This is a genomic window from Gemmatimonadaceae bacterium (genome assembly GCA_036273715.1).
In the GTDB taxonomy this organism is placed as follows: Bacteria; Gemmatimonadota; Gemmatimonadetes; order Gemmatimonadales; family Gemmatimonadaceae; genus JADGGM01.
In genome coordinates this window covers 1-42,681 of record DASUHB010000078.1, presented here as the reverse complement: position 1 = coordinate 42,681, position 42,681 = coordinate 1, and the positions used below count along the sequence as shown (strand labels likewise).

Below are 42,681 nucleotides of genomic sequence, written 5' to 3'. Positions count from 1 at the left end.
AACGCACTCAGGCGGGCGTTCAACTCCGCGTGCTGCTCGGGCGTCATCATCGGTTCGCCTCCACGGGTGGGATGATCACCTTCGCCAGGGGTTCGAGCCCGGCCTTCGCGTACACGGCCGTGAGCCGGGTGTGAAACTCGGCCGGGCGCGGGGCTCTGCACCAGTGGGCAGGACGCCGACGCGGTGACACCCACGCAGGGCAACGGCGCGAACCAGCCGCAAGGCTACCTCGCCGTGCCCGGGCTGCCGGTGCAGGTCGAGAGCGGGGCCGCGTTCGCGAGTGGGGCGACGTTGCAGAGCGACAGCACCGGGCGGGCGATCACGTGGGCGAGCGGGCCGAAGCTGGCGCGGGCACTCGAAGCGGCGTCGGCGGCGGGACAGATCAAGTGGGTCGTGTTCCTGAGCGGGCGTTGAGTTAGGCCAAGCATCAGCGAGCGAATCGCCGGTGACGTTCGTCAAACGGGTATCTTGCGCGGCCTGGCGCAATGCGGAACATTGGTACCCAACCACTCCGGGCATTCACACCCCATGTCACGCTACTTCAAGCTCAAGGCAACCACATTCGTCCCGGACCCGGCGCTCGATTGGCTTCGCGCGGGCGACGTCTTTATCGGTGAGACCGTTCCGAATCGCCCTGGCTTGGTCCAGCTGGCTCATCCGACAGACCCGGGCAAGTCCTATGCGGTTAGGAGCGAGGACGTCGACGAGGTGTCATGAATCTGTCGTTTTGGAAGCGCCGCGAGGTGGCGTCCGTTCTGACTGAGCAACCCGTTCCAGCCCAGACCCGACGTCCGATTGACCTGCGGTGGCAACCGATTCTTGCCGACGCGCTGGAGGCAACACGCTGGTGGCTCGACCGCCATACTGTCCAGCAGCTGGCTAACGGTGACGTATGCGTGTGGTGGCGCATCAAGGATGATGATAAACCATCCGCTCAATTCCTTCGCCAGCACATCCGCAAGGAGGACTTCGCGGTCAAGACTGTTGCCGTCGTCATCCCCGACGAGGCACCGCCAATCATCGAACGGCGGCAGTCCCCTGAGTGGCAGACGTCGGAGCCAGGCGGCGCGGTGCGTTCCGTCGTTGGGCTTCTCTGGTTCGAAGCAACGGTGATTGCGGGGGAGCGTGCCGAGAAGCAGCCAAACATCGACGGTCGTTGGGTTAGCACGGCTGGAACTCTCGAACTGCGTCTCGACCTACAGCGGCGGGGGGTCAACTTAGAAGGGCATGCCGACCTGATCACCGCAGAGAGCACTTCGCGCTTTCGCGTCATTGCTGTGCTAACAGACGCGGACACGTTTATGATGGAGCTGCATCGAGATCCTGAACCCCTGGCTTACTTTCGCGTTGCGGTGGCCATTATAGGCGACGGGGCCGTCCTTGAGACGCTGGTGATACGCTCGGACATGGAGCCAATACCGTTCACGCTGAGGCGCCCCGATGACGATTTTTCTCCACAGTACGCGATAAACATCACGACGGAGCAATATCATCGGGGCCGTCCCTTCGAGGGTTTGCCGTGGTACAGCCGCATCGGCGATCTGCTCTTCACCTTCAGCTTTGTTCAACTTACGGACGAGCGAAGCCTTAGCGCCCTTCACGGAGTTGCCGAAATGGTTGGACGAAACGAAAGGCAAGTTCTCCCGATCAAAGGAGCCATTGCGGCTGTGTTAGATAGCGGTGCGCGGCCGAGTGTGGAAATGTTGATCGGCGATCACTACAAGTTCTCTGGCTACCTGGCCGAGACCAACGTACTGCGCGGCTTCGCTGAAGATCATGACCATCGCCTACCGATGGTGATAGCCCGACAAGGGAATCCGGAAATGCTCGCAGCGATTCGGGAGCCGGATCACTCTTAGCTCGCGACGCGTGACCCAAGCATGGCAACACCCGACGGTTAGTTTGGCCTGGCGTTCGTCCGCGAATGCGGCGATAAGGTCTACTTCATGCCCAACGGGCGCACCGTCGTCCAAGTTCGCCTAACCGCCCGCGATCTGAAGCGGGTCGCGGCGCTGGCTGCCAGTGACGGCGTGACGGTGTCCGAGTTCGTGCGATGGCTGATCCGGCGAGAGTTGGGCGAGGAGCGACGTGCAACGCGCAGTCACCAGCCGGCAGTTTCTCCGGTCGCGTCTGGCAAGAAGAACTCGACTGCTATCCCGCCACCACCGAAGTAATTGTCGGCCATCTTGATCTCACCTCGCGGGTACTTGCCGCCGAACAGTGTAAGGATGTAGTGATCGTGCGCCTTCTTCACGGCGTCGCGAAACGAGCTTGACCGGCCGAGCGTGTCGATGTCAGGTGGCAGGATGATGTGAAGCGGGTCCGTCTCTGGGTTGCCGCCCTGCGGTAGCGAAGCGCGAACGGCGTAGCGCCCGGCGTAGATGTCCTCGTTGAACAACGTGAAGCCAAGGACACCGACGAAGTAGCGCTCGCCTTCCTTCTCACCTTCCTGCTTCTGCTCGAACGAGAAGAACTCGGCCCGCATCTGCTTAGTCGCAGGCCGTGTTGAAACCGGGACGCGTCCGACCTCTACACCGTCAACTTCGATCACGAATGCATAGTCACCAATGGTCGGGAACTTCGCTGTACTCAACGAAAAACGCACTGGTAGGTGAACCTCGCCGCTCGGCGCGCGGAGCGTCGTTTGCTCATTCTCGATGAGCGGTGGCGAATCGTGAGCGCCAGTCACGCGCACCGAAAAGCGGTGCTTGCCCTCCGTGAGATCATCGCCAGCCACGATGAACACGAGCGACAGCCCTTCGAGCGGAACGCCCGACCTGGGCTGAACCGTCGCGATCTCGCCGACCTGCTGTCGAGCGGACACGTTGCCGTTGGTGGTATTAACGTCGAGGCCGAGAACTGAAAAGGCTAAATGCATGGTGAATTACCACTCCGCTTGGCCTGATGTTCTGCGCTCTGCCCGTGCTCGTCAGGGAAAATTAGTCCTGCTCAGCGTAGGGCGACAAGCATCAGGGCTGGTCGCCCTACGCTGACGTTTTCTTCGGTGGTCCAGAATCACGGCCCGATCGCATTTCTTCGCTTGTTCAAAAATCTGTTCAAACGGGGCCTGTTCAAGCACCTGTTCAAGCGCAGGTGAGCGCAGGTGGGCGTCGTTAGGCTCACGTAGAAAGGAAGAAGGGTGCCCATGAGCCTAACTGAGCACCCTTCTCGGTTTTATGAGTCCGCTGCTCTAACCAACTGAGCTAAGGGCCCGCAACAAACGTAAGGTACTCCGGCGTGTCAGCCTGTCCACTGCAGACTCCAAACGCCCGCGTCAGGTTCCCGAGGAGTCGCACGGCGTGGATCTGCCCGGGCTGCGCTCGGCGCCCGATCCTGACGCGCCCGCGACCGCGATGTAGATTCTCGTGCGTCCGACGGGCGATCGCCGCGCCGGCGGTTTTGCGATGTCGAACATCCACCACGTCGAGGATCGGTCATGCGGGATTTTGCGGGAGCGGGGATGAGAAGTCGGCGGGGCCGCGCGACGGGCGTCGCGCTCGCGACCGTCGCGGTGATGGCCTGCGGCGGGTCGCAGAAAGCGCCGAAGTCCGCGGGCGACTCGACGGCGGCAGCGGCGAACGCCACGCCCAAGGGATGCGACGCCGGCAACGGCGGCATCACGCTGCCCCCGGGGTTCTGCGCCTCGGTGTTCGCCGACAAGCTCGACCACCCGCGCCACCTGGTGGTTGCGCCTAACGGAGTCGTCTACGTGAACACGTGGCACCCGCGCCGGGGCGGCGAAGGCGGCAACAATGACAGCGCCTGGAGGGGCGGCGCCATTGTCGCGCTCCGCGACACCACCGGCGATGGGCACGCCGATGTCACCGACTCCTTCGGCGACAGCGCCACGGCCGGCGGCCACGGCGGCACGGGCATCGCGCTGCACGGCAACTCCCTCTACGCCGAGGAGTCCGACCGCATCGAGCGGTACGCGCTGCCCAGCGCCGGCATCGTGCCCGCGGGAAAACCGGCCGTCATCGTGTCCGGCATGCCGTTAGGCGGCAACCATCCGATGCACGCCTTCGCCATCGATTCCTCCGGGGCGATCTTCGTCGAGATGGGCTCGGCCACCAACGCCTGCCAGGTGCGAGACCGCACGCTCCATTCGCCGGGCCACATGCCGTGCACGGAGCTCGCGACGCGCGGCGGCATCTGGCGCTTCGACGGCAATCGCACCGGCCAGCGGTTCTCGCCGTCGGCGCGGTACGCCACCGGCATCCGCAACGCCGTCGGCATCGCCTTCACGCCTAACGGAGAGCTCTTCTCGACCCAGCACGGCCGCGATCAATTGGCGGGCAACTGGCCGGAACGCTACACCAACGAGCAGAGCGCCGAGCTCCCCGCGGAAGAGCTGCTGCACATCGAGAAGGGCGCCGACTACGGCTGGCCCTACTGCTACTTCGATGGCGCGCAAAAGAAGCTGATGCTCGCGCCCGAGTACGGGGGCGATGGAAAGAAAGAAGGGATCTGCGCGACCAAACGCGGGCCGGTCGCGTTCTTTCCCGGTCACTGGGCGCCGGATGGCCTCACGTTCTACGGCGGCTCGTCATTCCCATCGCACTACAAGGGCGGGGCATTCATCGCGTTCCACGGCTCGTGGAATCGCGCGCCGCTGCCGCAAGCCGGCTACCTGGTGGCCTTCGTCCCGTTCGACGGCGACACGGTGAGTGCGCCGTACGAGATTTTCGCCGATGGCTTCGCCGGAGCGAACAAGCAGCCGGATGCGGCGGCGCATCGGCCGACCGGTGTCGCCGTGGGCCCCGACGGGGCACTGTACATCAGCGACGATGCCCACGGCCGCGTGTGGCGCGTGACGTATCATGGCGCCGGCGGCCGCTAGCCTAACGCGCCACTGCGGCCCGCGGCGTGTCCACCGTGTTGCGCGCTGCCTCCGACAGGGGCGCGTCGAGCAAGGCCTCGATCGCCATCTCGGGCGCGGGCGCATCCGGCAAGGCGCGCGCGTGCACGCCGAACGTGCGCTTGAGGTCGGCGCGCAGCGTACTCGCTTTGCCGTAGCCCAACGTCTTGGCCACGCCGTCGCACGTGCGGATGCCGTCGTAGAGCAGCCGATACGCCGTGAGCACGCGCGCGGCGCGCAGAATGATCTTGGGCGTCGGCAGGCCGGCGCGCATGAAGTGTCGTTCCACGGTGCGGCGGGTCATGCAGGCGCGCGTTGCGATCACCGAGACGTCGGCGCGCGCGTCGTCATCGTGGATGCCCTGTTCGACGGCCGCGCGCAGCCGGCGTGGGAGCGGGGCGAGCAGCGCCACGAGGCGCGCCTGCGCGCGATGGGTGATGGATGCGCGAACGAGCTCGCCTAACGCAGCCGACAGGTGGTGGGTCGAGTCGTCGACGCCGGCGAAGACCGCGCTGCGGACGCCGGCGCCGCCGAGGTCGAGCAGCAGACGCGCCGTGTCCGGCCGCAGCTGCGTGTACAACAGCCAGCGCACGCACGCGTGGCGGCGTACGGTCTGGAGCAGCTGCGGCTCGTCCAGCGATTGGTCGAGCAGCGGATCGAGCACGACAATGTCGGCGCCGTTCGCGCGCATGGCGGCCTCGAGCTGGACGAGCTGGCCCACGACGACGGCGGCGCACCCCGGCGGCGCCACGTTCCGCACCCTGGCGACATGATACGCCGGTACGGCGATGCTCAGCTGCATCTGGACGCGGTCCTCGATTCCGAGTGTGGCGGTGCGGGGTGACACCTGTTTCGAGATAGGAATATCTGACTCGCGCGCCAGACCGTGGCACGTTAGTCCGTCTTGCGTAAGGCATCGCGAGGGCGGTGGCGTCGCGAATCGGGACGTGCTGTCGCATTGCGGGACTTGCGCGCGGCGTCAGTGGCGATCGATTGGTGCCGCGTCGTCCTGTACAGTTCGCCATCGCCGGCGTCACAAGCTCGGCCGCGGCCGCCTACGTTTGGTTGCACCGCGGCGTGCGGCGACGCGCCGGTCGGCGAACCTCCTGCCCCGAGACCCTTTCTTCATCGTCTCATGCCCGACTTGCTCATCCGCATCAAGCGCGCGACGGATGGGGCCGCCGCCCTCACGTGCGTGCGCGCCGACGGATCCGTCACCTGGCAACGCCAGCCGGGTTCGTTAGGCGCGTTCTTTCCCACCCACGATCTGACGCACTATGCGGTCGAGACCACGCTCGGCTACCGCCAGGGCTTTTACGGCCTGATCGCCGACGGATGGGAGATTTCCGATTTCGAGACCGCCAAGGGCGATATTCCGCGCGAAGCGCGTGAAGCCGAGCTCGTCGTCGGTGTGTTCGAGATGGAGCTGCGGATGGGCCGTGACTGGTCGGGCGACGAGTTGCGTGAGCAGGGGGAGCGCTATGCGTCGAGCACACGGCCCGAGCGCGCCCGGATGCCGCTGCCGCCGTTGACCGACGACGACATCGCGCGCGTCCGCGCGCTCCGGGCGGCGGTGTTCGAGCAGTGGGAGGCCGTCGTCCCCGGCGGCACGCTGGAACTGGCGTTCTCGCGACCCACCTGACAGAATCCAGCGCATGCGACTCACACCCCTCGTTGCTCTCGCCTGCGCGTTGACGCTGCTCCCGGCCCCGACGCCTTCCACGCCGCCCGGCGGCCTAACGGGATTCTCCGCTGCCGGCGCCCGTGCCGAACGTGGCTGGGAAACCAAGTTCAAGGCGATACCGTCGCCGGACAGCGAGCGCGCGTACATGCGCCACCTCACGGCGCGGCCGCACCACGTCGGCTCGCCCTACGACAGCGCGAACGCCCAATGGATCCTGGCGCACTTCAAGTCGTGGGGACTCGACGCGCACATCGAACGCTTCGAGGTGTTGTTCCCGACGCCGAAGGAGCGTCTCGTGGAGTTGGTTGGGCCGACGCATTTTCGTGCGTCGCTGCTCGAACCCACAGTGCCGGGCGATCCGACCTCGTCGCAGCACGCGGAGCAGCTGCCGACGTACAACGCCTATTCCGCGGACGGCGACGTCACCGGGCCGCTCGTGTACGTGAACTACGGTCTGCCGGCCGACTACGACGAGCTCGAGCGCCACGGCGTGTCGGTGAAGGGCGCGATCGTCATTGCCCGCTACGGCAACTCGTGGCGCGGCGTCAAGCCGATGGTCGCAGCGGAACACGGGGCAGTGGGCTGTCTCATCTATTCGGATCCGGCCGACGACGGCTACGGCCAGGGCGACACGTATCCGAAGGGTCCGTACCGTCCGCGCGAGGGTGTGCAGCGGGGCAGCGTGATGGAAATGCAGCTCTATCCGGGCGACCCGCTCACGCCCGGCGTGGGCGCGACGCACGATGCCAAGCGGTTGTCGCGTGCCGACGCGCCGACGATCACCAAGATTCCGGTGCTCCCGATCTCGTACGGCGACGCGCAGCCGCTGCTGGCTGCGTTAGGCGGTCCGGTGGCGCCCGAACCGTGGCGCGGCGGGCTCGGCATCACCTATCACCTGGGCTCGGGACCGGCGCGCGTCCACCTCGTGGTCAAATCCAACTGGGACATCAAGCCGGTCTACGACGTGATCGCCACCATTCGCGGCAGCACCGCGCCCGACGAGTGGATCGTGCGCGGCAACCATCACGACGGGTGGGTGAACGGCGCCGAAGATCCGACGGCGGGGCAGGTCGCGATGATGGAAGAGGCGCGCGGGTTAGGCGCGCTGCTCGCGCAGGGCTGGCATCCGCGGCGCACCATCATCTACGCGGCCTGGGACGGCGAGGAACCGATGCTGCTCGGATCCACCGAGTGGGTGGAGGAGCACGCGGACGAGCTGCGCCAGAAAGCCGTCGCCTACATCAACAGCGACACGAACGACCGCGGCTATCTCTTCGCGGGCGGCACGCCGTCGCTGGCGCCGTTCATCAGCGACGTCGCCAAGGATGTCGAGGATCCGGAGACCCATCTGTCGGTCTGGAAGCGCCGCAAGCTCGCCGACATCCGCCAGGCGCGGTCCGACGAGGCGCGGGCCGAAGCCCGCTCGAGCGACGTGCTGCGGGTCGGTCCGTTAGGCTCGGGATCCGATTACTCGGGGTTCGTCGATCACATCGGGATCGCCTCGTTGAACATCGGCTTCGGCGGCGAGAGCGAGGCCGGCGGCGTGTACCACTCGATCTACGACGACTACTACTGGTACACGCATTTCGGCGACACGTCGTTCGTGTACGGCCGTGCGCTGTCGCAGATCGGCGGCACGGCGGTGATGCGGCTCGCCGATGCGGACGTCCTGCCCTACGACTTCGTGACGCTGGCGTCGACGGTCCAGCGCGAAGTCGCCGATCTGCAGCATCTGCTCACGACGGAGCAGGCGGCGACGGTCGAGCAGAATCGCGAGATCCAGGAGGGGGTGTTCGCGGCCACGTCGGACCCATGGCATCCGACCAGCGCACCGCCGGCTGCGCCGGTGCCGCCCTATCTTGGCTTCGCGCCGCTCGAGAACGGTGCGGACTCGCTGACGCACGCGTCGATCCGCTACGCCAAAGCCTTCAACGCGCTGGCCGCCAACACCTCATACGGCGCCGGCGCGGCGGCCGGCGTGAACGCGCTGCTGCTGCAGGCCGCCCGGCGCCTAACGGACAAGCGCGGGCTGCCGGGCCGTCCGTGGTACACGTTCGAGCTCGAGGCGCCGGGCTTCTACACGGGGTACGGCGCGAAGACGATGCCCGCGGTGCGGGAGGCGATCGAGCAGCGCAAATTCCCGCTGGCACAGGAGCAGATCGCCGTCGTGGGCGCCGTCCTCGACGCGGAAGCCGCGTTAGTCGACTCGGCGGCCCGCCTGCTGGGCCCGCGCACGCCGTAAGGCGAGCGCTACTCTTCGGCCGCGCCGCCGCTCCGGGCCACCTGGTCGGCGCGGATTTTCGCGGCGTCGAACCGGCGCGCGCCGGCGAGCATCTTGTCGATGGTCTCGTCGAAATCGGCCTCGCCGCGCTTGAACCGCAGCGGATTGAGCCGCGCGACGACGAACGCCCGCAGGTACGGGCTCTCGAAGCCGCGCGACTTGAGGCTCGCGACGGCCGCCGTCACCGCGTCGTTGAGCTCGAGCAGTTTCGCGGCGCGTTCGCGGCGCACGTCGAGCGCGCGCGACAGCTTCATGGCCAGGAACTTGTCGCACCGCTTGAGCACCGGGTGGTACGCGCCGCCGGCGAAGCGCCCGTTCTCCTGGTAACAGAAGCCGAGTGTGATGAGCGCGGCCTGTTCGAACTCGATGGCGTACTCGCGCTCGGGGCGGTCCTCGAGGTCGGCGAGCGCGACGGCGAGGCGCGACACTTCGAGGGCGCGCTCGCGCAGGTTGTGCGCCTTCTCGGTGTTGAGCAGCAGAATGCGGTGCGCGACCTCCGGCTCGGGAACCACCAGCGCGACGATGCTCTTCGCGCCTAACCGGCGCATCGCGCCTAACCGGTGATAGCCGTTGGGCGTCCAGTACCGTCCGTCGGCGCCGGGCACCGCGGTCACCGGGTCGACGTACCGGTCGAGCCGGTCGATGGCGTCGGCGAGGCGTGTGACGTGCGCATCGGACAGATCGCGCTGGAACGGCGTGGGCTCGACCGCGTCGATGGGCAGCGCCGCCAGGATCTGCCAGTGGCTGCCCAACGGATCGCGGTAGATGCCCAGCACCGAGCCGCCGTCGTCGGCGATGCGCGCCGCGAGCGCATCCACGGCGGCGGGGTGCGCGGCGCCGGCGAGCCGGCGGGCGTCGAGGCCGCGCGACTGCGGGTCGGCCTGGACCTTCTTGCGTTTCGCTCGTGGCATGCGGGCGCGCCTAGTCGAGGTGCAGGTGGTACGCGGCGACGGCATTGTCGCGCATCACCATTCGTGCCAGCTGCTCGGCGCGGGTCCGGTCGATCTCGCCGTCGCGCATCATCCCGGTGAGCGCCATCGCCAGCGCGCGCCGCGCCGTCCTCGTGCCTAACCAGGCCGATTCCGCCCAGCCGTAGGCCGGCGCGTCATCGAAGGCATCGGTGCCGAACAATACCTTGTCCGGCCATTCGCCTAACCACTGGCGCAGCACGCGCGCCAGCTCGGCCGGCTCGAGGATGAGCGTCATCGCCGAAATGTCCGTGTACACGTTGGGCTTGGCGAGCAGCGTCTGCGTCTCATCGATCAGCGGCCACCCGCCGTGGATCAGAATGATCGTCGTCCCGCGCAGCGTCGAGTCGTCGAGCGCCGGCTCGAGCAGGTGCGGCGCGCTGCCCGCGGCGTCGTAGAAGCCGCCGTACGTCTCGAGACAGTGGATCTGCACGGACATCCCGTCGCGGCCGGCCTGCCGCACGATCACCCGAAAGAGATAGTCCTCGAGCGCCTTGTACTCGACGTGCGTCGGCGTGCCGCCCGACACGTAGCGCGCGTACACCCGTCGCGCGAGGACGGGGTCCGGGTCGTCGAAGTCGAGCGGCCGCAGATACGCCGCTTCGAACTTGATCGACACGGCGCCGCCGGCGCGCTGCCGCTCCAGGGTGGGCGCGACGACGCGCGCCACGTAGTCCTCGAGCGACGTGGGCAATGCGCGCAGCCCGAGGTCGCGCATGTAGCGGCGGAGCAGCGTCGTCTCTTTCGGGTAGAGCGAGCGCGTGTCGGGCGTGCGCGATGCTTCGGCGCGCGTATCGAGCGGCAGCATGAGCGCATCGTCGAACGCCACCCAGCGAAAGCGCGGCGGCGAGAGACCGGGACCGAGCGCGATGCGGTTGGCCATCATCTCATCGATGCCGGATCGATCGAGCACCCACTCGGGGAAGTGCGCCCCCTCGCGTTGGGCAACGCTGCGTTGGGCGGACGCGAGCGCATCGCGGTAGGCGGCGCCGGTGTCGGTCGACGTCACGCCGTACAATGCGCGTTGGGCATCCCGCCATTCGGGATTGTCGGGGCGAAGACGCGCCTGGAGCGGGAAGGGCGGGACGCCGTCGAGCGGCAGCGCATCGAAGTCGGTGTCGGGCGGCGCACCGGACGGGACCGGAAGCATCGGGTGCGCGTGGCTGTCGATCGCCTGGATGCCGTCGATGTACGCCGCGAGCGACGAGTCGACCGGCGTCTGCGCGAAGGCGGCGCGTCCGAGCAACGACGCGCAGAGGGCAACGACGAGTGTGCGACGGGTCATGATGATCGTGAAAGAGGCGCTGATGCACCGACGGTCGAGCCACCATGAATCTCTCATCCCGCCGGCCGGGCGCCAGAGGTCGCCGGCAGGATGCCGCGGCCTCCCCCCTTGACATTCTATGGGAGAGGTTTTTTCTTCCCCATGTCGTTCTATGGGGCGCGCGCGGCGTCCGTCCGGAACGTGTGCTCTCTCGAGGTGATGGATCATGGCGACTGATACGGAAACGGTCGAGCTGCTCCAGGGCACGCTCGATGTGCTCGTGCTCAAGGCGTTGTCCTGGGGACCGACGCACGGGTACGGCGTCGCGCGCTGGCTGCAGGACGTGACCGACGATGCGCTGCGCATCGAGGAAGGGTCGCTCTATCCGGCGCTGCACCGTCTCGAGAAACGCGGCTTCGTGGAAGCGAGCTGGGGGCTGTCGGAGAACAATCGTAAGGCAAAGTACTATCGGATCACGGTGCGCGGGCGGCAGCAGTTGCGGCAGGAAGCGTCGTCGTGGTCGGCGTTCGCCGCCGCGGTGGCCAAGGTTCTGACGAGCACCAAGCGCCCGGCCTGGGCGTAGCGCGCGACGATGCCGATGCCCGCGCAGCGTCCGAATCCATCGTGGTTTCGCTACGTCGCGTTCTGGCGCAGCGACCCGCGCGGCGAGCTCGAGCAGGAGCTGTCCTTTCACCTCGAGGCGCGCGTCGACGAATACATCGCGAGCGGTCTCGATCCGGCCGCCGCTCGCGCTCGCGCCGTCGAGCGCCTGGGCAACCTCGCCCGCGTCCGGAATGATTGCCAGCGCATCGAAGACCAATATGCCAGGAGACGATCGATGAGCGACGCGCTGTCGGGCGCGGTGGCCGACCTGCGCCACGCGCTGCGCCAGCTCGCGCGCCAGCGGGCGTTTGCGGCGGCGGCCATCGCGTGTCTCGTGTTAGGCATTGGCGTCAACACGGCCATCTTCTCCGTGGTCGATGCCGTGCTCTTCCGGCCGCTGCCGTTTCGCGATCCGGGGCGGCTGGTGATGGTGGGTGAAGGCCTTCCGGCGATCAGCGACGCGAACTTCGGGACGATTTCGACGCCGGATTTCGGCGATTTCGCGACGCTCGACGGCAGCGTCTTTACGTCGGCCAGCGTCTTCGATCGGGTCTCGTCCACCCTCACCGGGGGCGAGCAAGCCGAGCGATTGTCGGGACTCGAGGTGTCGTCCGGAGTGTTTCGCGTGCTCGGCGCGGCTCCCGCGTTAGGCCGGGCGTTCCAGACGGGGGACGATGCGCCCGGGTCGCCGGACGCGGTGGTCTTGAGCGATGCGCTGTGGCGGCGCCGCTTCGGCGCCGATCGATCGATCGTCGGCCGGACGATCGCGCTCGACGGCAAACCGACGACGGTGCTCGGCGTGATGCCGCGCGAGTTCACGTTCCCGCTGCCGGGGCTCGGTCTCGAGCCCGCCGCGTTTTTCGTGCCGTTGCGCATGACGTCGGACGTGATGCAGGGGCGCGGGAATTCCTTCAACGCGTACATGGTCGCGCGGCTGGCGCCCGGCGTCTCGGTGGAGAACGCAACGGCGGCGGTGGGCACGATCGCCGCGCGCCTGCCCTCGCTCTATCCGAATTTCTATTCGCCCAAATTCCGCGTCACTGCCGCCGCGCTGCCGTTGCGGGCGCATCTCGTGTCCGACGTGCGCCAGCCGCTCATCGTGCTGCTGGGCGCGGTCGCGTTCGTGCTGCTCATCGCGTGCATCAACGTGGCCGGCCTGCTGTTGGCGCGCGCGGCCGCGCGGACGCGCGAGCTCGCCGTCCGGCGTGCGTTAGGCGCGAGCCGAGGGCGGCTGGTCATGCAGTACCTGATCGAGGGCGCGGTGCTGGCCGTGCCCGGTGCGTTAGGCGCGTTGGTGCTGGCGCACTGGTGCGCGTCGGCGCTGTCGCGCCTCGCGCCCGACGGGATGCTCGCCGGCTACCGCATCGGCCTCGATGCGCGCGTGCTCATCTTCACCCTCGGCGTCACGGGCCTGGTCGTGGCGGTGTTTTCGCTCGTGCCGGCGCTCTCCGGCCGGTCCCTGGGGTTGTCCAACACGCTGCGCGACGAAGGCCGCGGCACGAGCGCCGGCCGCAGCCGCCAGCGTGCGCGCCGTGTGCTCGTCGCGAGCGAAATCGCCCTCGCCCTCGTGCTCACCACCGGCGCCGGGCTGCTGGCGCGGAGCTTCGCGAAGGTGCTCGAGATCGATCCGGGATTCGTGCCCGAACATCTGCTCTCGTTCCGCGTCGCGTTCCCGTCGTACCGGTACAGCGATGCCCGTGTCCCGGGTGCGGAGCAGGCGCTCATCGATTCGTTGGCCCGCATGCCGGGCGTGCGCGGCGCGACGGCGGCCGTCAACCTGCCAATGTTAGGCGGATGGCAGATCGCGGTCAGCCCCGAGGGAATCGTGTTGCCGAAGGTGCCGCTGGCGGCAAACTTCGTGGTGTTTTCCGATTATTTCCGCACGATGGGCATCCCGGTGGTGGAGGGTCGGCCCTTCGACGCGCGCGACGATGCGAAAGGCGCGTCGGTCGCGATCATCGACGCACGGTTCGCACACCAGTTCTACGGGAACGCCAATCCGATCGGCCGCCGCCTCAAATGGGGTGCGCCCGAATCCACGGACCCGTGGAAGAGCATTGTCGGCGTCGTGCGCACGGTGCCGGAGCATGCGTTAGACCAGCAGAGCCTTCCCGAGGTGTACTTCCCGGCGCGGGAGTTGGCGGTGGACACGGCGCTCGTCGATGCGGAGATGCGCGAATTGGCGTTCGTCGTCCGCGGACCGGGCGACCCGAAGGCGCTGACATCGCGGGTGAGGGACGTCGTGCACACGATCGATCCGCAGTTGGTGGTGACACGCGTGCAGAGTGTCGAGTCGCTCGTGTCGCAGTCGGTCGGCTCGCGGCGGTTCGATCTGCTCCTGATCGCCGCCTTTGCCATCCTCGCGCTGCTGCTGGCCGCGGTTGGCCTGTCCGGACTCGTCGCCTATTCGGTGGTGCAGCGACAGCGAGAGATCGGCGTGCGGCTCGCGATCGGCGCGACGGCCAACGGCATCGTTGGGCTGGTGCTGCGCGACGGGCTTGCCACCGCGGTCTGGGGGTCTGCGCTCGGTCTGGCCGGTGCGTTTGCACTGACGCGCGTCATGCGTACGCTGCTCTTCGGTGTGGGCGCGCTCGACGCCACGACATTCGTGGCAACCACCGCGATTCTCATAGCGGTCGCCGCGTTCGCCAGTTGGCTCCCGGCGCGCCGTGCCGCGCGGATCGATCCCATGACGGCAATCCGGGAGGAGTAGCCGCGCTCGGCCGAGATGCCGGTCGTCTTCCGCGCGGCGCGGCGGCCGGGTAGCGTACCAGTCACCACACTACCCGACTGGAGCAGACCCATGCGTGCTCGCCGTGTTCTTTGTGTGACTGGAATTGCCGTCCTCGCGGGGACGGCGTGCACCATGCAGCGGCGCGTGCCGCAGTCGTCGTCATTTGCCGCCGGCGATCACATGGCCGGCATGACGGCGGCCGACATGGCGGCGCCGCGAATCGTTAGGCGAAGCGACGCGCAGGGCGTTCCGGGACTGCCGCCGAGCGCGAGCACGGCCAAGGCGCGCATCGATGCGAGCCCGCGTCATGGCGAGTGGGTCAAGATTCCCTGGGAGCCCGGGTCGAAGGACTCGCTCATGGCGTGGATCGTGTACCCGGAAACGTCGCGGCCGCACACGCCGGTCGTCGTGATCGTGCACGAGATCTTCGGGCTTCAGACGTGGATTCGCGGGGTGGCCGACCAGGTGGCGGCCGACGGATTCATCGCGATCGCGCCGGATCTGCTCTCGCGCGTGCGCGGCGGCGCGTCAGCCGATGAGCTGCCGGCCGATTCGGCGGTGAAGCTCATTCGCGGTGTTGCGCCGGCCGAGCGGAACATGGGGATCACAGCGGCGGCGCGGTACGCCATGTCGCAGCCGTCGGCCGAGCACAAGTACGCGGTGATGGGATTCTGCTGGGGCGGGTACACCACGTGGGGCTATGCGACCAACGAGGGCACGTCGGGCTTCTCGGGCGGGATCGCCTACTACGGGCTGCCGTACATGGACAACGCGGTGCCTAACGTCGATTCGCTGAAGAAGATCAACGTGCCGATGATGCTGTTGAGCGGGTCGAAGGATGCGCGGATCGGCGCGGCGATGCCGGCGGTGGACTCGATGATGCACGCCCTGCACAAAGAGTATTTCGGGAAGAACTACGAGGGCGCGATTCACGGCTTCGCGCGTGCGCAGGATGACCCCAAGGCGCAACGCGACCCGGCTGAAGAGCAGGCGAATCTGGCGGCGATCAAGGATGCGTGGCCGCGGACGGTCGCGTTCCTGAAGAAGCACCTCGGCATGTAGGCGCGGGCGCGCCGGCGCCGCGCCTCAGGCGCCGGTGCGGGCGCCCGCGGCGTCGTCGCGGGTGGCGGCGGCCTCGCGGACTTCGGCGGCGCTCACGGACGCTGCGCCTAACTTTCCCACCTCCACGCCGGCGGCCAGGTTCGCCACCTCGGCCGCTTCCTGGGGCGACGCGCCGGCCGCGAGCATCGCCGCCAGGTACGCGGTCACGGTGTCGCCGGCGCCGACGACGTCGTAGACTTCGCGCGCGGTGGCCGGAATCCGGTGCAGCGTGCCATCGCGGCCGGCCAGGACCATGCCGCGCTCGCCCAACGTGAGCAGGAGATGCTCTACGCCCAGCCGCTCGAGGGCCGACGGCAGGGCCCGCGGATGCTCGAGGTCCACCGCCGCGCCTAACGCTGCCTCGAGCTCGCGCCGGTTGGGCTTGAACACGGTCGCCCCGCGATACGAGAAGAAATTGCGGTACTTGGGGTCGACGACGACGGGAATCCCGCGCTGCCGCGCGTGCGCGATGACGTCCTCGATGAGCCGGGGAAGCAGGACGCCCTTGTTGTAATCCTCGAGCACCAGCGCGTCGGCGCGGTCGATCGCGCGGCGCGCGGCGGCCACCACGCGCTCGGCGTCGCCGCCGGGGAGGTCCGCGTCGTCTTCTTCGTCCACCCGCACCACTTGCTGCACGCGGGCGAGGACGCGCGTCTTGGTGGTGGTGGCCCGGTCCACATCCACCAGCGACGGTCCATCGGCGCCGATGGCGCCGAGCATCCGGCGGAGCTCGGCGGCGCTCGCGTCGCGGCCGACGACGCACACGAGGTCCGCCTGCGCGCCTAACGCAACCACGTTGTGCGCGACGTTGGCCGCGCCGCCCAACGCCGACCGCCGCTCCCGCACGCGGACCACCGGCACCGGCGCCTCGGGCGAGATGCGCTCGACGTCGCCGTGCAGATACACGTCGAGCATCGCGTCGCCGAGGATCGCCACGCGCACGCGGCGGGCCGCCGCCAGCAGCAGATCGAGTCGGTCGCGGCTGAGCGACGATGCGGCCGGCGCAACAGTGTCCCTCGGTGACATGGCGGATAATGTACACGGCACGCCCGCACGCCGCAGTGACCGGTCGTGCAACCCAATACCTCTTGCCGCACTGACCCGATAGCTTATGAGACATGCTGCTCGTCCTCCTGGCGGCAATCATCGGGATCTCGATGGCGGCACCGCTCGTGCGCTTGTCGCACGCCCCGCCGCTCGTCATCGCCACGTGGCGCCTCTTTTTTTCGGTGGTCGTCGTCGCGGCGATCCTCGTGCCGCGCCGTGGCTGGATCCAATGGAAGCGCCTCGACCGCCGCGGCGTCGCGCTCGCGCTCGGCGCCGGTGCCATGCTCGCGCTGCACTTCTGGAGCTGGACCGCATCGGTGGACATGACGTCGATCGCCGCGTCGGTGGTGCTGGTCAACATCCAACCCGTGATCGTCGCGCTCATTTCGGTGGTGTGGCTGCGCGAGGCGCCCACCGGCCGGCAATGGTTGGGCATCGCGCTCGCGATGGCCGGTGCATGCATCGTCGCATGGGGCGATGCGCGGTTCGCGGCGTCGGCGCAGGGCACGCGCGCCCTGTTGGGCGACGCGCTGGCGCTCGGCGGCGGAGTGGCCGCGGCGCTCTACTATCTCGTTGGGCGGCGGCTCCGCCGGACGCTCGACCTCTGGCCGTACGTCGCGCTCGTGTACGGCGCGTGCCTCGTCGTGTTGTTAGGCATTTGCGCTCTCACGCGCGCGCCGGTTCTCCCGCAGCCGCGCCGCGAGTTCGCGATCTTCGTTGCGCTCGCGGCCGGTCCGATGCTCCTCGGACACACCGGCCTCAACTGGGCGCTCAAGTACCTGCCCGCGTACGTGGTGAACGTGACGGCGCTCGGCGAACCCGTCGGCGCGACGCTCATCGCGGCGCTCGTCCCCAGTATTCGCGAAGTGCCGTCGACGTTCACGCTCGTCGGCGGCACGTGCGTGTTGGGCGGCGTGCTCCTCGCGCTGGCCCGCACGGCGAACGTCCCCCAGCAGACGGCGGTTCGTGATGCAGTTTGATTTGGATGTCGTCGCCACCCGCGGCGACCTGGTGGAATCGCGCCACCGCGTGCACGCGGTGGTCGTCGACGCGTCGAATCGCGTCGTGTGCGAAAGCGGCGACATCGATCTCGTGACGGTGTGGCGATCCTGCGCGAAACCGTTCCAGGTGATTCCACTGCTCGAGTCGAAGGCGTTCGACGGCCTCGGATGGGGCGACGATGCGCTCGCCCTCGCGTGCGCGTCACACGGCGGGGAACCGGAGCACGTGGAGCTCGCGCGCCGCATGCTCGACGCCGTCGGCCTCGAGGAGGGCGACCTCGCCTGCGGGCCGCACGACCCGCTCACGCGCCGCGGCGCGCGCCTGCTGCAGCAATCGGGAGATGCGCCCACGCGGCTGCACAACAACTGCTCGGGCAAACACGCCGCCATGCTCGCGCACGCGCGCCGCGCGGGATGGCCGACGTTAGGCTACGAGACGCCGTGCCACCCCGTGCAGCAGGCGGCGCTGCAGGAAATCGCCGCCTGGACTGGCGTCCAGGCCGACCGCATCGGGCAGGTCGTGGATGGGTGCGGCGTCGTCGCGTTCGGCTTGCCGCTGCGGGCGATGGCGCTCGCGTTCGCCCGGTTAGGCGACGCGGCGCACCGCGGCGTGGACGTGCCGCAGCGCATCGTGCACGCCATGACGACGCGCCCGTTCCTCGTCGGCGGCACCGACCGCTTCGATACCGTGCTCATGGAAGAGACCGACGGCGCGGTGCTGTCCAAAGTCGGCGCGGAAGGCGTGCACTGTGTGGCCATTCCCGCGGCGGGCCTCGGCGTCGCGATCAAGGTGGAGGATGGCGCGTCGCGGGCACAGCACCCCGCCGTGCTGCGGGCGCTCCAGCATCTGGGCGCGCTGCCAGACACGCTGCCGCCGCGCCTGTACGGATTTCTCACGACGCCGATCATCAACACCCGCGGCGCGACCGTCGGCGACGTGCATCCCGCGGCGTGACGCGCGCAATACTACGATTGCCTCCCCGCGGAATCGATGACGGCCCCGACACCGCCGGCGGTTAAACTGCGCGCACTCGACAACGCCACGCGCGGGCTGGTCGAGCTCGCGGCGGCCATCGCGGCGGACGGCGAGATGGCGCTGCGCAACGCCATGGCGCGGGCTGCGGCGGCCCGCATCGATCCTGACTGGGTGGAGGAGCTCATTCTGCAATCGCACTTGTTCAGCGGATTTCCGCGGGCGTTGAACGCCGCGCGCGAGTGGCGCCGCGCGTCGGGCCGGCACGCGCCTAACGGTGACCCGGATGCCGATCCCGCGCCGGCACGCGTCCGCGCCTGGTACGCGCGCGGAGAATCCACCTGCGCGACGGTGTACGGCGACACGTACGAGCGCCTGCGCGCCAACATTCGCGAGCTCCACCCGGCCCTCGATACCTGGATGATCGTCGACGGCTACGGCAAGGTCCTCGGCCGCCCCCAGCTCGATTTGCGAAGGCGCGAGCTGTGCATCGTCGCCGTTTGCGCGGTGGGCGAGCACGACCGCCAGCTCCACGCGCACTTGCGCGGCGCGCTGAACGCCGGCGCGTCCGCCGATGAGATCAGTGACGTGCTCGACATCGTCGCGCCGCGTCTGCGCGACGAAACGAATCGCCGTTTTCGCTTGCTCTGGGATCGGGTGCACGCCGCATGAGCCCATTCATCGATCGCGTCGACATCGAGATCGAGGCCGGCACGGGCGGCTCCGGGTGTGTGTCGTTCCGTCGCGAGCACCGCGTGCCCATGGGCGGCCCCGACGGCGGCGACGGCGGGCGCGGCGGCAATGTGCTCCTGCGGGGGGACAGCAATCTCGCCACCTTGCTCGACTACACATATCGCACCCGGTTCGCCGCCGATCGCGGCGAACACGGTATGGGCGCGAACAAAACGGGCCGCTCGGGCGACGATATCGTCCTGCCCGTGCCGTTGGGCACGGTCGTGCGCGATCTCGACACGCAGGAATGGCTCGGCGAGGTGACTGAAGACGGGCAGACGCTGCTCGTCGCGCGCGGTGGCCGCGGCGGACGAGGCAATTCGTTCTTCGTGACGTCCACGCACCAGGCGCCGCGCGATTGGCAGGTCGGCGAGGAAGGGCAACATCGCCGGATCGAGCTCGAGCTCAAGCTCATCGCCGATGTCGGCCTCGTGGGCCAGCCTAACGCAGGGAAGTCGACGCTGCTGTCGGTGATTTCGGCGGCCCACCCCAAGATAGCCGATTATCCGTTCACCACGCTCTCGCCGAACCTGGGCGTGGTGCAGCTGTCCGACCATCGCACGTTCGTCGTCGCCGACATCCCCGGCATCATCGAGGGCGCACACGAAGGACGCGGCCTGGGCCTCACGTTTCTGCGCCACATCGAGCGCACGCGCCTCCTTGCGTTTCTCATTCCGGTGGACACGCTCGACTGGCAAGCCGACTATGACGGCCTGCGCCGCGAAATCGCCAGCTATTCCGCCGAGCTGGCGTCCAAGCCGCACTGCGTCGTGTTCACGAAAATGGATCTGTTAGGCGAGCTCGAGGCGCCGCCAATCAGCGCGCCCGACGCGTTCGGCGTATTCGCCATCAGCGCCGCCGCCCGGCTGGGCCTCGACACGCTCCTTGCGGCGCTGTGGACCCGCCTGCTCGAGCTCCGCACCGCCGCCACCGCCCGAGCGAGCGACGCCGCGCTACCATGACCTCGACGCGCGGCGCCAAGCGCTCGCGCTCTCTCTCCTGCCGCGCGTCGGAGTCGCCACCTATCACGAGCTCGTTGCACGATTTGGGTCCGCTCCCGAAGCATTCGATGCGACCGGTACCGCGACCGAGCGCGACGCCGCCTTACGAACAGCCGATGAGTCGCTCGCGGCCGCCGAGCGCGCCCGGGCGCGCCTCATCCTCGCGGGCGACGAGGAGTATCCGCCCGCGCTGTTCGACCTCGACCACGTCGGCGCGCCTAACCAGCCGCTCTCGCCGCCGCTCCTCTGGGCCATCGGGAAAACGAGCCTCCTGGCCTCCACCGTCGTTGCCATCGTCGGCACGAGGCGCGCAACCCTGTACGGCGAGCGCGCCACGGCCGACATCGCGTTCGCCCTGGCCCGCGCCGGTGCGACCATCGTCAGCGGCATGGCTCGCGGCATCGATGCGGCCGGCCACCGCGCAGCGCTGCGCTGCCCATCCGGTGCGACCATCGCCGTGCTCGGCACCGGCGTCGATGTGGCGTATCCGGTATCGCACTGCGCGCTGCACGAACGCATTGCGGACACGGGCCTCGTCCTCTCCGAAGAGCTGCCGGGAGACCGTGCGAACGGAGGTTCCTTTCCGAAGCGCAATCGCATCATCGCGGCGCTCGCATCCGTCACCATCGTGTGCGAAGCCCCGGAGCGAAGCGGCGCCCTCATCACCGCGCGCTATGCCACTGATCTCGGACGCACGGTTGCCGCGGTCCCCGGTCGCATCGATTCGCCTCAGAGCCAGGGGTCAAATCGCTTGCTGCGCGATGGTGCATGCGTGATTGCTGATGTCGACGACGCGCTCTGTCTCATCCATGCCGCGCCATCCGACCGCGCCGAACCGTCCTTCGACGATCCCAGTGAACGCGCCGTGTGGAACGCGCTGGCGCTCGGGCCCGCCGACATCGACACGCTCACGGCCCGCGCTCAGCTCGCGCCACGGGCGTGTCTCGCCGCCGTCACATCCCTCGAGCTCCGCGGCGCCATCGATTGCGCGCTCGATGGAGCGATCCGCCGTCGATGACGGGCGCGCGCGGGGGATGAGCGATATGTTTCGGTGTGGTCCGCACGCCGTCTCCGCTGTCGGAACTCGCCCCGACGCCCGCGCCCAACGCGCTTCCCAGACACGTCTACGTGCACGTCCCGTTCTGCCGGCGGCGGTGCACGTACTGCGACTTCGCGATCGCAGTGCGCCGGAGCGTCCCCGTCGCCGATTTCATCGACTCGCTCGCGCGCGAGATCGACCTGCGCTACCCCGACCGTGCGCCGCGCGCGATCGATACGCTCTACTTCGGCGGCGGCACGCCGTCTCTGTTAGGCGGCGACGGCGTGGCCCGCTTGCTGGATCGCCTGCGCGCGCGCTTCGCCTTCGACGACGGCGCCGAGCTGACGCTCGAGGCGAATCCGGACGACGTGAGCGCAGAATCCGCCCGCGCCTGGCGCGCCGCGGGGATCAATCGATTGTCGATCGGAGCACAATCGTTCGATGCCCGCGTACTGGTTTGGATGCACCGCAGCCACGATGCGGCACAGATCGCTCGCGCCGTATGGGCCGCGCGCGCCGCGGGGATCGAGAACCTGTCGCTCGATCTCATTTTTGCGCTGCCCTCATCGCTCGACCGCGATTGGCGGGATGACCTACGTCGCGCGCTCGAGCTCGAACCGGCACACCTCTCGCTTTACGGTCTCACGATCGAGCCCGCGACGCCTTTGGCGCGCTGGCGCGATCGTCAACTCATGCACGAGGCGCCTGACGACATGTACGAACGGGACTTTCTGCTGGCTGATGAGACCCTGGGCGCAGCCGGCTTCGAGCACTACGAGGTCTCCAACTACGCTCGACCCGGGCGCCGTGCGCGCCACAACTCGAGCTACTGGCGGCATCTCGCCTACGATGGGTTCGGCCCGAGCGCACACTCGTTCGATACCGTGCGCCGCCGTTGGAACGCGCGCGAGCTGGCCGCGTGGTCCCGGCTCATAGCAGCGGGCGGTGACCCGGTAGAGGATCACGAGGTCCTCACCGCAGACAACCGCAACACGGAACGCATCTACCTCGGCCTGCGTACCAACCATGGTGTGGAGATCGCACCGCCGGCTCTGGCAGCCGACGATGCAATGCTCGATCGTTGGGTCGCGGCTGGCTGGGCAATGCGAGAAGGGTCGAGGCTTCGTCTGACGCCGCGGGGCTGGCTTCGGCTCGATACGCTGGCAACCGACTTGACCGCACTGTCAAGTCATTCGTAATTTTAGACTTATGACGCTCGCACAGCTTACGGATCGGGAGCGCCGCGTGTTGGCGGCGGTCATCCGCTCCTACGTCGAGACAGCCGAGCCTGCCGGATCGCGGTTGATTTCGCGGCGGTACATGCTCGACTTGTCGCCGGCGACGATCCGCAACACGATGAGCGATCTCGAGGACAAGGGTTTTCTCTTCCATCCGCATACGTCGGCGGGTCGCGTGCCCACGGACATGGCGTACCGGACGTACGTGGACAGCCTCATGCACTTCGCGCCGCTCGAGCCAGGGGCGCGGGATGCGCTGATCGAGCAGCTCTCCGGCGGCGGCACGGCCATCGACGCGATTCTGCGCCGGGCGGCGCAGGTGCTGGGCGTGTTGACGCAGGAGCTGGGGATTGCGTTAGGCCCGCGCCTCGATGAAGCGCGCCTCGAGCGGCTGGAGCTGATCAAGGTGAGCTCGGAACGGTTGCTGCTCGTGCTCCGCCTAACGGGCGGCGCCGCGCGCAGCATCTTCGTCGAGGTGCCGGGCGAGATCGCCGAGAAAGCCATGGCCGAAGTGACGGAGGTGTTGAACGAGCGCCTCGCCGGCTGCACCTGGCGCGAGCTGCGGTCCACGCTCTCCGAGCGGCTGCGCGACCAGCGCGCCGGATCCGACGCGGGCGAGTTGATCAACATCTTCATCCAGGAAGCCGAGCAGATGCTGGACACGAGCCGCGCGTTCGGCGACCCGCAGGTGCTCCTGGGCCAGACGTCCGTGCTCGCCGAGCAGCCGGAGTTCGCCACCGGCGACAATCTGCGCAAGCTGCTGGCGCTCACCGACCGCCCGGAAGCGTTAGGCGCGTTGCTCCAGCGGCAGAATACGGCGCCCGGCATCTCCATCACCATCGGCACCGAGCACGCGGACGCGCGCTTGTCCGGCCTCACGGTGGTCACCGCCGAGTATCACGCGGGCGCGCTGGCGGGCGTGATCGGCGTGATCGGACCCACGCGAATGCCCTACGAGAAAGTCGTCTCGCTGGTGACGCACACCTCGCGGCTCATCAGCGACCTGCTCGATTGACTCTGCCTAACGTAATGTTCACGATCCCCGAATCACATGGCTGACTTCTACGACGTGCTCGGCGTGCCGCGCGATGCGTCCGACGACGACATCAAGAAGGCGTATCGCAAGCTCGCGATGCAGTATCACCCCGATCGTAACGGCGGCTCCAAGGACGCGGAAGAGCGCTTCAAGGGCATCACCGAGGCGTACGACGTGCTGCGCGACCCCGGCAAGCGCGCGGCCTACGATCGATACGGCGAGGCCGGGCTCCGCGGGGCGGCGTCGGGAGGATTCCACCACGTGGACCTCGCCGAAGCGTTAGGCATCTTCATGCGCGATTTCGGCGGGTTCGGCGGCCTCGAGGACATGTTCGGCGGCCGCCAGCGCGGCGGCCCCCGCGCCGGCGCCGACATCAAGGTCACCGTCCCGCTCACGCTGCAGGAAGTCGCCTCGGGCGTCGACAAGCAGCTCACCCTCAAGCTGCTCGATCCATGCGAGCGCTGCGAGGGCACCGGCTCGGAGCCGGGCACCAAGCCCAAGCGCTGCCCAACGTGCAGCGGATCCGGCGAAGTGCGGCGCGCCCAACGCTCGTTCTTCGGACAGTTCGTGAGCGTCGCACCGTGTCCGACCTGCGCCGGGCAGGGCACGATCATCGACACCCCATGCAAACGCTGCAAAGGCGAAGGCCGAGCGCGCGCCGAGCGCACGTTCAGCGTCTCCATTCCCGCGGGCGTCGCGACGGGCCAGTACATGTCGCTCCGCGAGCAAGGCAGCGTTGGGCCGCAGGGCGGCCCGCGCGGCGACGTGCTCGTCGTGTTCGAAGTGGAAGACGACGCGCGCTTCGAACGCGACGGCGCCGATCTCTACACCGAAGTCCTCGTCACCTACGCCCAACTCGTGCTCGGCGCAGACGTCGATGTCCCCAACGTCACCGGCGCGATCTCGCTCCGCGTTCCGCCCGGAACGCAGAGCGGCCAGGTGTTCCAGCTGCGCGGCCGCGGTCTCCCGCGCGTGAATGCGTCAGGCGTCGGAGATCTGCACGTGCGCGTGCAGCTGTGGACCCCGCAAACGGTGTCGCCGGAACACAAAACCTTGCTCCAGGAATTGCAGAAGCTCGAGGGCGACATGCCGGCGGGCAACGCGCGATCCAAAGGCCTGTGGTCGAAGATGAAGGAGGCACTGGGTGCGTGATCGCGCGCGCCGCGCGCGCCGCTCGATGCCCAACGCCGGAGCGCGGTGAGCTGGACCGAGGTTCGCGTGCACCACGCCGGCGACGCGACGCGCGAGGCGGTGGTCGCGGCCCTCGTGCATGCCGGCGCGCCGGCAGTTCAGGAGCTGGACGAATCGTTGCTCACCCACGTGCCCGGTGACGCCGACGTCGCGGCGCTGTACGCCGCGCTGTACGCCGCCGACGCAACGGTCACCATCGAGGCGCGCGACGCCGGTCACATCGATGTTGCTCGCGCCTGGCCGCCCACCGTTGGCGTGCAACGGATCGGGCGCGTTGCCGTGGCGCCGCCGTGGCGGGCCGCCGAAATCGCCGACGCCGAGTGTCCCGTGGTCATCGAGCCGGCGATGGCGTTCGGCACCGGAGAGCACGAGACCACGCGCGGCGTGCTGCGCCTCATGCAGGATGTAGTACGGCCCGGCGACACCGTCATCGACCTCGGCGCCGGCAGCGCGATTCTGTCCATCGCCGCCGTTCGGTTAGGCGCGGGGCGCGCGATCGCCATCGAATCCGATCCGCAGGCGATCGAGAACGCGGAACAGAATGCCGCGGCCAACGGCGTCGCCGACCGCGTGCGGGTGATCGAAGGCGACGCGAGGGTCATTCTGCCGCTCGTCGCGCCGGCGCGCGTGCTGTTCGCCAACATCATCTCACAGGTGGTCGTCGAGCTGGCGCCGGCCATGCGGGCGTCGCTTTCGCCTAACGGGCGGGCCGTGGTCAGCGGCATCCTGACCGCCGAGCGCGACGCCGTGGTGTCGTCGTTGGGCGAAGCCGGCTGGCGGGTCGAAGCCGAACACGTCGAGGGGGAATGGTGGAGCAGCGTGATCGCGCCGCGTTAGCCGCCTTTTTCTGCCAGGACCCGATGGCCGCCGGCCACACCGTGGTCCTCGGCGAGGGCGAAGTGCAGCACGCCCGCGTCCGACGCATCGGTATCGGCGAACGCGTGCGTCTCGTGGACGGCGCCGGCGCCGTCGCGACCGGCACGGTCGTGCGCCTCACGAAAGCGCAGGCGTCCATCGACATCGAAGCGGTGGATCGCGTCGAGCCCGGGCCGGTGATTCACCTCATGCTGCCCGTGGCGGACCGCGAGCGCATGCTCTGGCTCGCCGAAAAAGCGACAGAGCTCGCGATCTTTTCGTGGCGCCCGGTGATGTGGAAGCGCTCGCGCAGCGTGAGCCCGCGTGGCGAGGGCGTCACGTTTCAAGCAAAAGTCCGGACGCGAATGTTGTCGGCGCTCACGCAGTCCGGCGGCGCCTGGCTGCCCGTTCTGTATCCCGACGCCACACCCGATCGGGCGGTCGCCTCAGCCCCATCGGGCGCGCGATGGCTGCTCGACTCGGAAGGCGAGCCGGCGCCGAACGTGCCGGTCACCGCGCCGATCACTATCGCCGTCGGCCCCGAAGGCGGCGTCGAACCAGAAGAGCGAACGCTGCTCACCGGCGCGGGATTCGTACCCGTGCGGATCGCGCCGCTCACCCTGCGCTTCGAGACCGCGGCCATCGCCGGACTGGCCATCGCGCGCGCCGCGCTGCTCGGCACCATGGAGAAATCGCGTGTCTGAAACCTGCTTGTTCTGTCGCATCGTACAGGGCGAAATACCGGCGACGGTCGTCGCGTCCACGGATGACGCCATCGCGATTCGAGACATCGATCCCCAAGCGCCGGTCCACGTGCTGGTGCTGCCGAAACAGCACCTGAGGTCGCTCAATGATGCGACGGACGCGGGCCTGGTCGGACGATTGATCGCGCTGGCGGCGGAGGTTGCGCGGAAAGAGGGAATCGCCGACAGCGGATATCGACTGGTCATCAACACGAACGAGCATGGCGGACAAACCGTGCACCACCTGCACGTGCACCTCCTCGGCGGACGTCCGCTGCGCTGGCCGCCGGGTTAGCTCACGTACTGCTTGACACGTTGTCACGGAATTCCATAACTTGTCGCAGCTTGTACACTTAACAGACTCGTACTCGCCACCATCGGGGAAGACATCACTTGTCTGAAGTCATCATCCACGACGATGAAAACTTCGAGCGTGCCCTCAAGCGCTTCAAGAAGAAGTGCGAAAAGGCAGGCATTCTCTCCGATTTGCGTAAGCATCGGCATTACGAGAAACCGAGCGAGCGCCGGAAGCGGAAAGAGAACGCGGCGCGACGCAAGAATCGCCGTCCGCGCCCGGTCTGAACGGTGTCCGAGCTGATCGCCCGGCTGACGACCGATTTGAACGCGTCGCGCAAAGCGAAGGACAAAGCCGGCACGCTGCTGTTAGGAACCATTCTCGCCGACATCAAGAACCGCCGCATCGAGCTGATGCGGGACCTGACCGACGACGACGTGCGCGAGGTTCTGCGCAAGGGCATCAAGCGTCGGCGCGAGGCGATCGAGATGTACGACAAGGCGGCGCGCACCGACCTCGCATCGCGCGAGCGTGACGAGGTGACGCGCCTCGAGACGTACCTGCCGGCGGCCATCGGCGATGACGAGATCCGCGCCGCCGTGCGCGCGGCGATCGCGTCCGGCGCCACCACGATCGGTGCGCTCATGGGCAAAGTGATGCCGCAGTTCAAGGGACGCGCCGACGGCTCGGCCATCAACCGCATCGCGCGCGAAGAGCTGCCCGGTTAGGGCGCACGGCGGGAGACGCGCGTGAATCGGCACACGCTGTCGGTGCTCGAGTTCCCCGCGGTGCTCGCGGTCGTCGCCGACCGCGCGGCGACTCCGTTAGGCGCAGAGCGCGTGCGGACGCTGGCGCCGCTCGACGACGTCGCCGCCGTCGCGCAGGCGCTCGACCGCGTCGCCGCCCTGCGCGCGCTGCTCCCGGGGTCCGATGCGTTCCGCCCGGAGCCCATCCCGCCGCTCGAGGCGCCGCTCGCGCGGCTGCGCGCCGCGGGCAGCGTCTGGAGCGGGGAAGAGCTGGTCGCGGGCGGGGTGTTGCTCCGGTCGTCGCGCCTAACGCGAGCCGCGCTCACCGATGCGCGCCGCCCTCCGGCCGCGTTGGCCGTGCTGGCGCCGCTCGCCGGCGCGCTCGTCGACCGGACGCCGGCCGAGGCGGCCATCGAGCGCGCGCTCGAGCCGGATGGCGCTGTGAAAGACGATGCCTCGCCGGCGCTGCGCCGGATGCGCCGCGAGCTGCGCGGCGCGCAGGCGGAGCTGGTGCAGCTGCTCGAGCGCATCGTCGCCCGACTCGACGAGCGCCACCGCGTGAGCGACATGTCGGTCACGGTGCGCAACGGTCGCTACGTGATCCCGGTGCGCCGCGAGGCGCGGGGCGCCGTGGGCGGGATCGTGCATGACGAATCGGCGACGCGCGGCACCCTGTTCGTCGAACCGCCGGCGGCGGTGGAGTTCGGCAACCGGATCCGGGAGCTCGAGGCGGACGAGCGCCGGGAAGTCGAGCGCATCCTGGCCGAGCTCACCGACGGCCTGCGCCCGCTGCGCGACGCGATGGCGGCGTCGCTCGACGCGCTGGTCGAGATCGACGCGCTCTACGCCCGCGCCCGCTACGCCGACGACTTCGGCTGCGCGCCGGTGGCGTTAGGCGAAGCCCGCGACGGCCTGGACCTCCACGGCGGCCGCCATCCGCTGCTGCTCGCGCGCGGCGGCGCCGTGGTGCCGTTCGACCTTGCGTTAGGCGGCGGCGAGCGCACGCTGCTGCTCTCGGGCCCCAATACCGGCGGGAAAACCGTGCTGCTCAAAGCCATCGGCCTCATCGCCGCGATGACCAAGGCCGGGATTCCCGCGCCGATCGGCCCCGAGAGCCGCGTCGCGCTCTTCGACGACTGCTTTGCCGACGTGGGCGACGAGCAGTCCATCGAAGCCAGCCTGTCGACCTTCAGCGCGCACGTGAAGAATCTGGCGGAAATCCTCGACCGCGCGACGCCGGACTCGCTCGTGCTGATCGACGAGCTGGGCTCGGGCACCGACCCGGCCGAAGGCGCTGCGTTAGGCGCGGCGATCGTCGACGAGCTCACGCGGCGGGGCGCCGTCACCGTCGCCACGACCCACCTCGGCGACCTCAAGCTGCTCGCCACCGAGCTGCCCGGCGTGGTGAACGCATCGCTGCAGTTCGACGAGCAGGCGCTGGCACCCACCTATCGCCTCATCAAAGGCATTCCGGGCCGGTCGTACGGTCTGGCGATCGCCCGCCGCCTGCGGCTGCCGCCCGACATCCTGACGCGCGCCGAAGATCGGCTGTCCACCGGCGAGCGCGACCTGGCCGCCCTCCTCGCCGATCTCGAGCGACGCGAGGCTGCGCTCTCGGAACGCGAGAGCCGTGCGACCGAAGCCTCGTCGTCGGCCAGCGAACGACTCGACCGGCTCACCGAACGAGAGCGCGCCGTGCGCGAAGCCGAGCGACACCACGAGCGCGACGCACGCGAACAGGCCAGGCGCTACCTGCTCGACGCCCGTCACGAAGTGGAGCGCGCCATCCGCGAGGTGCGTGCGCACTCCGGCGCCGAGGACGCGGTGCGCGACGCCCGCCGGCGCGTCGAGGACCTGGCCACCGAGCACGCCGCCGCCGCACAGCGCCTCGAACGCACGACAGTGGGAGGACCGGCGGCGGACCGGCCCGCAACGGCGCCCGCCGTGGGCGATGTCGTCGAGCTCGCGACGCTCGAGGGACGGGTGGGGCGCGTGGTCGAGCTGCGCGGCGAGGACGCCGTGGTCGCAGTCGGCGCGATCAAACTCACGGTCCCCGCGGCAACCCTGACCAGGACGGCGCAATCGCCCGGTGCGGCGGAGCCCGTCACGATTCGTGGCGACCTCCCCGAAGAGCACGCCGCGAGCGAAATTGATGTACGAGGCATGCGTGTCGACGAGATGGAGCACACCGTCCTGCACGCGCTCGATGCCGCGGTGCGGGGCGATCTCAAGTCGCTGCGCATCATTCACGGGAAAGGCACGGGTGCGTTGCGAGAGCGAGTAGCAGAATTGCTGCGCGGCGACCCGCGTGTATCCAGCTTCCGGCTCGGCGCCTGGAACGAGGGAGGCGCGGGCGTGACGGTGACGGACCTCAGGTGACGATGATCAGCGACGAAACGGTCGACCGCGTGCGCGAGGCCGCCGACATCGTGCAGATCATTGGCGAGCACGTGCCGCTCCGTCGCACGGGCACCGATTTCCGGGGACCGTGTCCGTTCCATCAGGGCACGCACAAGAATTTCTCGGTGTCGCCCAGGAAGGGCATCTACTACTGCTTCGTCTGCCACGAAGGCGGCGACGTCTTCACGTTCCTGCAGAAGCGGTTAGGCATGGACTGGCCGGGCGCCATTCGCTACGTCGCGGAGAAGGTGGGTATTCCGATCGAGGAAGTGCAGCAGCGCCGGGAGGGCCCGCATCCGGACCAACCGCTTTGGGATCTGAACGCCGCGGTGGCCGACTGGTTCCGGACGCTGCTGTGGGACGACGAGGAGGGGCGGCAGGCGCGCGACTATCTGGCGCTGCGCCGCGTGAGCCGCGAAACGGCCGACCGGTTCGGGCTCGGCTTCGCGCCGCGCGACGGCGAGGCGCTGCGCCGGCATTTCTCCGCGTTAGGCTACAGCGACGCGCAGTTGCTCGAGGCGGCGCTGCTGGTGGCGCGTGACGAGGGCGGGGAGCCGCGGGCGCGGTTTCGCCATCGGCTCATGTTCCCGATTCTCGACGCGGCGGGGCACACCGTCGGCTTCGGCGGCCGGCTGTTGGGCCCCGGAGAACCCAAGTACCTCAACTCGGCGGAATCGCGGGTGTTCTCGAAGGGCAAGCTGCTCTACGGATTGCACATGGCCAAGCACGCCATCCGGCGGGACGATCGCGTGATGGTGGTGGAAGGCTATTTCGACGCCGTGCGGCTGGTGTCGGCCGGGTTCGACTGGGTCGTCGCTCCGTTAGGCACCGCGCTCACCGAGCAGCAGGGGCAGATCCTCCGCCGCTACGCCAAGAACGCGTTCCTGCTGTACGACAGCGACCGCGCCGGCCTCAAGGCGACGTTCCGCTCGGGCGACGAGCTGCTGCGCCACGGGATGACGGTCCAGGTGGTGACGCTGCCCGAGGGCGAAGACCCGGACAGCTTCGTCGACCGCCGCGGCGCGCCCGCCCTGGCGGCGGCGTTAGGCGACGCGATCGACGTGTTCGAGCGCAAGGTGCAGCTGCTGGAGCGCGCCGGCTGGTTCGCCGATCTGCGCCGCAAACGCCGCGCCCTCGACCGCCTGCTGCCGACGATCCGCGCGACGCAGGACCCGATCACGCGCGACATGTACCTCACGCGGGCGAGCGAGGCCGCCGGAGTGTCCCGCGACGTGTTGGAGCGGGAGTTGGCGGCCGCGCGCGACCGCGCCCGCGCGGTCGCGCGACCGGCCGACGAGGCGCCTCGCGCCCAGCCTGCGCGCGCCGCGCTGCGGCGCGCACCGGCCGGTCGCCAGCCGCCCGTCGAACGCCGTCTCGTCTGGATCCTCGTCCACGCGCCGGCGCTCCGCGACTATATTGGCGAGCAGATCGGCGCCGATGACCTCACCAGCGCTGCGTTGGGCACGATCCTGGCGGCGATCGTCGCGGCCGGCGCCGACGCGAGTCCGGGAGACATTGCACTCAGCCTCCCCGACGACGCGGGCGAGCTCTTCCGAACGCTGGTCGAAGAGCCGCCGCGCGATGGATTCGACATGCAGCGCGAAGCGGACGGGTGCCTCGCCGCCCTTCGGGCCGCGCCGCTCCGCCGACGGCTGCTCGAGAATCAGCGCGCCATCGACATCGCCTCCGACGCCGAGAAGGACGCGCTCATCCGCGACAAAGTGCGGCTGCAGCGCGAGCTGTCGGCGTTAGGCGCAGGCCGCATCAAGAGTTTCGACCCCGCACAATAGCCCTATGGAGGAACGCGTGCACCCAGACCTCGTCGCATTGTTGGCCTTGCAGGACGAAGACACCGCCGTCGCGGCGCTCGAATCCCGCCGCCGCGATCTCGACGCCAGAGTACAAACCCTCGACCACGAGCGCACCGTCGCCGAAGCCGGCATCGTGCGCACCCGCCAATCCGCCGACGCCGAAGACAAAAAACGCCGCGAGTTGGGCATCAAGCTCCAGGAGCATCGCGCGCTCCAGGAACGCCACCTCGCCGCGCTCGACGCCGTCCGCAAGGACCGCGAAGCCTCGGCCGCCATGTCGCAGATCGAGATCACCCGCCGCGTGCTGGTGCAGGAGGAGAGCGAGATGCAAACCCTCGCCACGCGCATCGCCGATCTCAATCAGGCGGCCGAGCTCGAGCAGCTCTCGCTCGCCGAGCTGGAAGAACGGCAGCGCACGGAGCGCGGCGAGATCGCCACCGCGTGCGCCACGCTGGACAAGGAGCTGGCGGCGGCGCGTGCCCAACGGAACGAAACGGCCTCGCGCGTCGGACGCCCGCTGCTGCAGAAATACGAGCGCATTCGCGGCCGCGAGAACGCGGCCGCGCTCTACGCGCTGCGCGGCGCTGCGTGCGGCCGCTGCAACACGGCGATCCCGCTGCAACGCCGAAACGTCATGGCCGCGGGCCGATCCGTCGAAGTGTGCGAAGGATGCGGAGTGCTTCTGTACGCAGCGGTTTGATGCTTGTCGCTGTCTGAGGGCGCTCGTACTTTTCGCCCGTGAGTGTCCCCGCCGCACGAGCGCGTCCCCGATCTCGCTGGGTGCTTCCCGCGGCGCCTGATCCCGGCGCCGTGCGTGCGCTGGCCGCCGAGCTTCACCTGCCGGACACCGTGTGCCGGCTGCTCTGCCAACGCGGGTTCGTCGACATCGATCCGGCCAAGCGCTATCTGCGCCCCAAGCTCGATCACCTCCACAGTCCATCCCTCATGCTCGGCATGGACGCCGCGGTCGAGCGGTTGGTGCGCGCCGTGCGCACCGGCGAAGTGATTCTGCTGCACGGCGACTATGATGTCGACGGCATCTCGTCGACCACGATTCTCATGCGCACGCTCGGCGCGGCAGGCGGGCGCGTGGTGCCGTTCATCCCGCGGCGTCTCGAGGATGGATACGACCTGACGATGAGCGGCGTGAAGGCCGCGATCGATGCCGGCGCAACGGTGCTCGTGAGCTGCGACTGCGGCACCAATGCGCTGTCGCCCACGCGCGCGGCGCGCGACGCGGGGATCGATGTCATCATCACGGATCATCACTTGCCGGGCGGCCCGCTGCCGGACGCGCTGGCCGTGCTCAACCCCAAGCAGCCCGGGTGCGGCTACCCCGACAAGGATCTCGCCGCGGCGGGCGTCGCGTTCAAGCTCGCCATCGCGCTCGCCACTGCGTTAGGCCTGAACGAAGACGTCGTCTACCGCATGCTCGATCTCGTGGCGTTCGCCACGATCGCCGACGTCGCCCCGCTGCGTGGCGAGAATCGGGTGCTGGCCCGCTACGGCCTCAAGGTGCTCAACGACACCGCGAACCCGGGCCTGCGCGCCTTGCGGCGCGCCGCCGGGCTCGATGGCCGGCCGATCACCGCCGGCCGCATCGGCTTCGTGCTCGCGCCCCGCCTCAACGCCGTTGGCCGGTTAGGCCACGCGATCCGCGGCGTCGAGCTCCTCACCACCTCCGATGAAGCGCGCGCCAACGCCCTGGCGCGCGAATTCGAAGAGCTCAACCGCCGGCGCCAGGAGCTGGACCGCGACACGTTCTCCAGCGCCGCGCATCGCGTCGACGCGATGAACCTCGACGCCACGTACGGCGTCGTCATCGCGGAGCAGGGGTGGCACCCCGGCGTCGTCGGCATCGTGGCCTCGCGCCTCGTCGAGGAAGTGTGCCGCCCGGTGGTCCTGGTCGCGCTCGACGGCGCGCAGGGCCGGGGCTCGGGCCGCTCCATCCCGGCGTTCGATCTGCACGGCGGCCTAACGGAATGCCGCGACCTCTTGCTGCGCTACGGCGGCCACCGCGTCGCCGCCGGCATCAGCATCGAAACCTCGCGCGTCGAGGCCTTCAGCGACAAGTTCAACAGCGTCGCGCGGTCGCGCCTGACGCCGGACGATCTCGTGCCCGATCTGCGCATCGACCTCGAGATCGAGCTCCCCGATGCCACGATCGACTTCGAGGCGTTGCTCCGGCACTTCGAGCCGTTCGGCCCGGGCAACGCGACGCCCGTGCTCGTCGCGCGCCGCGTCCATCTCGATGGGCCGCCCCGCATTGTCGGCCAGGGGTCATCGAGCGGCTCGGCCGACCCGGGCGGACACCTCAAGCTGCGTCTGGCCGGCGACTCCGGTCCGCCGCTCGATGCGATCGGCTGGGGCATGGCAGCCCGCGCCGCCGACCTCACGCCCGGCATGCCCGTCGACGTCGCCTTCCGCCTCGAACGAGATGAATGGAACGGCGAAGTGCGTCTCCAGGCGCACCTCGCGGACATCCGGGCCTAACGGTGCGCATCGTGAGCGGCCGATGGCGCGGCCGGACCATCGTGCCGCCGGCCGACCCGCGCGTCCGCCCAACCGCCGACAAGGTTCGCGAAGCGTGGATGTCCATTCTCCAACACGACCTCCCCGACGCGCGTGTGCTCGACCTGTTTGCCGGCTCCGGCGCGCTCGGACTGGAAGCGCTGTCGCGCGGCGCCGCTTCTGTCGAATTCGTCGAGGTGTCCGCGCGCTCCCTGGCGGCGCTGCGCCGCAACGTCGAGACGCTCCAGGCCGCCGGCCAGTCGCGCGTGCATCGCGGCGACGCACTGCGATTCATTGAACGGCTGGCGGCCCGAACATACGATGTGGCGTTCGCGGACCCGCCGTATCGTCTCGGTCTCGCATCTCAGGTCGCGGCACGATGGCTCGACGTCCCATTTGCCACCGTGCTGGCAGTGGAGCACGACGTGCGCGAGTCGCTGCCCGATGCAGCGACGCATCGCAAATACGGCGACACCGTGATCACGATTTATCGCGACGGCGCCGACGACGCCCCGCCACCCGAGTAGTCTGACCGCTGGTCTCACGTCAACTCCACCACCCATGCGCATCGGCATCTACGCGGGCAGCTTCGACCCGATCACCTACGGACACGAAGACCTCATCACGCGCAGCCTGTCGTTCGTCGACAGGTTGGTGGTGGCCGTCGCGACCAACATTTCCAAGCAGCCGCTCTTCTCGGTGGACGAGCGCATTCGATTCATTCGCAGCGCCGTTGCCGACGATCCGCGCGTGGAAGTCCGCCAGTTCGATGGACTGCTCGTCGACCTGGCACGGGCGGTGGGCGCCACCCTCTCCATTCGCGGGCTCCGCGCCGTGGCCGACTTCGAGTACGAGTTCCAGATGGCGCTCATGAATCGCCACTTGAACGCGGACATGGAAACCGTGTTCATGATGCCAAGACTGGACCTCACGTACGTGAGCTCGAGCCTCGTGCGCGAGATCGCGCGCTTTCACGGCGAGACTGCCGACCTCGTGAATCCCACCGTGCACCGCGCCCTCCGCGAACGGTTCGATCCGGCGTGAGCTTCATCGATACCGTCCGCGCGCGCGCGGCCGCCGCCGGTCGCCGCATCCTCTTCCCGGAAAGCGACGACGACCGGACGCTCGACGCCGTCCGAGCGCTGAGCGCCGCCGGCCTCGTCGTTCCGGCGCTGGTGCTGGCCGGCGACGCAGGCGCCCGACGCCGCGCGGCCGCGTTAGGCGTGCCGGTGATCGACCCCGCGGCCGATCCCCGCCGCGAGCGCATCGCCGAGCACCTGTTCACGCGCCGCGCGAAACGGGGCCTCACCCGCGATGCCGCGGCCGCGCTCGTGCAGGATCCGCTCGTGTTCGCCGACGGGCTCGTCGCGTTGGGCGAGGCCGACGGCTGCGTCGCCGGGGCCGCGCACACCACCGCCGAGGTGATGCGCGCCGCGCTCGCCGCCGTTGGGCCGGCGACGGGCGTCATCACGGTCTCGAGCGCGTTCTACATGGTGGTGCCGCCGTTTCGCACCGCGCCCAACGACCCCGAGGTGCTCACGTTCGCCGACTGCGCCGTCGTCGTTCGCCCAACGGCCGAGCAGCTGGCCGACATCGCGATCGCCGCGGCGCGCGACCGCGTGCGCATCGTCGGCGATGAACCCCGTGTCGCGCTCCTCTCGTACAGCACGCTCGGCAGTGGCAGCGGGCCGTCGGTGGATACCGTGCGCGACGCCACGGCCTTGCTCCGCCAGCGAGGGGTGCCCTTCGCCGTGGACGGAGAATTGCAGGGTGACGCGGCGCTCGTCGACGCAGTCGCCGCGCGCAAGGCGACGGGCAGCGCGGTGGCCGGCACAGCAAATGTGCTGGTGTTCCCGTCGCTGGATGCCGGGAACATCGCATACAAGCTCGTGGAACGACTGGCGCATGCCCGGGCCATCGGACCCATCGTGCAGGGCCTCGCGCGTCCGTGCTCCGATCTCTCGCGCGGCGCCTCGACCGATGACATTATCAATGTGGCTGCGATCACTGCGCTGCAGTCGCTCGATGCGGGCGACACGGGAGTTGCAACCGGCGCGCACACGCAATCGGCGCGCGAATTCCGACGGGAGACCGAGACATGAGCTTCGCACTCAGGAAGCAGGGAGACATTGTCGTGGTGGATGTGGAGGGTCAGCTCATCGTGGGGAACCGCCAGGAGCTCAAGCAGAAGGTTCTCGACGAGCTCGAGCGTGGCGAGAAAAAGTTCTTGATCGACTTCAGCCAAACGGGATACATCGACAGCTCGGGGTTGGGCGTCCTCGTCTCGTTGTCCAAGAAGATTCGCGAGCAGGGCGGGGAGCTGCGACTCGCCAACCTCAACGACGACCTCAAGACGTTGTTCGAGCTCACCAAGCTCGATACGCTGTTCCAGATCGCCGACACCCGCGAGCGCGCGCTCGAGTCCTTTTAGCGGCGGACTCACGACACGTTACGCGTGCACATGACGTCGCAGGATCGCCCGGGCGGTCTGCCGATCGGCAGCCTGCACCTGGCGCTGGAGCTCGAAATTCCGAGCGACGTGCGGTACATCGAGCGCGTGGTCGAGATGATTACGCGTCAGTGCGAGCAGCTGGCGTATAGCACGCGCCAGGTTTCGCTGAACGTTCCCGTCGCGCTCACCGAGGCGCTGTCGAACGCGATTCTGCGCGGGAATCGCGAGCACAGTTCCAAGCGGGTCCAGGTGCGCTGCGACGTGAATCGCGAGCGCCTGGTGCTCGAAGTGGTGGACGAAGGCACCGGCTTCGATCTTGCCGAATGTCTGGTGGACGCGACGAGTCCGGAGAATCTCGTGCGCGAAGACGGACGCGGGTTGTTCTTGATGGCGCAACTCATGGACAGCGTGGAACGGTTCGCGAACCACGGCAACGTGGTGCGGCTCACGATGCGCCGGCATGACTGATCTGCAAACGGTGTTGAGTGCGTTTCGCGATGCGACGGGCTGCGCCGCCGCGGTGTGGGCCGAGGAAGACGGCCGGCTGCCGGCGCGGCTCGCGGCGTCCACACCTGCCGTCGGCGTCCTCGGCTGGACCCCGCCGTTGGATGTGGGTCCGCCTTGCACGGTGGACTCGCCGGGCGGTCCCGCGATCGTGACCAAACTGCCCGGACCGCGCCGGTGTTGGTTGGTGATTGGCCCGTCGCTCGACCCCGCCGCCTCGCTCGAGAACTATCTCCGCTTTCTCCTCCCCGTCGTTTCGCAATACCTCCAATCGGCTCTCGAGGTCGAGCACGCCGCCAACGAGCTGGCCGAGCGCTACGAAGAGATCAACCTGCTGTACACGATCACCGAGATTCTCGGCCGCACGGTCGCGTTAGGCGAAGCCGCATCGACCATTCTCAAGGAAGTGTCGGAGACGGTGGGCGCGCGGCGGGGCTCGATCCTCGTGCACGATCGCGTCACCGACACGCTGCAGACCGTGGCGGCGATCGGGGTGCCGGCGCTGGAGGTGCCGCCGATCGCGCTCACCGACGAGTGCAGCGTGTCGGCGCGCGTCTTCCGCGACCAGCGCGCGATGGTGGTGACGGAGGATGACGCGGATCCGTGTCCGGCCGAAGCGATCTACCGGCGGGGCACGATGCTCTCGGTGCCGATCATGTGGACATCGCCCGGCGGCGGCTCGGAGCCGTTAGGCGTGGTGAATCTCTCCGACCGCGCATCGGGCCAGGCGTTCTCGGCCGGCGATCAGAAGCTCATCACCGCGATCGCGACGCAGATCGGGACGGCCATCCAGAACACGCGGCTCGTGCGCGCATCGCTCAGCCAGCAGCGCCTGGTGCAGGAGCTGGAGCTGGCGCACGACCTCCAGATGAAGCTGCTGCCGCGCACCGAGATCGTGGGTCCGGCGGCCGAGGTGGCGGCGCGGGTGGTGCCCGCCGAGAGCGTGGGCGGCGACTTTTACAATCTGTTTCAGTTAGGCGAGGAGCGCACCGGCGTCATGATCGGCGACGTGTCCAGCCACGGCTACCGCGCGGCGCTGATCATGGCCCTGGTGATGAGCGCGTCCGCCATCCACGCCCAGGGCTCGAACGACCCGGGCCGCATGCTGGGCGCCCTCCTCGCCACCCTGCGCGAGGAGCTCGCCACGACGGAAATGTTCGTGTCCACCTTCTACGGCGTCATCGACCGGCGGGCGGGCATGCTGCGCTACGCCAACGCCGGCCACCCGCACGCCTACCACGTGACTGGCGACGGCGCCTGCGAGCGGCTGCCGGCGCTCGATCCGCCGTTAGGCATGGTAGAATCGGCGCAGTCGGCCCGCACGCGGCCGTGGGCGCCGGGCGTCGACCTGCTGCTGCTGTTCACCGACGGCGTGAGCGACGCCCGCGACCGCTTCGGCCGCCGCTTCGGCGAACAACCCATCGTCGATACCGTGCGCCGCATGCACGCCGAGCCGCCGTTCACGATCCTGCAGCAGATGTTCGCCCAACTCTCCGACCACATCGGCACCGCCGTGCAGCGCGACGACATGGCGGTGATGCTGGTGCGCAGTTAGGCCCGATGCCGGGATCCCGCCGCGCGGCGCGCGCGCCGGCGCCCCCGCCGGCGCGGCCGCGGAAGCGATTCGGCCAGCACTTTCTCACCGATCCCCGCATCCTCGGCCGCATCGCCGATGCGGCCATGCTCCAGCCGGACGACACAGTCGTCGAAATCGGGCCGGGCCGGGGAACGCTCACCGACGCGCTCCGCGAGCGGGCCGCGCGGGTGATCGCCATCGAGCTGGACCGCGGCCTCGCCCAGACGCTTCGGCGCCGCTATGCGGACGACGCCAACGTCTCGATCATCGAGGGCGATGTGCTCGCGGTGGCGGTGGGCGAGTTAGGCGCGGCGGCCTCGGGCAGCTACGTGCTCGTCGGCAACGTGCCGTACTACATCACCACTCCGATCATCTTCCAGGCCCTCGCCGCGCCGCGACCCAAGCGCGCGGTCTTCCTCGTGCAGCGCGAGGTCGCCGAACGCATCGTGGCGCCGCCGGGAGGCAAGACGTACGGCTCACTCTCGGTGAACGTCCGCGCGTTCGCGCGCGCCGAGCTGCTGTTCGGCGTCAAGGCGGGCGCGTTCCAGCCCGCACCGTCGGTGGAGAGCGCGGTCGTGCGACTCACGCCGCTCGAGTCGCCGATCGTGCCGCCCGACCTCGAGACGTCGTTCCGGGGCTTCGTGCAGGACGTGTTCGGACTGCGCCGGAAGCAGCTGCGCCGCGTGATGCGGACGCTCACCGGCCTTCCCCCCGACGAGGTGGATGTCCTCCTGGCGCGCGCGGGTGTCGATGGCGCTGCGCGGCCCGAGACGCTGCCCGTCGAACGGTTCGCGGAGCTCGCGCGCGCGGTCCGTGACGCGCGGCGCGCCTAACGCAGCGCATTGCCCGCCCGGGCGTCGGTCTGATCGATCACGGGCGAGCCGCGGGCAGAAGGCCGCCCGCGGCCGGTGGTCGTCACCCGTTCGTCAAGGCAAACGACAGGCCCTCGAGCTCCATCGCCATGTTGACCGCCTTCACCGCAACCGTGTCCGGCACCTGCAATTGTTGCGGCGCGAAATTGAGGATCGCGCGGATGCCCGCCTTCACAACCATGTCCGCCACTTCCTGCGCCGACGTGGCCGGTACGGCCAGCACGGCGATGTCCGGCGGCTGATGCTTCACTTCATCGGGCAGGGACGCGAGCGCCCGGATCACCAGGCCGTCCACGGACCGGCCCACCTTCGCCGGGTCGGAATCGTACACGGCGACGATCCGGAATCCGCGCTGCGCGAAGCCGTGATATTGCGCGAGCGCGGCGCCGATTTTTCCGGCGCCGATGATGATCACCTGCCACTCCCGCTCGAGTCCGAGGATCTGTCTGAGTCTCGCCGCCAACTCGGCCACTGAGTATCCGAGGCCGCGCTTCCCGAACGAGCCGAAGAACGACAGGTCCTTCCTGACCTGCGCCGATGTCGTCCCGCCGCGGGCGGCCAGTTCGTCGCTCGAGATTGTCGCGATGCCTCGCTTCTCGAAGTCCTCGAGGAAGCGCAGATAGAGAGACAGGCGACGAACCGTGGAGTCAGCGATCCGTTTCACGGGTGGGCAGGCTGAACTTGTGAATTTCTTCACAAGTTATCGGACGCCGCGCTCCCACGCCAGCCGGAAATCTCTACCCCGCGCTATGGCAGCTTCACATGGGTTCGCGTTAGCTTGCTGTATCTATGCCTGTCAACGTCACTTCCGAGGTTGGATCGCTACGCGCTGTCCTGGTTCACACGCCGGGACCCGAGCTCCTCGCGGTGACGCCGGCGAACCGCGAAGACTACCTCTACGACGACATCGTCGATCTCGAAAACGCCGAGCGGGAGCATCGGCGTTTCGTGGCCATCCTGGAGCGTTTCGCGCGCGTACATTACGTGCGCGACCTCCTCGCCGAGGTCGCGGTGCTCGACGAAGCGCGCAACCTGCTCGTCCGCGAGACCACCGACGTCGTCCCATCCGGTCCGTTAGCCTCGAAGATCGGCCAGCGTCCGCCCGACGAGCTCGTGAAGATGCTCATCGAAGGAGAGGGCGAAGAGCCCGGCCCGTTGGCCAAGGCGCTCAACGAGTCGGGCTACATGCTGCCGCCATTGCCCAACTTGTTCTTCACCCGCGATACGGCGATGGTGATCGGCGGACACATTCTCATCGGCTCCATGCGCTACGGTGTGCGCTGGTCCGAAGAGCTGATCATGAAGGCGCTGTTCCGCTATCATCCGTTGCTCTCCAATCAAGGCATTCTGTACGATGGAGCGGCCGAGCGCCGAAACAACTACACGATCGAGGGCGGCGACGTGCACCCGTTGCGCGCCGATACGCTCGTGATGGGCTTCAGCGAGCGCACGAGCCCGGCCGCCATCGATCATGTCTCCGAGCTCTTGTTCGCGCACACGCCGGTCACGGACGTGATCATCGTCGTGATGCCCAAGGAGCACACGGCGATCCACCTCGACATGATCTTCACGCAGCTGGACCGCGAGTTGGCGGCGATCTATCCGCCGCATTTCGTGGGGGCGGAGCGTCTGGCGGTGCTCCATCGTCGCAAGGGGCAGCGGCACATGAGCGAGATGCCGAATATCTTTGCCGCATTGCAGAACGTTGGCCTTCCGATGGAGCCGGTGTTCTGCGGCGGAGAACATCGCATCGTGCAGGAGCGGGAGCAGTGGTCGAGCGGCTGCAACTTCGTGACGACGCGTCCGGGCGTCGCGATATCGTACACGCGCAACGAGGCGACGTTGTGCGAGCTGCAGAAGATGGGATTCAAGGTGGTGCCCGCGGTCAACTTCCTCACGGGCCAGGAGCGCATTCGCGACGGCGAGCGCGCGGTGATCACGTTCGAGGGCGCGGAGCTCGTGCGCGGGGGAGGCGGTCCGCGCTGCATGACGCTGCCTCTCGAGCGCGACGATCCGTGGTCCTGAGCGCGGCTCCCGTTAGGCATATGCGCCCGGGCCGCCGATGACGCCGATGGATGGCCTCTCGACGCGGCTCACCGACACCGTCCTCACGCGCCGCGCCTGCGAATTGTTAGGCAGTGGCCCGGCCGACGCGGTCGCGCTCATCGAGCACGTCTGCCAGCTGCCCGGCGCGCCGCGGGTGGTGGCGGAGCAGATGGCGTTCGCGCTCTTCGCCGGGCGGCCCGAATTCATGCGCGACGCCGCCGGCCAGTGGTCGCTGGCACCGCGCGGCGCCGCGATCGTCGCCGCGCGCGCCGCCGTCCGCGCCGTGGCGGCGGACGCGCCGGCGCCGCAGCCTGCCGCGGCACCCGACCGCGATGAGTTAGGCGAGCTGAGCTGGGTCGTCGTGGACACCGAAACCACCGGGATGCGCGCCTGGCACGGCGACCGGATCACTGAAGTCGCCGCCGTGGTCGTGCGCAACGGCGTGGTGTGTGAGCGGTTCGAGACGCTGGTCAACCCCGAGCGCCCGATTCCGCGCATGATCACCGCGCTGACGCACATCGACGCCGCCATGGTCCGCCACGCGCCCGTCTTCGGCGACGTGTGCGACGAGCTGCTGCGCGTGCTCGAGGGCCACGTCTTCGTGGCGCACAACGTCGAGTTCGATTGGCGATTTCTGAGCGCCGAGCTGGTGCGTGCGCGCGGGCGTCGCCTCGTTGGGCGCAAGCTGTGCACGGTCCGTCTGGCTCGGCGCGTGCTGCCGTATCTGCGCAGCCGGCGGCTCGACAGTCTCGCGCGGTACTACGACATCGAGATCACCGATCGTCACCGCGCGGGCGGCGATGCGCACGCGACGGCGCACGTGCTGCTGCGGCTGTTGGACCAGGCACGCGCGCTCGACTGCACTCGGTGGAACGATCTCGAGCAACTCGTCGCGGCGCCCCGTCGCGGTCGGCGCCGTCGCGGCCGCCGCTCGTCGATGCCGCGCTGGTCCGACGGCTGGGGCGAAGGGCAGGGTTAGGAGCACGCGCCGATGGACACACCGCAGGTACTCAAGCGAACGATCGGCGCCTGGACGGTACACGCGATCCAGGCCGGCGCGCTCAAGCTCGACGGCGGCGCGATGTTCGGCGTGGTGCCCAAACCGCTGTGGGAGAAACG

At 68.8% G+C, this 42,681-nt stretch carries 40 protein-coding genes; 34 read left to right on the top strand and 6 right to left on the bottom strand.

The genetic code is table 11. The features are described from left to right. Positions 1–183 precede the first annotated feature (183 nt). On the top strand, positions 184–414 hold the full coding sequence (locus VFW04_19245; GenBank protein HEX5181476.1) for a capsid cement protein: 231 nt from the start codon (positions 184–186) through the stop codon (positions 412–414). A gap of 299 nt (positions 415–713) precedes the next feature. Continuing rightward, positions 714–1,859, top strand: coding sequence for a hypothetical protein (locus tag VFW04_19240; GenBank protein ID HEX5181475.1), 1,146 nt, complete (start codon positions 714–716; stop codon positions 1,857–1,859). A gap of 242 nt (positions 1,860–2,101) precedes the next feature. Here the strand turns inward: VFW04_19240 and VFW04_19235 are convergent, their stop codons facing one another. Next, complete coding sequence (locus VFW04_19235) at positions 2,102–2,878, bottom strand: hypothetical protein (GenBank protein HEX5181474.1); 777 nt, start codon at positions 2,876–2,878, stop codon at positions 2,102–2,104. Between the two features lie 558 nt (positions 2,879–3,436). On the opposite strand from VFW04_19235, the gene VFW04_19230 reads away from it, so the two are divergent. Beyond that, positions 3,437–4,840 (top strand): PQQ-dependent sugar dehydrogenase, encoded by a 1,404-nt coding sequence (locus tag VFW04_19230; GenBank protein ID HEX5181473.1) that lies wholly within the window; start codon positions 3,437–3,439, stop codon positions 4,838–4,840. 1 nt (position 4,841) lies between these two features. On the opposite strand, the gene VFW04_19225 is transcribed toward VFW04_19230, so the two are convergent. Continuing rightward, positions 4,842–5,660 carry a helix-turn-helix domain-containing protein gene (locus tag VFW04_19225; GenBank protein ID HEX5181472.1) on the bottom strand — a complete coding sequence of 273 codons (819 nt, stop codon included), beginning with the start codon at positions 5,658–5,660 and terminating at the stop codon, positions 4,842–4,844. 333 nt (positions 5,661–5,993) lie between these two features. Here VFW04_19225 and VFW04_19220 point away from each other — a divergent pair, with 333 nt between their 5' ends. Both VFW04_19220 and VFW04_19215 read left to right on the top strand, forming a co-directional pair. Beyond that, a complete protein-coding gene (locus tag VFW04_19220; protein HEX5181471.1) occupies positions 5,994–6,500 on the top strand; it encodes a hypothetical protein in 507 nt (168 codons plus the stop codon). 13 nt (positions 6,501–6,513) lie between these two features. Continuing rightward, the gene (locus VFW04_19215; protein HEX5181470.1) at positions 6,514–8,784 is read left to right on the top strand and encodes a M28 family peptidase; all 2,271 of its coding nucleotides are present in this window, start codon (positions 6,514–6,516) and stop codon (positions 8,782–8,784) included. 8 nt (positions 8,785–8,792) lie between these two features. Here VFW04_19215 and VFW04_19210 read toward each other — a convergent pair whose 3' ends face one another. Together VFW04_19210 and VFW04_19205 are read right to left on the bottom strand one after the other, a co-directional pair. Continuing rightward, the gene (locus VFW04_19210) at positions 8,793–9,734 is read right to left on the bottom strand and encodes a hypothetical protein (GenBank protein HEX5181469.1); all 942 of its coding nucleotides are present in this window, start codon (positions 9,732–9,734) and stop codon (positions 8,793–8,795) included. A gap of 10 nt (positions 9,735–9,744) precedes the next feature. Then, positions 9,745–11,076, bottom strand: a complete 1,332-nt coding sequence (locus tag VFW04_19205) for a hypothetical protein (protein HEX5181468.1) — start codon at positions 11,074–11,076, stop codon at positions 9,745–9,747. 205 nt (positions 11,077–11,281) lie between these two features. Here VFW04_19205 and VFW04_19200 point away from each other — a divergent pair, with 205 nt between their 5' ends. The 3 genes from VFW04_19200 (at position 11,282) to VFW04_19190 (ending at position 15,454) form a co-directional block, all read left to right on the top strand. Further along, positions 11,282–11,638, top strand: coding sequence for a PadR family transcriptional regulator (locus VFW04_19200; protein HEX5181467.1), 357 nt, complete (start codon positions 11,282–11,284; stop codon positions 11,636–11,638). Between the two features lie 15 nt (positions 11,639–11,653). Further along, positions 11,654–14,371 carry an ABC transporter permease gene (locus VFW04_19195; protein HEX5181466.1) on the top strand — a complete coding sequence of 906 codons (2,718 nt, stop codon included), beginning with the start codon at positions 11,654–11,656 and terminating at the stop codon, positions 14,369–14,371. Between the two features lie 114 nt (positions 14,372–14,485). Beyond that, a complete protein-coding gene (locus VFW04_19190; protein ID HEX5181465.1) occupies positions 14,486–15,454 on the top strand; it encodes a dienelactone hydrolase family protein in 969 nt (322 codons plus the stop codon). Positions 15,455–15,478: 24 nt separating this feature from the next. Here the strand turns inward: VFW04_19190 and rfaE1 are convergent, their stop codons facing one another. After that, positions 15,479–16,519, bottom strand: a complete 1,041-nt coding sequence (gene rfaE1 / locus VFW04_19185; GenBank protein ID HEX5181464.1) for a D-glycero-beta-D-manno-heptose-7-phosphate kinase — start codon at positions 16,517–16,519, stop codon at positions 15,479–15,481. 92 nt (positions 16,520–16,611) lie between these two features. Here rfaE1 and VFW04_19180 point away from each other — a divergent pair, with 92 nt between their 5' ends. The 24 genes from VFW04_19180 to rsmA all read left to right on the top strand — a co-directional run bounded on the left by VFW04_19180 (position 16,612) and on the right by rsmA (position 39,477). Next, positions 16,612–17,520 (top strand): DMT family transporter, encoded by a 909-nt coding sequence (locus VFW04_19180; protein ID HEX5181463.1) that lies wholly within the window; start codon positions 16,612–16,614, stop codon positions 17,518–17,520. Continuing rightward, entirely contained in the window at positions 17,510–18,496 is a 987-nt protein-coding gene (locus VFW04_19175; GenBank protein HEX5181462.1) for an asparaginase, read from the top strand. Before VFW04_19180 ends, VFW04_19175 begins: the two co-directional genes overlap by 11 nt. A 36-nt stretch (positions 18,497–18,532) precedes the next feature. Further along, positions 18,533–19,186 (top strand): carboxymuconolactone decarboxylase family protein, encoded by a 654-nt coding sequence (locus VFW04_19170; protein ID HEX5181461.1) that lies wholly within the window; start codon positions 18,533–18,535, stop codon positions 19,184–19,186. Further along, a complete protein-coding gene (gene obgE, locus VFW04_19165) occupies positions 19,183–20,208 on the top strand; it encodes a GTPase ObgE (GenBank protein HEX5181460.1) in 1,026 nt (341 codons plus the stop codon). Before VFW04_19170 ends, obgE begins: the two co-directional genes overlap by 4 nt. After that, positions 20,132–21,265, top strand: a complete 1,134-nt coding sequence (gene dprA / locus VFW04_19160; protein ID HEX5181459.1) for a DNA-processing protein DprA — start codon at positions 20,132–20,134, stop codon at positions 21,263–21,265. Before obgE ends, dprA begins: the two co-directional genes overlap by 77 nt. A gap of 35 nt (positions 21,266–21,300) precedes the next feature. Further along, positions 21,301–22,485, top strand: a complete 1,185-nt coding sequence (gene hemW / locus VFW04_19155) for a radical SAM family heme chaperone HemW (GenBank protein ID HEX5181458.1) — start codon at positions 21,301–21,303, stop codon at positions 22,483–22,485. Between the two features lie 10 nt (positions 22,486–22,495). Further along, positions 22,496–23,539, top strand: coding sequence for a heat-inducible transcriptional repressor HrcA (hrcA, locus tag VFW04_19150; protein ID HEX5181457.1), 1,044 nt, complete (start codon positions 22,496–22,498; stop codon positions 23,537–23,539). 36 nt (positions 23,540–23,575) lie between these two features. Beyond that, positions 23,576–24,712 (top strand): molecular chaperone DnaJ, encoded by a 1,137-nt coding sequence (dnaJ, locus tag VFW04_19145; protein HEX5181456.1) that lies wholly within the window; start codon positions 23,576–23,578, stop codon positions 24,710–24,712. A 45-nt stretch (positions 24,713–24,757) separates the two neighbouring features. After that, positions 24,758–25,588 (top strand): 50S ribosomal protein L11 methyltransferase, encoded by an 831-nt coding sequence (locus tag VFW04_19140; protein HEX5181455.1) that lies wholly within the window; start codon positions 24,758–24,760, stop codon positions 25,586–25,588. Continuing rightward, positions 25,558–26,310 (top strand): RsmE family RNA methyltransferase, encoded by a 753-nt coding sequence (locus tag VFW04_19135; GenBank protein ID HEX5181454.1) that lies wholly within the window; start codon positions 25,558–25,560, stop codon positions 26,308–26,310. Before VFW04_19140 ends, VFW04_19135 begins: the two co-directional genes overlap by 31 nt. Further along, complete coding sequence (locus VFW04_19130; GenBank protein HEX5181453.1) at positions 26,303–26,644, top strand: histidine triad nucleotide-binding protein; 342 nt, start codon at positions 26,303–26,305, stop codon at positions 26,642–26,644. The genes VFW04_19135 and VFW04_19130 overlap by 8 nt, the downstream gene beginning before the upstream one ends. Before the next feature lie 98 nt (positions 26,645–26,742). Then, positions 26,743–26,931 carry a 30S ribosomal protein S21 gene (gene rpsU, locus VFW04_19125; protein ID HEX5181452.1) on the top strand — a complete coding sequence of 63 codons (189 nt, stop codon included), beginning with the start codon at positions 26,743–26,745 and terminating at the stop codon, positions 26,929–26,931. A gap of 3 nt (positions 26,932–26,934) precedes the next feature. After that, the gene (locus VFW04_19120) at positions 26,935–27,372 is read left to right on the top strand and encodes a GatB/YqeY domain-containing protein (protein HEX5181451.1); all 438 of its coding nucleotides are present in this window, start codon (positions 26,935–26,937) and stop codon (positions 27,370–27,372) included. A gap of 21 nt (positions 27,373–27,393) precedes the next feature. Continuing rightward, positions 27,394–29,769 (top strand): endonuclease MutS2, encoded by a 2,376-nt coding sequence (locus VFW04_19115; protein ID HEX5181450.1) that lies wholly within the window; start codon positions 27,394–27,396, stop codon positions 29,767–29,769. A gap of 2 nt (positions 29,770–29,771) precedes the next feature. Continuing rightward, positions 29,772–31,580: a DNA primase gene (gene dnaG, locus VFW04_19110; GenBank protein HEX5181449.1), complete on the top strand. Its 1,809-nt coding sequence runs from the start codon at positions 29,772–29,774 to the stop codon at positions 31,578–31,580. Positions 31,581–31,596: 16 nt separating this feature from the next. Beyond that, positions 31,597–32,301: a hypothetical protein gene (locus VFW04_19105; protein ID HEX5181448.1), complete on the top strand. Its 705-nt coding sequence runs from the start codon at positions 31,597–31,599 to the stop codon at positions 32,299–32,301. An 80-nt stretch (positions 32,302–32,381) separates the two neighbouring features. Continuing rightward, complete coding sequence (gene recJ / locus VFW04_19100) at positions 32,382–34,094, top strand: single-stranded-DNA-specific exonuclease RecJ (protein HEX5181447.1); 1,713 nt, start codon at positions 32,382–32,384, stop codon at positions 34,092–34,094. Then, a complete protein-coding gene (rsmD, locus tag VFW04_19095) occupies positions 34,043–34,639 on the top strand; it encodes a 16S rRNA (guanine(966)-N(2))-methyltransferase RsmD (GenBank protein HEX5181446.1) in 597 nt (198 codons plus the stop codon). Before recJ ends, rsmD begins: the two co-directional genes overlap by 52 nt. A 34-nt stretch (positions 34,640–34,673) precedes the next feature. Beyond that, positions 34,674–35,156 carry a pantetheine-phosphate adenylyltransferase gene (coaD, locus tag VFW04_19090; protein HEX5181445.1) on the top strand — a complete coding sequence of 161 codons (483 nt, stop codon included), beginning with the start codon at positions 34,674–34,676 and terminating at the stop codon, positions 35,154–35,156. Continuing rightward, a complete protein-coding gene (gene pta / locus VFW04_19085) occupies positions 35,153–36,214 on the top strand; it encodes a phosphate acetyltransferase (protein HEX5181444.1) in 1,062 nt (353 codons plus the stop codon). Before coaD ends, pta begins: the two co-directional genes overlap by 4 nt. After that, entirely contained in the window at positions 36,211–36,543 is a 333-nt protein-coding gene (locus VFW04_19080; GenBank protein HEX5181443.1) for an STAS domain-containing protein, read from the top strand. Before pta ends, VFW04_19080 begins: the two co-directional genes overlap by 4 nt. 30 nt (positions 36,544–36,573) lie before the next feature. Then, complete coding sequence (locus VFW04_19075; GenBank protein HEX5181442.1) at positions 36,574–37,032, top strand: ATP-binding protein; 459 nt, start codon at positions 36,574–36,576, stop codon at positions 37,030–37,032. Continuing rightward, complete coding sequence (locus VFW04_19070; protein HEX5181441.1) at positions 37,025–38,623, top strand: GAF domain-containing SpoIIE family protein phosphatase; 1,599 nt, start codon at positions 37,025–37,027, stop codon at positions 38,621–38,623. Before VFW04_19075 ends, VFW04_19070 begins: the two co-directional genes overlap by 8 nt. A gap of 5 nt (positions 38,624–38,628) precedes the next feature. Continuing rightward, positions 38,629–39,477 carry a 16S rRNA (adenine(1518)-N(6)/adenine(1519)-N(6))-dimethyltransferase RsmA gene (rsmA, locus tag VFW04_19065; GenBank protein ID HEX5181440.1) on the top strand — a complete coding sequence of 283 codons (849 nt, stop codon included), beginning with the start codon at positions 38,629–38,631 and terminating at the stop codon, positions 39,475–39,477. A gap of 82 nt (positions 39,478–39,559) precedes the next feature. Here rsmA and VFW04_19060 read toward each other — a convergent pair whose 3' ends face one another. After that, a complete protein-coding gene (locus VFW04_19060) occupies positions 39,560–40,180 on the bottom strand; it encodes a redox-sensing transcriptional repressor Rex (protein ID HEX5181439.1) in 621 nt (206 codons plus the stop codon). A 203-nt stretch (positions 40,181–40,383) separates the two neighbouring features. Here VFW04_19060 and VFW04_19055 point away from each other — a divergent pair, with 203 nt between their 5' ends. Together VFW04_19055 and VFW04_19050 are read left to right on the top strand one after the other, a co-directional pair. Then, positions 40,384–41,541 (top strand): arginine deiminase family protein, encoded by a 1,158-nt coding sequence (locus VFW04_19055; GenBank protein ID HEX5181438.1) that lies wholly within the window; start codon positions 40,384–40,386, stop codon positions 41,539–41,541. Between the two features lie 37 nt (positions 41,542–41,578). Then, positions 41,579–42,541: a 3'-5' exonuclease gene (locus tag VFW04_19050; protein HEX5181437.1), complete on the top strand. Its 963-nt coding sequence runs from the start codon at positions 41,579–41,581 to the stop codon at positions 42,539–42,541. Positions 42,542–42,681 lie beyond the last annotated feature (140 nt).

Excerpts from the sequence above, each read along its gene's own strand:
- VFW04_19240 (HEX5181475.1), top strand. The coding sequence starts at position 714 with ATGAATCTGTCGTTTTGGAAGCGCCGCGAGGTGGCGTCCGTTCTGACT.
- VFW04_19235 (HEX5181474.1), bottom strand. The coding sequence starts at position 2,878 with ATGCATTTAGCCTTTTCAGTTCTCGGCCTCGACGTTAATACCACCAAC.
- VFW04_19230 (HEX5181473.1), top strand. The coding sequence starts at position 3,437 with ATGCGGGATTTTGCGGGAGCGGGGATGAGAAGTCGGCGGGGCCGCGCG.
- VFW04_19225 (HEX5181472.1), bottom strand. The coding sequence starts at position 5,660 with ATGCAGCTGAGCATCGCCGTACCGGCGTATCATGTCGCCAGGGTGCGG.
- VFW04_19220 (HEX5181471.1), top strand. The coding sequence starts at position 5,994 with ATGCCCGACTTGCTCATCCGCATCAAGCGCGCGACGGATGGGGCCGCC.
- VFW04_19215 (HEX5181470.1), top strand. The coding sequence starts at position 6,514 with ATGCGACTCACACCCCTCGTTGCTCTCGCCTGCGCGTTGACGCTGCTC.
- VFW04_19210 (HEX5181469.1), bottom strand. The coding sequence starts at position 9,734 with ATGCCACGAGCGAAACGCAAGAAGGTCCAGGCCGACCCGCAGTCGCGC.
- VFW04_19205 (HEX5181468.1), bottom strand. The coding sequence starts at position 11,076 with ATGACCCGTCGCACACTCGTCGTTGCCCTCTGCGCGTCGTTGCTCGGA.
- VFW04_19200 (HEX5181467.1), top strand. The coding sequence starts at position 11,282 with ATGGCGACTGATACGGAAACGGTCGAGCTGCTCCAGGGCACGCTCGAT.
- VFW04_19195 (HEX5181466.1), top strand. The coding sequence starts at position 11,654 with ATGCCCGCGCAGCGTCCGAATCCATCGTGGTTTCGCTACGTCGCGTTC.
- rfaE1 (HEX5181464.1), bottom strand. The coding sequence starts at position 16,519 with ATGTCACCGAGGGACACTGTTGCGCCGGCCGCATCGTCGCTCAGCCGC.
- VFW04_19180 (HEX5181463.1), top strand. The coding sequence starts at position 16,612 with ATGCTGCTCGTCCTCCTGGCGGCAATCATCGGGATCTCGATGGCGGCA.
- VFW04_19175 (HEX5181462.1), top strand. The coding sequence starts at position 17,510 with ATGCAGTTTGATTTGGATGTCGTCGCCACCCGCGGCGACCTGGTGGAA.
- VFW04_19170 (HEX5181461.1), top strand. The coding sequence starts at position 18,533 with ATGACGGCCCCGACACCGCCGGCGGTTAAACTGCGCGCACTCGACAAC.
- obgE (HEX5181460.1), top strand. The coding sequence starts at position 19,183 with ATGAGCCCATTCATCGATCGCGTCGACATCGAGATCGAGGCCGGCACG.
- hrcA (HEX5181457.1), top strand. The coding sequence starts at position 22,496 with ATGACGCTCGCACAGCTTACGGATCGGGAGCGCCGCGTGTTGGCGGCG.
- dnaJ (HEX5181456.1), top strand. The coding sequence starts at position 23,576 with ATGGCTGACTTCTACGACGTGCTCGGCGTGCCGCGCGATGCGTCCGAC.
- VFW04_19135 (HEX5181454.1), top strand. The coding sequence starts at position 25,558 with ATGGTGGAGCAGCGTGATCGCGCCGCGTTAGCCGCCTTTTTCTGCCAG.
- dnaG (HEX5181449.1), top strand. The coding sequence starts at position 29,772 with ATGATCAGCGACGAAACGGTCGACCGCGTGCGCGAGGCCGCCGACATC.
- rsmD (HEX5181446.1), top strand. The coding sequence starts at position 34,043 with ATGGAACGGCGAAGTGCGTCTCCAGGCGCACCTCGCGGACATCCGGGC.
- coaD (HEX5181445.1), top strand. The coding sequence starts at position 34,674 with ATGCGCATCGGCATCTACGCGGGCAGCTTCGACCCGATCACCTACGGA.
- VFW04_19080 (HEX5181443.1), top strand. The coding sequence starts at position 36,211 with ATGAGCTTCGCACTCAGGAAGCAGGGAGACATTGTCGTGGTGGATGTG.
- VFW04_19075 (HEX5181442.1), top strand. The coding sequence starts at position 36,574 with ATGACGTCGCAGGATCGCCCGGGCGGTCTGCCGATCGGCAGCCTGCAC.
- VFW04_19070 (HEX5181441.1), top strand. The coding sequence starts at position 37,025 with ATGACTGATCTGCAAACGGTGTTGAGTGCGTTTCGCGATGCGACGGGC.
- rsmA (HEX5181440.1), top strand. The coding sequence starts at position 38,629 with ATGCCGGGATCCCGCCGCGCGGCGCGCGCGCCGGCGCCCCCGCCGGCG.
- VFW04_19050 (HEX5181437.1), top strand. The coding sequence starts at position 41,579 with ATGACGCCGATGGATGGCCTCTCGACGCGGCTCACCGACACCGTCCTC.